Raw genomic sequence first — 56,001 nt, 5'->3', positions numbered from 1 at the left:
CTTTTCGACGGAGGAGTCGATTGTGGCCGTAGTCGACAATGACTCTTCAGGATTTGTTGCGATGTTGGTGAATTTTGCACACCAATACGGGGCACAAGCCCGCAGAGACCATCAAACTTTTGTCGACCTCTTCAGGAACGGCCGCATCCCCGGACTATGATCCGCTTCTCGCTCCCCGATCCTGCCCACAGGCTGGCCGGCGTCCGCCTGTGGCAGGAGCTCGGGCTGCCCTCGGTCGACTTCATGTACGGCGCCGCCGGCTGGACCCTGGCCATCCCCCGCCCGCCCGTGCACCGGATGGAGTACCTCCTGGAACTGCGCCACCGCGCCGGCGGCGTGGAGACCATCCTCGACCCGAGCAACCCCTTACGCGTGCGCGGCGTCTTCGGGCAGAAGAGCGTGCTGGAGTTCCCCGAGTACTCCCCGCCCGCCTGGCTCGCCTTCCCCGCCTCCTCCGGCGGCGCCAGCGTCTGGGCCCCGGAGGGCGTCGGCGGCGACCTGCCCCTGCTCGTCGTCCACGACGGGCCCGAGTACGACGACCTGGCCGGTCTCACCCGCTACCTGGCCGCCGGGGTCGCCGGCCGCTGGCTGCCGCCCCTGCGCGCGATCCTGCTGCATCCCGGCGATCGCAACGCCGACTACTCGGCCAATCCCGACTACGCCGACTTCCTGGCGGCGCAGCCGTACCGGAGCGCGACCGTGCGCATCGGGATGGGCACCAGCCTCGGCGCGCTCGCCATGCTGCACGCCCAGTGGCGGCATCCCGACCTCTTCGACGCGCTGTTCCTGCAGTCGGGCAGCTTCTTCCAGCCGCGCTTCGACGCCCACGAGCGCCGCTTCCCCTACTTCGAGCGGATCACCCGCTTCGTGGAAGAGGTCCACAAAGGTACGGCGGTGCGGGCCGTACCGACGACGATGACCTGCGGCGGCGTCGAGGAGAACATCCACAACAACCGCGCGATGGCCGCCTCCCTGCGCACCCAGGGCTACGGGGTGACCTTCCGCGAGGTGCCCGACGCGCACAACTACACCGCCTGGCGCGACGCCTTCCACCCCCACCTGACCCGGCTGCTGCAGGACGTGTGCTCATGAGGCGGGAACTCGCCGACGGCGTGCTGGTCTACGGCCACTGGGGCCGGCCGATGCTGGTCTTCCCCTCCGAGCGGGGACAGACCTGGGACTTCGAGAACAACGGCCTGCTGGGCGCGGTCGCTGACCTGGTCGAGGCCGGACGGGTCAAGGTGTACTGCGTGCCGAGCAACGACCGCGAGTCCTGGTCGAACCGGTCGATCCCGCTGGAGGAGCGCGCCCGGCGGCACGCAGGCTACGAGCAGTGGATCGTGGAGAAGGTCGTCAACGCCATCGACGACGACTGCGCGGGCGCCGGCGACATCATCACGTTCGGCTGCAGCCTCGGCGCCTTCCACGCGGTCAACTTCGCGCTGAAGCGGGCCGACCTGTTCCCGCTGGCGATCGGGCTGTCGGGCAACTACGACCCGGCCGCATGGCACGGCTGGGGTGAGCGCGGCGAGGCGGCGTACTTCAACAACCCGCTCGACTACGTGCCGCACCTGCACGGCGACCACCTCGACTGGCTGCGCGGGCGGCTCAGCGTGCTGCTGGTGTGCGGGCAGGGGCAGTGGGAGGACACCACGGGCTCGCTGGAGAGCACCAAGCGGCTGGCCGCCGCCCTGACCGGCGTCGGCATCCGGCACGAACTCGACCTCTGGGGCCGCGACGTGCCGCACGACTGGCCGTCCTGGCGGGCTCAGCTCGCCCACCATCTGGGGAGGTTCGTGTGAAGCACCTGGTCGGACTGTTGCTGGGCACCGAGGAGGACTGGCCGGCCGCCTTCGAGGAGATCATGCGCAGGGCCATGCCGGCGTACGAGGTGGAGCGGGTCACCATCGAGCCGTTCGACCTGCGGGACAAGCCGCGCTACGACGTCGTCATCGACCGGCTCGCCTACTGGTACTACCACCCGCGCGAGTGGCTGAAGAAGATCGCGATGATGGACGACGTCTACCTGCTCAACAGCCCGTTCACGTTCCAGTCGATGGAGAAGCACACCGCCTACTGCGCGATGATGCGCCTCGGGCTGAAGGTGCCCGACACGGTGCTGGTGCCGTACAAGAACCCGCTCGACAACGCGCGCTACGCCTACACCTCGGCCCGCTACAACAAGCCCTTCGACCTCGACGCGATCGCCGAGCGGATCGGCTACCCGCTGGTCATGAAGCCCTACGACGGCGGGGCCTGGCGCGGGGTCTCGCTCGTCAACGACGCCGACGAGCTGCACCGGGCCTACGACGCGAGCGGCGAGATGCTCATGCACCTGCAGAAGGCCGTCGACGGGTACGACGCCTTCGCCCGCTCGCTGTCCATCGGCGCCGAGACCATGGTCATGCGCTTCCATCCCGAGCTGCCGATGCACTCGCGCTACTCGGTGGACCACTCCTTCCTCTCGCCCGAGGTGGGCGAGGAGGTGGTGACGATCGGGCGGCTGGTGAACGCGTTCTTCCGGTGGGAGTTCAACTCCTGCGAGACCCTGGTCAAGGGCACGGACGTGCACCCGATCGACTACGCCAACGCCTGCCCTGACGTGGCGCTGACCAGCCTGCACTACTACTTCCCGTGGGCGATGAAGGCGCTGGTGAAGTGGACGGTGTTCTGCGCGGAGACCGGCCGCAGGCCGCGCATCGACCTCGACACCCGCGAGTACTTCGCGGTCGAGGGCACCTACGCGGAACGCCTGGCCGCCTACCGCAGGCTGGCCGACTCCTACTTCGAGACCGAGCGTTACCACGAGTTCTGCGCCGAGCGCCTGGCCCACCTGGACGAGGCGGTGCTGGACTGGGTGGCCGGGCCGTCGTTCGACCGCCTGCTGACGAACGCGGTGACCGCCACCTACCCGGCGCACGAGCACGAGCGGTTCGTCGCGCACTTCCGCGGGCTGCTGGCGTTGTGGGTGAAGGACAACTCCTGATCTGGTGACCGACCGGTCGGTATGGCATGCTTCCGGAACATGACTCTGTTCTCGGTGGAAGGCAAGAAGGTCGTCGTCACGGGCGGCTCGCGCGGCATCGGCCGGATGATCGCGGCCGGGTTCGTGGCGGCGGGCGCGGAGGTCTACATCTCCGCCCGCAAGGCGAACGAGGTGGCCAAGACCGCCGCCGAGCTGGGATGCACCGGCGTGCCCGCCGACCTGTCCACGCCCGAGGGGGTCGCGGACCTGGTCGCCGCCGTGGACGGACCGCTCGACGTGCTGGTCAACAACGCGGGCGCCACGTGGGGTGCGCCGCTGGAGGAGTTCCCGCCCGAGGCGTTCGACAAGCTCTGGAACATCAACGTCAAGGGCGTCTTCTACGTGACGCAGCGCTTCCTGCCCCAGTTGCGCGCCGCCGCGAGCGCCGACGAGCCCGCCCGGGTGATCACGATCGGCTCCATCGACGGCATCCGCGTGCCCGGCCTGGAGAACTACGCGTACTCGGCGGCCAAGGCCGGGGTCCACATGCTCACCCGGCACCTGGCCAGGCAGCTCGCGCCCGAGCACATCACGGTGAACGCGATCGCGCCCGGCCCGTTCGAGTCCAAGATGATGGCCTTCGCCCTCGACGACCCGGCCACCAGGACGCTGATCGCCTCCCAGGTCCCGATGGGCCGCATCGGCCGCCCCGACGACATGGCCGGCGCCGCCATCTTCCTCGCCTCCCGCGCCGGCGCCTACCTGACCGGCACGATCATCCCCGTCGACGGCGGCCTCTCCTCCTGACCCGGGTACCCTCGGCCCGCGTGAACGTCTATGTGGGCAACGCCGGCCAGGACGCGGCGCTGGACGCCGGCTGGCTGCTCGGGCACTTCAAGGAGCCCGGGCTCCGGCACAGCGAGGACGTGGAGATCAAGTGGGGCGTCCACGCGGCCGGGACCAAGCGCGCCGCCTGGGTGCGCGGGGAGGTGCGCACCGCGCTCCTGGTGCTGATCAGCGGACGTTTCCGCGTCGAGCTGCCCGGCCGCGACGTCCTGCTGGAGCGGCAGGGCGACTACGTGGTGTGGGGGCGTGGGGTGGACCACTCGTGGGTGGCGGAGGAGGACTCGGTGGTGATGACCGTCCGGTGGCCCTCGGTGCCGGGGTACGCGGGGTGAAGCCCCCGGAGGCTAGAGGAGGTCGCCCAGGGCGGTGGCGAGGTTCTTGGCGGCCTGCGGGGCGTGGCTCAGGTAGAGGTAGGGCTCGGTGAGCTCCAGCTCGATGATCGCCGGTTGGCCGTCCGGGAGCCGGACCAGGTCGACACGGGCGTACAGAAGGGCCTGGGGGATGGCGGCAAGCACCTTCTCGGCGAGTTCGACCTGGTCCGGGGCAGGATCGCGCAGCTCGGCACGGGCGTTGTCGGCGTCGGTCATGCCCAGGGCGAGCATGGGCGTGCGCCGGACGGCGTGGCTGAGGCGGCGGTTGAAGTACAGCAGCGAGGTCTCGCCCTCGCTCTCGACCATGTCGAGGTAGGGCTGGACCATCGGCGTACGGCCCGCGGCCTCCAGGGCTGCGGCGTGGGTCCGGGCGACGGCGGCTTCGGTGGTCCTGATGGTGTCGCGGGCGCCCGCGGAGACGGCGGGCTTGACGACGTACTCCTCCCAGTCGGGCAGGTCCCTCGATGACCAGTGGGTGGGCACGACGGGAACGCCGAGATCGCGGAGATAGGTCTTGTCGGTGTTGCGCTCCAGGACGTCGGCCGGGTTGAGCAGCCTGGTCACGGCTTCGACCCGGCGCGCCCAGGCCAGGAAGTCGGCCCTGCGGTCGGTGTAGTCCCACACCGAGCGCACGACCACCGCGTCGAAGGCGCTCCAGTCGGCCTCCGGGTCGTCCCACCGGACGGCGCGTCCCTCGATGCCGTGCTCCCGCCAGGCGGCGAGGGCCGGGTCACGCTCGTCGTCGACACCCTCTGGATCAGCAAACGTCACATAAGCACACGTATTCATCCAGGAATGCTAATACGGCGCGAGCCGGGCCATTTTCGGACCCGGCTCGCACGCTCACGTCCGGGGTCAGTCGTCGATGGCGACGCCGGTGCGGCTGCCGTTGGCGCTGGTGACGGCGTTGCCCAGGATGTTGTTGACGTTCGTGGCGCCGTGCCCGCCGATGTTGCTGGCGACGACGTTGTTCACGTTGTTGCCCGACTGCCGGGATTCGGAGTTCCAGCTCGAGTTGTTGTTCGAGGAGTCCGCGTGAGCCGGGACTGCGAGAAGCGTGGTGCCCGCGGCAGCGGCGACGACGAGGCCCGTCATGCAGATCTTCTTGAACATGCCTTGGTCCTTCCGAGGAGGATTTACTGGGACTGTGGCTCCGCCGGCTCGCCTGTGGCCGGACGGATGGGGAAGGTGCTTCTAGTCGAAGACGTAGATGACCGTGATGCTGCCGTTGGTCGTCGTCACGGCGTTGCCGCCGAGGTTGTTGACGTTGGTCGAGCGGCCACCGCCCGCGTTGACGGCAGCGATCTCGTTGAAGTTGTTACCGGACTGCGAGGATTCGCTGTTGCTGCTGCCGTTGCCGTTCCAGCTGTCCGCGTGCGCAGGGGTCGCCAGCAGACTGGCGCCCGCCACTGCCGCCACGACGGCGCCGGTGGCGCACAACTTCTTGATCACTTCTGCTCCTTCGTCGTCTTGGAACGTGCCGCACGCAGGGCCCAGGCATGCGACAGCCCCTTTGACTCTCCTTGACCCGGTGGGGTCAAAGTCAATGTGATCGTATAACCGAGAGTGGTGTTTGGGTAGCTCTTAGTAATCAGAAGATTATTCTGGGGCTCCCGCTGACAGAGGATGTCAGCGGGCCGCTCCTAGCGTGCGCCGCATGATCTACGAGCTGCGCCGCTACACGCTGCGGCCCGGAACCCGCGACACGCTCATCGAGCTGTTCGAGCGCGAGTTCCTCGACACGCAGGAGGCGACGGGGATGCGGGTGGTCGCCCAGTTCCGCGACCCCGGTGCGCCCGACACGTTCACCTGGATCCGGGCCTTCCCCGACATGGAGTCGCGGGAGAGGTCACTCACGGAGTTCTACACCGGGCCCGCGTGGAAGGCCCACCGCGAGGCCGCGCGGGCCACGATGGTCGACACCGACGACGTGCTGCTGCTGCGGGCCGTGCTGGTGCCGCCGTTCGCCCAGGCGGACGGGGAGGCTTCGCCGTACCGGATGACGGTCTTTCCCGTCGCGGACGGGTTCGCCGCGCGCCTCGCCGAGCTCGCGCCCGGGGGCGCGGCCTGTTTCGTGACCGAGCACGCCGTGAACACCTATCCCCAGCTTCCGGTCAGGGAGGGCGAGAACGTCTTCGTCTGGTTCACCAGGGGCGAGGAGGAGCGGGCGTTGCCCGGGCTGGACGGCTTTCTCACCGGACCGGCGCAGCACTTCCTGCTGCACCCCACGGAGCGCAGCCGGGTGCGCTGACGGCGCGGAAACCCGGAGGCGGCCCGGCGGGGCGGGTCGATAGGTTGGGCCGATGGACGGGATCGTGGTGGTGCTCAGCGGGCCGCCGGGGGCGGGCAAGAGCACGGTGGCGCGGCTGCTGGCCGACGAGCGGGAGCTCAGCGTGCACCTGCACACCGACGACTTCTGGGCCTACATCAGGAAGGGCGGCGTCGCGCCGCACCTGCCGGCGGCTCGGCGGCAGAACGAGACGGTCATGAGCGTGCTGGCCGGGTGCGCGTTCGGCTATGCGGCGGGCGGCTACTACGTCCTCGTGGACGGCGTGGTGGGGCCCTGGTTCCTGCCGGAGTTCCGGCGGCTGGCCGGCGAGCGGCCGCTGCACTACGTGGTGCTGCGGCCCTCGCGGGAGACGACGCTCACGCGCGCCACGGGGCGCGGCGCGGACGCGCTGACCGATCCGGAGCCCGTGCTCAGCATGTACGCGCAGTTCACCGACCTGGGCGAGCTGGAGCCGCATGCCTTCGACTCCTCGGCGCTCACTCCGGAGGAGACCGCCGGCGCGCTCGGCAGGGCCCTGGCCGGCGACGGCTACCTGCTCACGTGATCGCGGCGCCGTACACCGGCGCGGCGGGCGGGGCCTGCGACAGGAGGGTGGCCACGGCGGGGCCGAGGTCGGCGGGGTTCCATCGGGCGGTCCCGGTGACGCTGGGGCCGTGCTGCCAGCCGGTCGCCAGCGCGACCTTGGCGCCCTCGACCTCGAAGACCCTGCCGGTCACGTGCGCGGACTCCGGTGAGCCCAGCCAGACGACCAGCGGGGCGACGTTGGCGGGGTCCATGGGGTCGAAGCCGGCCTCCGGGCGCGCCATGGTCGTGGCGAAGACCTCCTCGGTCATGCGGGTCCTGGCGGCGGGGGCGATGGCGTTGACGGTGACGCCGTAGCGGGCCAGCTCGGCCGCGGCCACCTGGGTGAGGGCGGCGATGCCGGCCTTCGCGGCGGCGTAGTTGGACTGGCCGACGCTGCCCATGAGGCCGGCGCCGGAGGAGGTGTTGATGACGCGGGCGTCCACCCGGTCGCCGGACTTGTGCCGTTCGCGCCAGTGGGCGGCGGCGTGGCGCAGGGGCAGGAAGTGGCCTTTCAGGTGGACGCGCAGCACGTCGTCCCAGTCGTCCTCGGTCATGGAGACGAGCATGCGGTCGCGCAGGATCCCGGCGTTGTTCACCAGCACGTCCAGGCGTCCGTAGGCGCTGACGGCGGTCTTGACCAGGCGCGCGGCGCCGTCCCACGTCGCGATGTCGTCGGCGTTGGGTACGGCCTGGCCGCCCTCGTCCCGGATCCGGGCGACGACCTCGTGCGCGGGCCCGGAGGAACGGCCGGCGCCGTCGCGCTCCGCGCCCAGGTCGTTGACGACGACGCGGGCGCCCTCGCGGGCGTACTCCAGCGCGTGTTCCCGGCCGATGCCGCGTCCGGCGCCGGTGACCACCACGACGCGACCCTCACAAATGCCCACACGCCCTCCAATGATCCTTTTATCGCGCTATTTCAGCAGAAGTTAGCCAGGTCCAGGCAGGGGTCTCGCCGCCTCCGTGCACCTGGATCTGCGCGCCGGTGACGTAACCAGGTGACGCCAGCCAGAGGCACGCCTGCGCCACGTCCTGCGGGCTCGCCATCCTGCCCGCCGGGATGGTGGCGCTGACCTGGTCGTACGCGCCGCCGTAGTGCCCGGCCGCGGTCTCCGTGGCGGCCAGGCCGACGACGACGGTGTTGACCCGCACCTCGGGCGCCCACTCGGCGGCCAGGCAGGCGGCCAGGTGGTGCAGCCCGGCCTTGGCCGCGCCGTAGGCCGAGGTCCCCGGGGAGGGGCGGACGCCGCTGGAGCTGCCGATCATGATCACGGCGCCGCCGGCGGCCTTGAGCAGGGGGTAGGCCCGCTGGGTCACCAGCAGCGGTGCGATCAGGTTGAGCTCGATCACCTTGGCGTGGAGCCTGGGCGAGGTGCCGTCCACCAGCGCGTGGGGAGCGCCGCCGGCGTTGTTGACCAGCACGTCCAGCCGGGAGAACCCGCCCAGCAGCCGTTCGACGTCCTCCGGGTCGCGCACGTCGGCCGGCACGAACCGCACCTCTGCGGGCGGCGGCTCGGGGGGCGTCCTGGCGCAGACGGTCACCGTCGCCCCGGCGGCGGCGAAGGCGCGGGCGATGCCGGCGCCGATGCCCTTGGTCCCGCCAGTGATCAGCACGTGGCGGCCGGCGAGGTCGTATGTGGCGGTCACGGATGCTACCGTACCAAGCAAGCGTTAGGTGCGACTATGGGAGCGCTATGGGGATCACGGTGCGCGGCGGGCCGGTCGCCGAGGTGGTGGTGGCGGTGCCGCCGGTCAACGCGCTGGCCGTGCGTGACTGGCACGACCTGGCCGACGCGCTGACCGAGACGGGCGCCGACCCGGCGACCCGCGCGGTCGTGCTCAGGGCCGAGGGCCGGGGCTTCAACGCCGGCGTCGACATCAAGGAGATGCAACGGACCGACGGACACGCGGCGCTCGTCGGGGCCAACCGGGGATGCTTCGCCGCCTTCGCCGCCGTCTACGACTGCCAGGTGCCCGTGGTCGCCGCGGTGCACGGGTTCTGCCTGGGCGGCGGCGTCGGCCTGGCGGGCAACGCCGACATCGTGGTGGCCAGCGACGACGCGTACTTCGGGCTGCCCGAGGTCGACCGCGGCGCGCTCGGCGCGGCCACCCACCTGGCCCGGCTGGTGCCGCAGCACCTCATGCGGGCCATGGTCTACACCTGCAGAAACGTCACCGCCCGCGAACTGCACGCCTTCGGCTCCGTCCTGGAGGTCACCACGCCGGACAAGCTCCGCGAGACCGCCTTGGAGGTCGCCGGCCGGATCGCCGGGAAGGACCCCCACGTCATCCGCCGCGCCAAGGAGTCGCTCAACGGCATCGACCCGGTCGACGTCAAGCGCAGCTACCGCTTCGAGCAGGGCTTCACCTTCGAGCTGAACCTGCTCGGCGCCGGCGACGAGCACAGGGAGAGGTTCCTGCGGTGACCAAGGTCATGACGATCGAGCGGGTCGTCGCCGAACTGGAGAGCGGCATGACGATCGGCGTCGGCGGCTGGGGCTCGCGCCGCAAGCCCATGGCGCTCGTCGGCGGCATCCTGCGCTCGCCGCTGAAAGACCTCACGATCATCTCCTACGGCGGCGCCGACGTCGGCCTCCTGTGCGCGGCGGGCAAGGTGCGCAGGGTCGTCGCCCCGTTCGTCACCCTCGACTCGATCCCGCTGGAGCCCCACTTCCGCCGGGCCAGGCAGGAGGGGACGGTCGCGTTCACCGAGTACGACGAGGGCATGTTCATGTTCGGGCTGCTGGCGGCGGCGCACCGGCTGCCGTTCCTGCCGACGCGGGCGGGCCTGGGCTCGGACGTGATGCGGGTCAATCCGGAGCTGCGGACGGTCCGCTCGCCGTACACGGAGGAGGAGCTCGTCGCGGTGCCGGCGCTGGAGATGGACGCGGCGCTGATCCACCTCAACCGGGCCGACGCGCGGGGCAACGCGCAGTATCTGGGGCCCGATCCCTACTTCGACGACCTCTACGCGAAGGCGGCGAAGCGGACCTACGTCTCGTGCGAGCGCGTCGTGGACACCGCGGACCTGCTCAAGGCGGGACCGGTGCAGTCGCTGCTGGTCAGCCGGTCGATGGTGGCGGGCGTGGTGGAGGCGCCGGGCGGCGCCTGGTTCACGAGCTGCGAACCCGACTACGACAGGGACGAGGCCCTCCAGCGGCGTTACACCCAGAGCGACTGGCGGGAGTTCCTCGATGAAAACCTCTGATGTGTGCGTGGTGGCGTGTGCGGAGGCGTTCAGGGGAGACGGGGAGATCCTGGCGGCGGGCATCGGCGGCGCGGTCACCGTGCTGGCGGCGCGGCTGGCCAGGTCGGTGTTCGAGCCCGACCTGATCACCCACGACGGCGTCTGCCTGCTGACCGGCGACATCCCGCCCCTGGGACAGCCGCCGCGGGTGGTGGAGGGGTGGCTGCCGTTCCGCGACCACCTGTGGCTGGTCCTGAACGGCAGGCGGCACGTCATGCTCGGCGCCTCCCAGATCGACCGGCACGGCAACACCAACATCTCGGCCATCGGCGACTGGGCGCGGCCGAAGGCGCAACTGCTGGGCGTGCGCGGCGCCCCGGGCAACACGCGCTGCGACCCGACCAGCTACTGGATCCCCCGGCACACCCCGCGCGTCTTCGTGGAGAAGGTGGACGTGGTCAGCGGGCTGGGCACCGACCGGGGCGCCCACGACCTGCGCCGCGTGGTCACGAACCTGGCCGTCCTCGACTTCGGCGGGCCGGACGCGACGATGCGGCTGGTCTCCACGCATCCCGGGGTGAGCGTGGCGGAGGTGGTGGCGGCCACGGGGTTCGCGCTGGACGTCCCCGCCGACATGCCGACGACCCGGCTGCCCACCGAGGAGGAGTACGCGGTGCTGGCCGCCCTCGACCCGGACGGCCTGCGGGACGGGGAACTGGCGTGAGGACGGCGCTGACCGAGCTGGTCGGGTGCCGCCATCCGATCGTGCAGACCGGCATGGGGTACGTGGCCGGCGCCCGGCTGGCCGCGGCCACCTCGGCGGCCGGCGGGCTCGGGATCATCGCCGCCGCCACGATGCCGGTCGAGCGGATGACCGAGGCGATCAGGAGCGTGAAGGAGCGTACCGGCGCGCCGTTCGGGGTGAACATCCGCGCCGACGCCGACGACGCGGCGGATCGGGTCGAGGTGATGATCAGGGAGGGCGTCCGGGTCGCATCGTTCGCGCTGGCGCCGAAGCGGGAGCTGATCGCCAGGCTCAAGGACGCGGGCGTGGTCACGATCCCGTCGGTGGGCGCCCGCCGCCACGCGGAGAAGGTCGCGGCGTGGGGCGCGGACGCGGTGATCGTCCAGGGCGGCGAGGGCGGCGGCCACACCGGGCCGCTGGCGACCACGCTGCTGCTGCCCCAGGTGGTCGACGCGGTGGACATCCCGGTGATCGCCGCGGGCGGCTTCTTCGACGGCCGCGGGCTGGTCGCGGCCATGGCGTACGGCGCGTGCGGCGTCGCGATGGGGACCAGGTTCCTGCTGACCGAGGACTCCCCCGTGCCCGACGCGGTCAAGCAGGTCTACCTGGCCACCGCCGAGACCCTCGTCACCACGAAGGTGGACGGGGTGCCGCACCGGGTGCTGCGCACGCCGTTCGTGGACTTGTTGCAGCGCACCCGGCTGCTCAGGGCCGTCCTCAACGGCGCCCGCTTCAAGAGGGTCTCCGGCCTGTCGTGGGCCGCGCTGCTGCGCGAGGGCCGCCGGATGCGGCACGGGCGCGAGCTCACCTGGGCGCAGGTGCTCCAGGCCGCCAACACCCCGATGCTGCTCAAGGCCGCGATGGTGGACGGCCGCGCCGACCTCGGCGTGATGGCCTCGGGACAGGTGGTCGGCGTCATCGACGACCTGCCCACGTGCGCGGAGCTGATCGAGCGGGTCATGGCCGAGGCCGAGGCGACCCTGCGGGCGCTCACACCACGCTGAGCCCGCGGGCCAGCAGGAGCGCGTTCGCCTGCGTCTGGTTGATCGTGGCGCCGGCGAACGCGCGCAGCTTGGCGTCGTCGGGCTCGCCGAGGTCGGCGCCGCGCAGGTCCGCGCCGGTGAACACCGCCTTGAGCACCTTCGCGCCGATCAGCCGGCAGTCGCTGAAGACGGCCTCGGTGAAGTCGCAGCCCGACAGGTCCGCCTCGTCGAAGCGCACGCCCTCCAGGAACTGGCCGCGCAGCGAGCAGCCGCCCAGGTTGGCCATCATCAGGTTGCACCTGGTCACCTTGAAGCCGGTGCCGCGTGAGGCGGTCAGCGAGGTGCCGATCATGCGGCAGCCGCTGAACGACGCGTCGGTCATCAGCGCGCCGCCGAACCTGGCCGACGACAGGTCGACGTCGGTGAAGACCACGTCGAGCAGGTCGGCGTCGGTGAACACCGTGCCCAGCCCGCCTCCGCCGGTGAACACGGCGCCGTCGAGGTCGGCCTTGCGGAAGTCGGCGCGGTCCAGGACGCAGGACTCGAAGCGGGCGCCGCCCAGCGAGGCGCCCCAGAAGTCGGCGCCGGTCAGGTCGCACTCGCGGAAGACGTGCGTCTCCTCGGCGGCGAGGCGTTCGGTCAGGGATTGCTGGGAAAGGTCCTCGCCGTCGAAGTTCACGACGTCATAGGGTACCGGTGATCGCTTCGGCGGCGGCCTGGCCGCAGACGCGGGCGGAGCCGTACGTGGCGATGTGGACGGAGCCCAGGTCGGTGCGGGCGGGCAGGCCCATCTCGACCACCACCGCGTCGGGACGCGCGCTGAGCAGGTGGCGCAGCGCCTCGCCCTGCCAGTCGTAGCGGTGCGCGTCGCGCACCACGATCACCAGCGGGCGGTCCTCCGCGTCCTGCAGCAGGTTCTCCAGGGCGGGGCCGGTGGCCTCGCCCGCGGCCAGGCGGGTCACCGCGGTGCCGGGCAGCATCCTGGACAGCGGCTCGCCGACGCCCCACGGGGTGCCCTTGTCGATGGCCAGGTTCATCTCCGGCGACAGCTCGACGACCTGGGCGGGCCGGCTGATCGGCAGCGTGGGCGCGGCCGACCTGCGGGTGATGCGCAGGGCGCGGCGCGCGGCGTCCAGTCCGATGCCGGGGCCGCCGGAGCCCGAGCCGGCGACAGGCGCGCCGGACAGGCTCCTGGCGCGGGCGGCGACGGTCCACTCGGCCAGCTCGGTCACCCGGCGGGCGGCGTCGGCCAGGCGCTCCTCGGGCAGCAGCCCGTCGGCCACGGCCGTGGCGATGGCGTCGCGCACCGAGATGGCGGTGGCCTCGTCGGCGTGCTCGCCGCCGACGCAGATGGCGTCGGCGCCCGCGGCGATGGCGCGGGCGGAGGCGCCGCCGATGCCGTACGCGCCGGAGACGGCGGCCATCTCGATGCCGTCGGTGACGATCATGCCCTCGAAGCCCAGCTCGTTCCTGAGCAGCCCGGTCAGCACCTTCTGGCTGAGCGTGGCGGGCGCGTTGGGGTCGTGGGAGGGGACGAGCAGGTGGCCGGTCATGACCGCGCGCACCCCTTCGTCGATCGCCGCGGCGAACGGCGCCAGCGCCTCCTCGATCTCGCCGCCCACGACCGGGACGCCGTGGTGGGAGTCGACGGAGGTGTCGCCGTGGCCGGGGAAGTGCTTGGCGCAGGCGGCCACGCCGGCCGACTGCAGGCCGCGGACGAAGGCCCGGGTGTGGCGGGAGACGAGATCGGGGTCGGCGCCGAAGGCGCGCAGGCCGATGACGGGGTTGTCGGGGTTGGAGTTGACGTCGGAGGAGGGGGCGAAGTCGACGGTCACGCCGGCGGCGGCCAGGTCGCAGCCGAGGTCGCGGGCGAGCGCCTCGGTCAGCTCGGTGTCGTCCACGACGCCCACCGCGTAGTTGCCGGGCCGGCTGCTGCCGGTGGCGACCTCCAGCCGGGTCACCTCGCCCGACTCCTCGTCGGTGCCGACCAGGACGGCGGGGTTCTCGGCGCGCAGGGCGGCGGTCAGTTCGGCGACCTGGGGGACGCTCGCGATGTTCCGGGAGAAGAGCACGACGCCGGCGAGTCCGTCACCGAGCCTGCGCAGCAGCCAGTCGGGGGGCGTCGTGCCTTCGAAACCGGGCAGGAGGACGGCGTCAGCCAGGCGCAGGAGGTCACGGCTCAAGGGCATGACCCGAAATCTAATAGGAAAGTTTCCTATTTGCTAGAGGCATTTTCAGACGTCAACACGGATGATCCGATGGCCATCCGTGATGAATTCGGCGACGGTACGGACTCCTGAGGCTTCCAGGCCCTTGTGGGACACGCGAAATCCGGTCGCGCCGGCCGTACCGGAGAGGTATCCGCGGTGTCCGTCGAAGTGCCGGATGTGGGGATTTGCGGCCAGAACGGCTTCCGCGTCGGTCTCCGGCGGGCGGCTGGAGATCGCCGAGCAGACGAACTCGGCGCCGGCCGCGGGCGAAGAAGGATCAAGGAAATCGGCCTTCAGATCGCACGCCCAGTGGTTGTGGACGTCACCGCTCAGCACCACCAGACCGCCCGCCGCCGCCAGGATCCGGGCGCGTTCGGCGGGATGGCCGTCCCAACTGTCCAGGCGCAGGTTCGGCGCGGGCCCGGGGACGAAGCGGCGGGCGAAGAACAGCGGCTGCACCAGCACCTTCCAGCGGACCGGGGTCGTGGCCAGCCGGGACAGCAGCCACCGCTCCTGCTCCTCGCCGAGCATCGTGGCGGCGTCGCGGTGCTGGCGCACGTCCAGCAGCATGAAGTCGGCCACCCGGCCGTAGGTGCGCCGCCGGTACATCTGCAGCGCGCCGCCCGCCGGGCGTACGCGCAAGGGCAGGTGCTCGTAGTACGCCTGGTAGGCCGCGGCCCTGCGGCGCAGGAAGGCGGCCGAGCCGTCGCCCCTGCCGCGGTAGTTGTCGAGCACCTCGTGGTCGTCCCAGGCCGTGGCCCAGGGCGCGGCGGCGTGGGCGGCCTGGAGGTCGGGATCGGACTTGTAGCGGGCGTAGCGGGCCCGGTAGTCGGCGAGGGTGACCGCCTCGTCCGTACGGTCCAGGCGGCGTACCGGGTCGGCGGCCTGGCGGCTCTCGTAGATGTAGTCGCCCACGTGGAAGACCACGTCGGGACGCTCCTCGGCCAGGTGTCTCAGCGCGGTGTAGCGGCCGTGCTCGTAGCGCTGGCAACTGGCCACGGCGAAGCGGACGAGATCGGCCGAGTCGGGGGCCGCGGCCGTCCTCGTGCGCCCCGCCGCGCTCAGGGCGGCGCCCGCGCGGAAGCGGTAGAAGTACTCCGTTCCCGGCCGCAGGCCCGCGACCCGCACGTGCACGCTGTGCGCCCACTCGGGCAGCGCCCGCGCGAGTCCCTGCTGCACGATCTTGGTGAACCGTTCGTCCGCGGCGAGCTGCCATCGCACCTCGACCGCCCGGCCGGGCACTCCGATCAGCCGGGTCCACAGGATGACGCCGTCCGGCAGTGGCTCCCCCGATGCCACGCCCAAAGTGAAGGGGTTGGCCATGCGGTCAATCGTGACTCACAACCGCTCCACGATGGTGACGTTCGCCTGACCTCCCCCCTCGCACATCGTCTGCAGCCCCCAGCGCCCGCCGGTGCGCTCCAGCTCGTGCAGCAGCTTCGTCATCAGCACCGCGCCGGTCGCGCCGAGCGGATGGCCCAGGGCGATCGCGCCGCCGTTCGGGTTGACGAGCGCCGGGTCGGCGCCGCTGTCCTTGATCCACGCCAGCGCCACGGAGGCGAACGCCTCATTGATCTCGATCACGTCGAAGTCGCCGATGGACATGCCCGTCCTGCCGAGCGCGTGCGCGGTCGCGGGGATCGGCGCCGACAACATCTCGATCGGGTCGCCGCCGCGCGCCGACAGATGGTGCACGCGGGCGCGCGGGGTCAACCCATGCTCCTGTACGGCTCGCGCCGACGCCACCAGCAGGGCGGCGGCGCCGTCGGAGATCTGGGAGGCGAGCGCGGCGGTCAGCCGTCCGCCGTCGAGCAGCGGCTTCAGCCCGGCCATCCTGGCGGCGGTGGTGTCGCGGCGCGGGCCCTCGTCCTGGGCCACGCCCTCGTAGGGGGCGATCTCGCGGGCGAAGTGGCCGGTGTCGACGGCGTGGATCGCGCGGTGGTGGGAGGTGAGGGCGAAGGCTTCCATGGCTTCCCTGGATATCTCCCACTTTTTCGCGATTTGTTCGGCGCCGTGGAACTGGGAGACCTCTTGCGTGCCGTACCGCTGGGACCAGCCCTTGGAGCCGCTGAACGGCGTCTCGTGGCCGAGTTCGCGGCCGGCCAGCATCGCCTGGGAGATGGGGACCATGCTCATGTTCTGCACGCCTCCGGCCACCACGAGGTCGCTGGTGCCCGACAGGACGGCTTGGGCGGCGAAGTGGAGCGCCTGCTGGGAGGAGCCGCACTGGCGGTCGACGGTGACGCCCGGCACGTGCTCCGGGAGCCCGGCGGCCAGCCAGCAGGTGCGGGCGATGTCGCCTGCCTGCGGTCCCACGGTGTCGACGCAGCCGAACACCACGTCCTCGACGGCCGCCGGGTCGGCGCCGGTGCGGTGGAGCAGTTCATTGAGCACGTGCGCGCCCAGGTCGGCGGGGTGGGCGGCGGCCAGCCCGCCGTTCCTGCGCCCGACCGGGCTCCTGACCGCACCGACGATGAAGGCCTCGTTCATGCCCCAATCCTAACAAGCGCTTGGTCGTCGGGTGGGATCCCGAGGCGGTCAACCCGTGGACCGTCAACCTGGAGGCCGTCAGACCGGAGGTGGTCATCCCGGGGACCGTCAGACCGGAGGTGGTCAGACCGGAGACCGTCGGACCAGGGGTTGTCAGCCCTGCGGCGGTCATACCGGAGGTGGTCAGACCGGAGACCGTCGGACCAGGGGTTGTCAGCCCTGCGGTGGTCATACCGGAGGCCATCAGACCGGAGACCGGACCGGAGGCCGTCAGACCAGGGGTTGTGGGACCAGGGGTTGTGGGACCACGGGTTGCCGGACCGGAGGGTGGCCGGGCCCGAGAGCTGCGGGTGCGGGGTGGGAGGTGGGGTGGGCCGGGGGTGGGGTGGGCCGGGGGTGCGGGGTGGGTGGGGTAGGTGGGGACGGGGGGTTGGGTGGGGGGTGGGGGAATCGGGTTGGGTGGGGGGTGGTTGGGGTGGGGGCGGGGTGAGCTGGGCGTGTTCCGTGAACAAGCGATTGTGCGAGGGCTCATAATGGAGGACGTGACAACGCGAAAGAACTCCGGCGCGACCGCCACCACCCCGGCCAAGCGCCAGCGCGCGACCTCGTCAGGCACGGCCTCCGAGCGCCGTGACCACCTCGTGAAGCTCGCCGCGGAGCTCTTCGCGCGCAAGGGCTTCCAGGCCACCACCGTCCGCGAGATCGCCGACGAGGCCGGGATCCTCTCCGGGAGCCTGTACCACCACTTCGACTCCAAGGAGACGATCGTCGACGAGGTGCTCTCCACCTTCCTCGACGACCTCATCGCCCGCTACCGCGCCGCCCTGGAGTCCGGCGGCGAGCCGAGGGCCGTGCTCTCCGAGATGGTGCGCATCGGCTTCGGCACGCTGGAGCCCCACCGCGCCGCGATCACCGTCATGCAGAACGACTGGAACTACCTGCGCCAGTTCGAGCGCTTCAACTACCTCGTCAAGGCCGAGGACGAGGTCGAGCAGATGTGGGTCGCGCAGATCAAGGCGGGCCAGGCGGCCGGGCAGTTCCGGGCGGACGTCGACCCCAAGCTCACCTACCGCATGATCCGCGACACGATCTGGGTGGCGGTGCGCTGGTTCCGGCCGGGCGGCAGGCTCAACACCACGGGTCTGGCCGAGCACTACATCACCGTGCTGTTCGACGGCCTGGCCACGGGCGAGCGCACCACGCAGAAGGCATGAGCCTCCGCAAAGCCGTCCGCGTGGCGCTGCAGGAGGTGGCCGACACCGCCAAGGCGCCGCAGATGCAGCGATACATGAAGTCCGAGATGCCCTTTCTCGGGGTGTCGGCCGGGCCCCGCCGTACCGTGTTGAAGAGGGTTTTCGCCGCTCACCCGCTCGGCGGCGCGCCCGAGTGGCGGCGGGCGGTGCTGGAGTTGTGGCGGGAGGCGGAGTACCGCGAGGAGCGCTACGCCGCGATCGAGCTGTCCGGCTACCACCTCTACCGCGAGCACCAGACGCTGTACACGGTGCCGATGTACGAGGAGATGGTGGTCACCGGCGCCTGGTGGGACCTGGTGGACGAGCTCGCCACCCACCGCGTCGGCGGGCTGCTGACGGCCTTCCCCGACCCGATGCGCCCGCTCATGCTGCAGTGGGCAGGCGACTCCGACCTGTGGAAGCGCAGGACCGCGATCCTGTCGCAGAACCGGTTCAAGGAGCGCACCGACACCGCGCTGCTGTACGCGTGCATCGAGCCGAGCCTGTCGGACAACGACTTCTTCGCCCGCAAGGCCATCGGCTGGGCGCTACGCGAGTACGCGAAGGTCAACCCGCGCGAGGTGGTCCGCTACGTCCAGGCGAAGGGCATTTCTGGCCTGAGCCGGCGCGAGGCGCTCAAGAACGTCGCTACCGAGTCCACAGCGCCTCCTGCACCGCCTGCACCAGAGCCATCAGCCCAGGCGTGACGCCCTCGCCGCGCCAGGCCAGCCCGTAGGTCAGGCGCAGCTCGGCGCCTTCGAGCGGGACGAACCTGATGTCCTCCCTGCGCACGGTCCTGGCGACGAGCTGCGGGATCGGCAGCAGCCCGGCTCCCGCGGCGACCAGGTCGAGGGCGGCGGCGTAGTCGTCCTCGGCCACCTGGCGGTGCCGTCCCGGCAGCCCCGCCAGCCGCCCGCCGGGCACGAGCAGGTCCTGCCCGCCCAGTTGCTCGGCCAGCACCCGGTTGCGCCACGGATGATCGGCCGGTACGGCCAGCCGGTCCACCGTCACGTGGAACCGCGCCCCCGTGGCGAACCGGGCAGGCGCAGGAAACGCGACGAGCGCGGCCGACACCCGCCCCTCGTCGAGCGCCTGGGCGGCGGCGCTCCGCCCGGCCGGGCGCAGCTCGACGGCCAGGGAGGGGCCGCGCGCCGCCAGCCGCCGCACGATCCGCGCCGCCAGCGCCCCGGCGATCGGTGGATAAGCCAGATGGATAACTGTCTGCGCCATCCGGGCCGCCTCGTCGGTGAATCCGTCGACCGCGTCCAGCACCCGCTCGGCCTGCGCGAGCAGCGCGGCGCCCGCCGCGGTCAGCCGTACCTCGCGCGGGCTCCGCTCGAAAAGCCGGAGGTGGAGGGCGTTCTCCAGCCGGGTGATGGCCTGGCTCACGGCAGGCTGCGACATGCCCAAGTCGGCGGCGGCCAGGGAGAAGCTGAGCCGCCCAGCCACGCGGGCGAAGCACTGGATCTCCCTGAGCATAAGCAGCACGAATAGATGATGCATCATCGCGGAGATCGACGGCACGATCCGAAGGTCTACGTCACCGGCTTGGGAGCAGTGAGATGTCGTCGTCCACCGTCCTCGGATACCCCCGCATCGGCCCGGACAGGGAGCTGAAGCGCGCCCTGGAGTCCTACTGGGACGGGCGCACCACGCGCCAGGACCTTGACCGGGAGGGCGCCCGGCTGCGGGCGGCCACCTGGAACCGCCTGGCCGAGCTGGGGCTCGGAGAGCTGCCGTCCAGCACGTTCTCGTTCTATGACCAGGTGCTCGACACCGCCGTGATGCTCGGCGCGGTGCCGGAGCGCTACCTGGCCGCCGAGGACCCCTACTTCGCCATGGCACGCGGCACCGCCGGGCTGGCGCCGCTGCGGATGACCAAGTGGTTCGACACCAACTACCACTACATCGTGCCGGAGATCGGCCCGGAGACCGTCTTCAAGCTCGGCGACGCCCGGCCGCTGGCGGAGGTGCGCGAGGCGCGGGCGCTCGGTCACGAGACGCGGCCCGTGGTGGTGGGCCCGGTGACGTTCCTGCTGCTGTCCGGCGCGCTGGAGCGGCTGGAGGACGTGCTCGGCCCCTACGAGGAGCTGCTGACCGCCCTGGCGGCAGAAGGGGTGGAGTGGGTGCAGCTCGACGAGCCCGCGCTCGTCACCGATCTCACGTCCGCCCAGCTCGACGCGGTCCGCGCCGCCTACGACAGGCTCGGCGCCGCGCGCAACCGGCCGAAGATCCTCGTCGCCTCCTACTTCGGCGACCTCGGCCCCGCCCTGCCCGCGCTGGCCGCCACGCCGGTCGAGGGCATCGGGCTGGACCTGGTGCGCGGGCGGGTGCCCGAGATCGCCCTGGACGGCAAGACCGTCTTCGCGGGCGTCGTCTCCGGCCGCGACGTCTGGCGCACCGACCCCGGCCGCGCCCTCGCCAGGCTCAGGGCCGTGCGCGCGGACCGGGTCGTGGTGAGCACCTCCTGCTCGCTGCTGCACGTCCCCTACGACGTCGCCGCCGAGGACGGCCTGGAGCCCGGCCTCCTCGCCCGGCTGGCCTTCGCCGAGCAGAAGGTGGCCGAGGTGGTCGAGCTGGCCCGCCTGCTGGCCGACGGCGCCGCCGTACCGTATGACGAGGTTCCCGCCGCGCCGGCGAGCCCTTCCCACGAGGTACGGCAGGCCCGCAGCCCCTACCCCGTGCGGGCCGCGGCGCAGGCCGGGCACCTCAAGCTGCCGTTGCTGCCGACCACCACGATCGGGTCGTTCCCGCAGACCGGCGAGCTGCGCGCGGCCCGCGCCGGCGTGGTGGCGGGGGCGCTGGCGGCCGGCGACTACGACAAGCTCGTCGAGCGAGAGATCGAGCACGCCATCCAGGTGCAGGAGGACCTGGGCCTGGACGTGCTCGTCCACGGCGAGCCCGAGCGCAACGACATGGTGCAGTACTTCGCCGAGCACCTCGACGGCTTCGCCGTCACCAGGAACGGCTGGGTGCAGTCGTACGGCTCCCGCTGCACCCGCCCGCCGATCATCCACGGCGACGTGCGCCGCCCGGCGCCCATCACGGTGCGCTGGGCCACCTACGCGCAGTCGCTCACCGACCGCCCCGTCAAGGGCATGCTGACCGGCCCGGTGACGATCGTGGCCTGGTCGTTCGACCGCGACGACCTGCCGCAGCGCGACGTGGTGTTCCAGGTGGCCGACGCGATCGCCGAGGAGGTCCGCGACCTGGAGGCGGCCGGCCTGTCCGTCATCCAGGTGGACGAGCCCGCCCTGCGCGAGCTGCTGCCGTTGCGCGCGGCCGAGCAGCCGGCGTACCTGGAGTGGGCGGTGGCCGCCTACCGCAGGGCCACGTCGGTGGCGGCCGACCGCACGCAGATCCACACGCACCTGTGCTACTCCGACGCCGACCAGATCCTGGCCGCGATCGACGGCCTGGACGCCGACGTGACCACGATCGAGTCGGCCCGCTCGGGGCGGCGCATCCTGGACGCGGTGAGCGGGTACGCGCGCGGTCTCGGGCCGGGCGTCTACGACATCCACTCGCCGCGGGTGCCGTCGGCCGACGAGGTCGAGGAACGGCTCGCGGCCACCCTCAAGGTCCTGCCCCGCGAGCGGGTGTGGGTCAACCCGGACTGCGGCCTGAAGACCCGCACCTACGCGCAGGTCGAGGCGTCGCTGGGCAACGTGGTCGAGGCGGCCCGCCGGGTACGCGCCACTCTCTGAGGGGCGCTCAGCCCGTGTCGTGCACGCGGTGGAAGTCGTCGAGGTTCTGGCGGTAGTGGTCCAGGTCGGCTTCCAGCGCCTGCCTGGTGAAGCGCTCCGGGTTCTCCCGGTGGACGGCCCGGCCGGCCGGCGTCCAGAAGGCGTCGGCGGGCACGCGGTCGGCGCCGGCGGGGACGAAGCGGAGGGCCTCGGCCACGGCGTCGATCGCCAGCTCCCACCCGGCGACGACGCTCTCGTAGGCGTCGTCGCCGACCGGGTCGGCGGCGAACCGCAGGTCCTCGGCCAGGGCGCGGCGGGCGTAGACGCCGGCGACGAACACCCACTGGCCGGGGTCGATCAGCCGGGAGATTCCGGGGCCGAAGCGCAGTTCGTGCAGGCGCGCGGCCCGTTCCCCCTCGTAGGAGACCTCGACCTCGGCCGGGCCCAGGCGCAGCGTCCAGGCGTCCTCGCCCTCGACCGGCTCGGCGCTCTCGCCGCCTTCCGGGACCGCCAGGTCGAGGTAGACGTAGCCCTCGGCCAGCGATCTGGCCCGCTCAGGCATGCTCGGCCACCAGGTTCCTGTAGGTGTCCCTGACGATGAGCAGCCGGTCGAGGTCGAAGCGGCCGGGCTCGCGGGCGCGTACCTCCAGCCCGCGATCGGACCAGAAGGCGCTGTCCGGCACCGCGTCGTCGCCGGGCGCGATGAACTTGACGGCCTCCTCGACGGCCGCCGCCGCGATCGACAGGGCTCGCCTGGCCTCGGCGGGATCGTCCACGGGCACGTTGCCCGCGCTGAGGTCGGCCACCCACAGCCACTCGCCGGCGTCGAGCAGCTCCGAGGGCTCCGGCCCGCCGAACGTGGGGTACCCGGCGGGGATCACGGGCCGCGCCGGCAGGCCGAACAGGAACTCGCGCTCGTTCCCGCAGCCGCGGCAGCGACCGGCGTAGCGGTCGGCCCGCTCGCCCTCGGCGATCACCAGTCCCCTGTTCCAGGTCGTCTCGACGGAGCCGCACCGCTCGCACGGGTTCAGGTCGAGGTAGAGGTGTGCCTCGTCCCTCGTGCGCGCCACCGCGAATCCCATGTCCGTCCCTTCGTCCGCCCCCATCATGGCGCATCCACGACCGCGTACCTGATCGGGCGGTAGCCGCACACGCAGGGCTCGTCGTCAGGACAGAGGCACTCGTAGGGGAAGTACCCGGTGGTGTTGGCGAGCCGGCGGGCCTGCTGGGCGCGGTCGGTCGGCGGATGGCGGCCGTCCAGCAGCTCGCGGATCGACTGGCGGAAGGAGACGCGCTCGTCGACCCGCCCGCGCCCGTCCACGAGCCTGACGAGGGCGTCGGCGAGGGCGGGCGGCACCTGGTCGCGCAGGTGCGGGTTGTCGCCCACGCCCAGCGAGGTGGCCAGCTCCACGAGCACCCGCAACCTCGCCGGCCTCTGGTACGGCGTGGCCGCCTCGACCTGGCGCACCGCCTCCCGCAGCCGGGCGAGCGCCTGGTGGTCGGCCACGGTCAGGGCGGTGGGGGCGGCGTCCGGGTCGGGGAACGGGTCGCGCCTGAACACGGGAGCGCCGGTCGGCAGCCCCAGCATGGCGCCGATCATGGCGGCCGTCTCGCCCGCGGCGTCGCGTTCGATCGTGCCCAGCGAGCCGAGCGCGGCCACCTGGAAGAGCGCCATGGGTCCGTGGAGTCTCATGGTGAGCGGCTCGCCGCGGGTGGCCCGGTGGGCCGACAGCTCGACGGCCACCGGCGGCCGCCCCGGGACGAGCAGGTCCATGAGGGCCTCGCCGTACACCCTGACCTCGGCCCCCGCCTGCTCGGCGGCGCGCGTGAGGGCCGCGGCGGCGGCCCGCACGGGCGGGATGGCCGGCTGGCCGAAGACGGCGTGCAGCGCGTCGACGTGGGCGGGCGCGAGGTGGCCGCCGCGCGCGGCCAGGATGAGGCGGGTCCGCGCGGGCAGGCCGCCGATGGTCAGGCCCAGACCGGCCTGGGTCGCGGCCTGGCGCAGCTCGTTCTCGCGCTGGGCGCGCAGCGGCCTGGGCGCTTCGGCGAGCGCCAGGACGGCGGTCCTGAGCCGGACGAGCGCGGGGACGTCGTCGAGGCCGATCGCCGGGTCGGCGGGCAGGGTCTGCCCGTTGAGGACGGCGCCGGGCGGCAGTCCCGCGGTCCGCAGCGCGATGTGCGTGGCGGTGTTGAGCGCGACGTCGGCGGCGTTGAAGGCGGAGACCTCCAGCACGAGCCGGCCGGGCCCGTCGAGCTGCGGGAAGGTGTCCACCAGGCCGGGCGGCGCGGCGGACTTGGAGACCACCAGGTCCAGGCTGCCGCCTGGCCACTCGACGGTGAAGCGGCCGGGTCCCGCCGGGGTGATCGAGGTGACGCCCGCGACCTCGGCCAGGCGGCCGAGCGCCGCCGGCGAGGTGTCGAGGGCCCCGATCGCGGTGGCGGAGTCGATCACCGGACCGGCGCCGGTGTTGAGCAGGTCGGCGATCGAGCCCTGGCGCGGCGCGGAGGTCACGCGCGGGCCGTCGCCCCACGGCGGTGGCGGCGCCGGGTGTCCCCTGGACGCGACGTCGGCGGCGATCGCCTCGATCGCCTGGGCCAGGTTGAGCTGGGCCACCGCGTCGGTGGCCTGCTTCCACAGGCCGGACAGGTGGGCGTGCTCGTTGAGGCGCGGGGTCAGGCAGTGGTCCTGACCCTCCTGCAGCCGCCCGCCGGGCAGGAACGACCGGACCACGCCCTGGCTCTGGCCCTCCCGGTTGGCCATCTCGTCCTGGATGGCGTGGCTGATCTCGTGCACCAGCGTGGACTCGACGGCGTACGGGTGCAGCCTCGGCCGCAGGACGGCCACGAGCGGGTCGTCCTGGTTGTCCCCGGTGGAGATCCTGGCGTTGTCGGCGGCGCCGGGATCGCCGATCTTGAAGCGGACGTAGAGGATGCCGTGGTCCGGCGTGACGATCTCCATGGTGCTGCCGTCGGCCAGCCAGCGCAGCGAGGTGACGGCGCCGCCGAAGGAGCTGGGCGTGAGCTGGACGGCGGCCAGCTCGTCGTGATCCAGGTCGGGCATGGAGGCCGGGCGGGCGTCGAGGGCGAACGGCGAGTCCGGCAGGGCGGGCGACGGCGCGGACGCGCCCGGGGCCCCCGGCGCCGAGGCGGCGGCCGGACCTGCCGCCGCCTGGCTGGCGCTGCCCGCGGCGGGCGCGGCCGTGGACGCCGGCTTCGCGGCGGGCTTGGCGGCGGCGGGCGGGAACGCCGGGGCGGGCGCCTCGTGTGACACGTCGCGGCTGTCCAGCTCGGCCCGGATCTTGTCGGAGAGCGTGCCCTCGACGGGCGAGGTGTGGAAGAGGTGGCGCAGGTCCAGGTCGTGGTCGCGGGAAAGCTGGACGAGCTGCTCCGGCACGGTGCCGAACGCCTCGGCGAACCCGAGGTCCCGCTCGTCGCTGCGGACGGTGCCGTCGGGGGCGAACAGGTAGCCGCGCACGGTGCCGTCGTCCTCGGTCACCGTGAGGTGGACGTTGACCTGCTCGTCGAACGCCCTGCGCCGGGCCTCGACCAGCGGCGCGAGCGGGTCGGCCGCCGGGGCGGTCCCTTCCAGGAGCAGGGTGCCGTGGTCCATCGCGGGCGGGGTGAACGACCAGCCCGACCCGAGCGGCACGCCGGCCTCCGCCTCGGCCATCATCTGCCGGTACTCGCCCAGGAACATGGCGACGACCACGGTCGCGGTGCCGAGGTTGGGGAGGTGGTCGGGGGTGGAGCGGACGTCGCTCCCGCGCGGGTTGCGGGTGATCTGGGTGAGCGTCCCGTCGTAGGCGACGTGGAACTCGACCTTGACCATGGGGCCGCGCTGGTAGTCGGTGGCCTCGTCGCGGTTGCCGATCGACATGGTGGTGCGGCTGCTGGCCTGGTCGCCGCTGTTGTAGCCGCCCCTTATGGTCGTCTCCGCGTGCTCGCCGCCGACGCCTCTGGCAAGGGGGAGCAGCCAACTGCGGCCTGTGGACGCGCCGGCCATCCGCTGGATGCGGTAGACGCGGCCGGCCTCGCGCGCCTTGAGCGGGCCCACCACGACCGCGTTCACGTACGGCCGCGCCCGCAGCCCGATGTCGTAGGCGAAGCCAGAGGCCGTGGGGCCGTTCAGCCGCCCGTTGTTCAGCCCGCCGGCGCCCGCCATGCGGTCGAACAGGGTCGTCAGCGCCAGGTCGTTGACCAGGGCCTCAAGCTCGTTCATGCGCTCACGCAGGGCGCGCTTGCTGAAGCGGCCCCCCTTGACCAGCGCGTCGGCGAGGCCCTTGGTGACCGAGCCGTCGGTCACCAGCGTGTCGGTGGACGTCGTGACCGGCAGCCGGACGATCTGCCGCGGGTCGGTCGGCACCCGCACGCCGGGGGTGGCGGGCGCCTGCTCCGCGGGCAGGATCTCGTCGGACTCGATGAGGCGGACCATCTCGACGTCGAGCTCGACCCTCGTCTCGGCGGGCCGTCCCGGGTGGAGCACCTTGTCGGCCAGACGGCGCGAGCCCCTCCTGAAGCCGGCGAGCCGGGACCGCACGGGCCGCCGCTCCACCTCGATGATCACCCTGCCGGTCTGCCTGACCCGGTGCATGTCGGCGGGGCCGCCGTAGCGCTCCACGGTGGTCTCCTGGCTGGAGTAGGAGCCGGAGCGGGAGCGGTTCCTGTCCGTGGACAGCGAGGCGTCCTGGCCGCCCGAGGTCTCCGAGTCCGCGCCCTTGAGCTCGGTGCCGAGGCTGCGGCCGACCGACTCGGTGACGCCGTCCTCCTCGTAGGTGTAGTCCTGGTGGAGGGGCACCTTGGTGGTCGTGCGGCCCAGGTCCACGGCGGAGTCCGGGTCCAGCTCCATCCTGATCTTGACGGTGAACCGCTCGGTCCTGGCCGTCGAGCCGACCCGCATCGTGAACGTGTCCCTGTGGCCCCGGCCCAGCATGTTGTCGATCTTTCCGCGCCAGCGTTTGCCGGACAGCGAGCCGTCCAGCTTGTCCAGCGCGGCGGGGTCGCCGAGCAGCGAACCCGGCGCCACCTTCTCGATGGCGTCGCGGACCGCGTCGAAGATCTCGGTGCGCTCGCCGTCCTTCGTGAACGTGGTGCTGTCGAACTTGGTCATGCCCATCTTGGTGGCGATGTGGTCGGGCAGGACCACCTTGCGTACCTTCTCGGCGAGCTCGTGCGCCTTGGTCATGCGCGAGCCCTCGGGCTCGGCCTTCATGGGCGCCATGCCGGGCAGCGTGGCCAGCTTGTCGAGCAGGGTCTTCGGCGTGTGCCGGTCGGACAGCGGGACCTCCGGGTTGCCCTTGGCGTTGTGCGCCTGCAACTCCATGAGGTAGCGCTTGGCCAGCGGGACGGCGACCGTACGGTCGAGCTCCAGGTTCCCGTCGAGCCAGCGTTCCACGGCGTCGGCGAGCTGGTGCAGGGGGAGCTGGAGGTCGCCCTTGGCGTACATCCGCAGGACGACCTCCTCCGGCACCGAGAACAGCACCGTGCGGTCCCGCACGGTGATGGTTCTGATGCCCTCGCGGTCGCCGGGGTCGAAGGCCGACATGGGGAACTCGGCCGTGGCGCGGAAGAGGTACTGCTGGCCGATGTCGATGGTGAGCCGCTCACGGCCCCAGATCAGCAGCCTGGAGGCGTTGTGGCCCTGGTTCCACGAGCCGTTGGTGCCGGCGCTCGGGCCGAAACCGCCGTTGTCCTCCTCCTGGTACCCGTAGTCGCCGCCGCCGTTGACGCCGAGGTTGGAGGAGGTGCCGAGAGAGGTGCCCTGGCTGAACAGTTGCAGGAAGATGTCGCCGATCACCAGCGGGCTCGACGTCAGGAACTGCATCTGGCCGAGCTTCCACTCCATCTTGAACTGCCCGTGCGACGGCCCGAACCGCCCCTGCCCGCGTACGGCGAAGCGCGTCATGTACGGCGACTTCCTGAACGGGTGCGCCGAGACGTTGTGCACCCCGAGGAAGGCGGCGAGGTGGTGGAAGGCGGGCGAGGCCCGGCCCATCAGCCGGGGCAGGAGCCTCCTGGCCGCGTCCAGGAAGCCGCGCGTGTCGACGTGGAGCAGCGTGGCCTGGTCGATCATGTCCGCGGGGATGGCCTGCCACTCCCCCGCCGGGCGCTTGGGGTCGGGCAGCAGATCGGACGGCGTCAGCGTCTTGATGACCACGGGCCGGTCGGACAGCTCGACCGGAGGCTTGCCCTCCTGCCTGAGGGTGACGATGACCCGGCCATCGGTCTCGCGCACGGACATCGGGCCCGTGGTCTCGATGAGCGTCACGTCGTTGCCGGTGTCTCCCAGGCTGGAGCCGCTGTTCTTGCTGACCCCGAGGCCGCCTCCGGTCCTCGCGCCGTACTTGGCGCCCTCGGTGTCCTGTCCCGGGTTGTGGCCGGCGCTCAGGCCGCCGTTGACGCCGGTGGAGCGGCCGTGCCCCTCGGAGGCGACGCCGGTGTTGGAGCCGATGTTGAGCAGCGCCTTGGCCCGGTTGAAGGCGACGGCCAGGATCTTGGTGGTCTTGGAGTCGACGTTGACGTGGATGTCGATGGGGAAGTACTGGGTGGCGTGGAAGCGGCTGTTGAGCGTCAGGACGAAGTGGATGTTCTGCTGGATCGACTGGTTGAGGCCGGTCTTGAGGCGCAGCTCGGAGAGCTGGTTGGCCACTTCGACCAGGTTGTCCCACTGGGAGGCCGCCTTGAGCGGGTCGTCCAGCGGGAAGATCGGCCGGCCGTTGACGACGTCGGGCAGCACGCGGAGCGCGCGCAGCTTCTCGATCGTCTCCTTGGCCGTCTCCGACAGCTCCGACACCTCACTGACCAGCGAGAACACCGCGTCCGGTAGCTGATGGGGCCCGGTGCCCTCCCAGACCGTCCGGGCTTCGTCGCCCTTGACCGGCTTGGCCAGTTCCTTGGGGTCGTCGCGCAGCAGGATGCGGCCCTTGCTGTCGCGCAGCGGCGTGCCGTCGGGTCCGTACATCACGGCGGCCGGGTCGAACGGCAGGCCGGCGCGGGCCGCCGCGGACTCGGCCACGACCATGTGCAGCTCCCCCTCGGTCTTGACCGGGTCGGGCGACTTGCCGCTCTCCAGCGTGATCCGCAGCTCGGCCTTGTAGCCGATGATGATGTTCTGCTGGTGCTCCATGCTGCGGTCCACCACGGGCTTGAACGCGGTGCCGCCCGCGCTCACCCCCTCCGACCTCGACCTGCCGTGACCGGCTCCCGCGCTCCACTTGCCGTCGACGTCGGTGTCGAGGAGGTCCTCCACCTCATCGCCCAGCGCGTTGAAGGCCCGCTCGCCGCTGACCGAGGCGTCGGTGGAGAACCCGAACGACTGGCCGCCGTTCGCGACGGTCACCGCCACGCCCAGGTCCTCCTTCCAGCGCTCGTTGGTGGCGATGCCGACGCGGCGGGCCGTGCCGTACACGGGGGTCGTGACCACCTCGACGCGCGCGTACGGCCGGCCGTTCCTGGTGAGCCTCCCCCGCACGGCGGAGTTGATGGAGTCGGCCATCTGGCTGTGCCACTTCTCGTACAGGAAGGTGCGCAACTGGTGGCGCAGGTCGGTGCCGACGTCGGCGGCGCCGTCAAAGGCGGCCACGGCGGCCTCGAACATCTTCTCGGTGCCGCTCATCGCGAGGAGCAGGTGCGCGGGGAACTTGTCGTCCAGGTTGGACACCACGCCGGGGAACTTGGCCTCCAGCTCGGCCATCGTCTCGGACTTGCCGTCGGAGCGGTCGGTGTGCGCCATGCCGACCCACATCCGCACGTCCTTGGCGTCGCTCCTGGTCCCGGTGTTCACCGATTCGACGCTCTTCCACCCGCCCTTCTGCGAGGTGCGGATGTCGATCTGCCACTCGGCCTCGGCCGCGAACAGCGTGGACTCGCCGCGGTTGTCCTCGACCGCGCCGCCGACCACGTAGTCACTGGAAGCGCCGTTCACCGACCGGGTGCGCGCGTGGCCGGCGTCCGCACCGGGGCCGAAGGTCCTGACGGCCGCCTCGGTCCACATCCTGATCGGGGAGTCCTCGCTCAGCACCTTCAGGAACGGCAGCAGCCGCTTCGCCTTCGCGCCGGCCTTGAGCACGTGCACCCGCGCCATCGCCGCCGCGACCGCCAGCCCGCCCTGCGGCAGGCGGCCGAGCATCATCTCCGAGGCGTCCGCCGAATGTCCGAGAACCTCGACCAGCTCGCCCGCGGACAGCTTGATCCGTATCTCGCCCTGGTGGTGGACGCCGACCCGCAGGACCGCGCCCTCCGTCGTCACCAGGCGGCGGAAGTGCGCCTTCAGCACCCGCTGGAGCTGGTCGGGGGTGAAGGTCTGGTCGACGCCCTGGGCGCGCATGGCCGCGTTGAGCCGCTGGGTCAGCCGCGTGATGTGCGGCAGCCTGCCGGTCGCGACCGCGTTCGGCAGGATCTCCCGGTCGGGCACCGCCTTGCGCAGCGCCTCGTCGTAGGCGTCGAGCAGGCTCTTGGCCTCCGCCTCCGTGTCGGCCAGCGCGCTCGCGGCGGCGGCCACGACGGCGGGCGTGGCGCTCCGGTGCCACTCCAGGTCGGCGGCCAGCTTCGCATAGCCCTCCTGCGCCGCCTGTGCCGCCTCGCGCGCCTGGACGTAGGCCAGGATGATGCGATGGTGGCGGCGGTGGATCTCCTGCTGCTTCTTCGCCTCCTCCTCCGCCTTGCGCACCCGCTCGGGAGCGAACTTGTCGCGCTCCTTCCTGGCCTTCTGGGCGTCCGCGCGGGCCTGGACGTAGGCGTCCTTCGCCTTCTTGGCGGTCTTGCCGTGGGCGGCGATGCGCGCCTTCACCCCGTCGACCGCCTGGGCCAGGGCATCGGCCTGCTCCTGGGCCAGCCGGGTGGAGGCGGCCACGGGGGTCTCGGGCGCGGGCGGCGGCGGCGGGCGTACCCCCTGGTCGCCGGTGACCGTCGGGGACATCGGCGCGATCGCGCCGCGTCGCTCCAGGTCCTCGGCGATGACCTGGAGCAGGTCGAGCAGCTCGCGCTGCCGCGCCGGATCGTTGGTCTCCAGGTAGCGCCTAGCGAGGTGGCGGTGCTCGTTGTAGCGGGCCGTCACGCACGCGTCGGTCGTACGGCCGGCGAGCCTGTCCAGCGTGCTCCTGATCACGCCCTGCCTGGTGGGCGCGGCCAAATCCTGCAGCGCGTGGGTGATCTCGTGGACCAGCGTGGTGGAGACCAGGTCGGGGTGCAGGCGGGGCGAGAGCCGTACCACGTGGGGGTCGGCGGCGGTGCCGGCGCCGACCGTGACGGCGGCGTGCGTGTCGGCGCCCGGCCGCTCGTAGCGCACCTCGAAGTGCTGGGTGCCCTGGCCCTCGGTGGTGACCTGGAGCTGGGGTCCCGTGTCCGACCAGACGATCGAGCGGACCTCTCCGCCGAAGTCGCCCGGCTTGATGGCGTTGCCGTCGATCAGCGCCTTGACCTCGGAGTCGGCGAGGTCGGTCAACGGGGTCGGGCGGGTGTCTGCGGCGAACGGCGTCCCCGGGACCGCCCGCGACGTGCGCGGGCGGCGGCGGGCCCGCGGGGCGGGGGCCGGGGTGGTGCTCGGCGCCGGGGTCGTGGGGGTGCGCGGGTTGCCGAGCGCCCTGATCCGCCTGGCCAGTGCGGCGGCGGCGGACTGGTGGTAGCCGGGGCTCAGCGACAGGTCGCCCGCGGGGTCCTCGCCGACGAGGGTGTCCGCACGGGCTCCGGGGTTGGCGGCGAGGACCTGCCGGGTCAGCTCGGTCGCGGCCTGCCTGGTCTGCGGCGAGCGCTCGGCCAGACGGGTCAGGGCGTCCAGGGCGCCCTGTGCCTCCGGGCGTCCGCTCGCCCGCGCCATCTCCGCGCCCAGCCACGCCGCCGCCTGCGCGAGCAGCCGGTCCTCGCGGGCGCCGTCCTTCGCGTTCTGGACGAGCGAGCGCGTGGCTTCCGCGAGCACGTCCGCGGACAGTTGTACGGCCCTGCCGCCGTCGGACACCAGCACGCTGCCGTCCTGGAGCCAGAGGCCCTCGGGGGCGAGGTGGAGCAGAGCCTCGTCGACCGCCTTCTTGGCATCGAACCGCGCGTTCCGCTGCCGGGCGGCGGGGGTGGCCTGGTTGCCTGACTGGTTGGCCGCCTGCGTGCCTGACTGGTTCCCGGTCTGGTTGCCTGGCTGGTTGGCCGTCTGGGTGGTTGCGGGGGCGGGGACCGGGGTGGGCGTCTGGACCGGCTGCACGGACGCGCCGGGGTCCGGGGTGGCGCCGGGGGTCGGCTGGACGGCGGGGTCCGGACCCGAGGTGGCCGACTGCGTCGCACCGGAAGCGGCGGCCGGGGCGGCGTTGGGGTCGGGGGCCGATGCCGAGGCCGGGGCGGCACTGGGGTCGGGGGCGGCGCCCGGATCTGGGGTCGTGCCCGGGTCGGGAGCCGTGCCTGGGTCTGGGGTCGCGCCTGGGTCTGGGGCCGTGCCTGGGTCTGGGGTCGCGCCCGGGTCTGGGGCCGTGCTCGGGTCTGGGGCGGGTGACTGGTTCTGGGGTTGGCCGGATCCAGGGTTCTGGGCTGGGTTTTGCGGCGCGTTCTGGGCGGTGTTGGCGGCGGGGGGCGTGGTGGGGCCGGGCTGGGGCGTGGAACCGGGGGCGGCGTTCGGGTCCGCGTTCGGGTCCGGGGCGGCGTTGGGGTCGGCGTTCGGGTCCGGTGCCGCGTTCGGGTCCGTGTTGGGGTCGGGCTGGGGGGCGTTCGGGTCCGGCTGGGTCGTGGTGTTGCGGCCGGAGCGCGTGGCGGGGTCGGGGGTCGGCTGCTGGGGGGTCTGGGTGCCTGGTCCGGCCGGTCCTGCCGGGGTGGTCTGGTTGCGGCCGCCGGTCGGGGTGTTCTGGCCGGTGCCGGGCTGGGGGCCGGTGTTCATGCCGGTCGGCACCGGTCCGCCGGGCTGGGTGGGGCCCGTGCCAGGGGCCGTGGGGCCGGTGCCGGGCGGGGGTGAGGACGGAGGGTCGCCCGCGCGGGCCTGGTCGGCGGCGGCGGCCAGGTCGTTGGCCGAGGCCAGCGACGACAGCGGGTGGGTGACCGCGGTGAAGACGTCCGGGTTGAACGGGCTGATGGTCCCGGTACGGCCCACGCCCCCCATGAAGGCCCCCAGCATGGCCTCGGCGGTGAACGGGTTGCCCGGCGGCTGCTGGTAGACGATCGTGTTGGCCGCCAGGCTGCCCACCGGTGAGGCGATGGAGTTGGTGACGCCGGTGGTCAGCGCCCGTCCCCCGAAGCCGGGCACGTGCCGGGTGAGCCGGGAGATCGGCCGGGTCAGCCACATGCCGACCGTCGCGCCCACGCCCGCGCCGACGATGGCGGCGAACGTCTTCTGCCAGTCCCACTGGGTGCGCGTCTTCATCTTCATCTGCTGCCACTGGGCGACGATGTCGATGAAGCCCTCTTCGGCGATCTCCTCGATGAGCTCCTTGCCGAGCGGGGTGGCCATCAGCCGGAGCAGCAGGGCGCGGCCGGTGGCGCCGCTGAGCGTGGTGAGGCGGGCCAGGCCGGTGGTGCCGACCGAGCGTCCGGCCATGGCGGCCAGCCTGGACAGGATGCGGGTGATGGCGGCCCGCGCGGCGGTGGCGACAGGGCCGACGAGCGGCGCGGAGGAGCCGGCGGTGAAGAACGCCACGAACAGGGCGATGGCGATGGCGACGACCGTGACCCAGAAGGCGACGTTGACGGAGAGCTTGGAGTACTGGACCTGGACGGCGAAGTTGCCGGCCTCCAGCGAGCGGGCCTCGGCGTCACGGGCGACGCCGACCATCCCGGCCTGCGGACCGCACAGTTCCCGCGCCCGTCCGACGAATCCGGCCATGGAGGGGGTCGCGCAGCCGGAGACGATCTTCCGCGCCGCCCGTCCCGCGTCGTCGAGCGGGGCCGTGGCCCCGGCGCCGAGATCGGCGTACGCCTGGGCCAGCTTGGACAGGGCCAGTTCGCTGGCCTCGGGCCATTTCTGGCCGCCGGAGAGCATGGGGATCAGCCAGGTGTTGACCCATTCGGGGAGCGTGGAGTTCTCCCAGGCGGGCTGCACGTCCCTGTCGATGCGCGCCCAGCCCTGAGCCTGTCCGCCGCCCGCGCCCAGGACCTCGGAACCGGTCCCGGGCTGCCCGCCCGTGGTGGTCGTCACGCCGTTCCCGTCATCCGCTCCTCAGTGTCAGACTTCCTTGATCTGCGCGCCGGCCCGCATCTCCTGGCCCATCCCGGCGTCGGTGGTGCGGAGGTTGTCGACGACCTGACGGGCCCGATCGCCGGCGTCCCTCAACTGGTTGGGCAGGTCGGCGAAGCGCTTGACCAGCTCGTGCGGCCCGCCGTCCGCGCAGTGCTTCTGCCAGAACGCCTTGCCCTCCAGGCCGTCGCCCCAGGGCGCGGCGGCCAGGCAGGCGCGCACCTCGGCGGCCAGCGACTCCACCGTGCGCTCCATGTCGCCGGCCATCGTCGCCCACTGGCCGACGCCCTCGTAGGCGACGGACTTGAAGATCTCGATCCCGTACTCGTCCCTGCTCATCCACGCCCGCCCATCTGGTCGGCCAACTGGGCCATCACCGTCTCGAGGTCGCCGTCGAGGTGCGCCCGCATCTGCTCGGCGGGGATCAGCGGCGAGAAGACCTCGATGACCCGCTCGCGGGCCTTCTCGGCGGCCCGCTGGACGGTCTCGGTGATGGTGTCGGCGAGTTTCCTGGCGTCGGGGTGCCGGTAGATGCGCGGGTCGAGGTCGAGCCTGATCAGCTCGCCGCGCGCGCCCACGGTGGCGTTGACGAGGCCGTCACGGGACTTCTCCGTGACCTGCAGGGCCCTGGCCTTGGCATGGAGTTCGGCCCCCTCGCTCTGGAGCCGCATGAAGGTCGCGCGGAGCTCATCGGCGTAGGCCTGCAGTCCCGCGGTGTCCCGGTCGTGGGAAGACTCCATTTCACCCCCCTAGCCACACAGGTGTTAAGAGGTAGTTTCCGACACATGAACACCATTCGACAAGATCATACGATGAGATCCAGAAATCTCATATGTTGAGAGGAAGCGCTGATTCGTTGGGTTCGTCCGTTTCGGTGCGGGGGACCCAGCGGCGGTAGACACCGCGCTCGGCACGTTCCATCCCCAGCGCCACGGCCTCCGGCGCCGAGCCGCCCAGGTACTCCAGGAGCAGCGCGTCCTCGCGCTCGTCGCGGACCAGGAACTCCCGCCCGCCCCACTGGCACACGGTGAACACCGCCCACAGCGCCTCGCACTCGGCCGCGGGCACGATCCTGACGTGGCAGCCCGGCTCGACCTCGGTGAAGCCCTCGGCGGGCTCCTCGCGGCGCAGCCGTACCCAGACCTCCAGGGCGGAGGCGTCGGGGCTGGCCGGATAGTCGGCGCCGCGCCAGCGCGCCCGGTAGCCGCTCACGCGGCCGGTCCGATCGCGAACCAGCGGCGCACGTCGCCGTGGTAGACCGCGCGCCTGACCTCGGTTCCGGCGTCGGTCAGCTCCCAGATCTCCGCGGCGTGGGTGACGGCCACGCCGTACACCTTGTACTCGCGGATCGCCTGGTCGGGGTTGGGCACCAGGCCGAGCCCGACGAAGGGCGGTTCCTCGACGACCCACCCGGCCACCGCCTCGCGCCGCGCCTCGTCGGTCCCCCCGTACGGCGTGCGGTACATCTCCAGCCCGACCGGCCGCCAGCGCAGCAGGTTGAGCGAGCCGTCGGGGGTGAGGAAGTCCGGCTGCGCGAGCGCCTCGGCCAGCACCGCGGGCGTGGCGATGTGCGAGACGTCGAGGGCGTGGTGGACGTAGCCGGAGACCCGGGTCTCGCCGCCGAGCAGCAGGTCCTGGATCTCGGCGGGGTGCAGGAGCTTCTGCACCACGGGCACCCCGGACTCCGGCGCGAGCGCGAGGTCCTGGACCAGCGTGGGCACGGCGAGCCTGGCGACCGTCCCCGACTCCAGGTTGAAGCCGACCGGCAGGCCGGGGTTGATCGCCAGCCCCCAGTGCGGGTCGGGCCAGCCCGCGGCGAGCTCGACCATGGAGGTGATGCGGAAGTGCTCGGTGATGTGTCCGAACCCGCTCGCCATGGCCTCGGGCGAGGTGTACGCCAGCAGCCACGTACGCCCGTCCGCCTCCACGGTCGGCCACACGATCGGCTCGGCGCCCTCGAAGGCCGCCCGCGACATGGGCAGTGCCAGGTCGGCGTCCTTCAGCAGGGCCAGGCACAGGGCGGTGCGCCCCTCCTCGAACGCCGCCCGGAGGCGCTCGTCGAAGGAGTCGCTCATCCGAGCCCGTGCCGCTCGGCGAACTCCTCGACGGTGATGCCGAAGAGCACGATGTCGTCGTAGCGGCCCCGGTAGTAGCGGCCCCTGCGGCGGCGGCCCTCCTCGGTGAAGCCGAGCCGCCGGTGCAGCGCCAGCGAGCCCTCGTTGGCGGCGTAGACGGTCACGTCGCACTTCTGGAAGCGGCGCTCGCCGAACATGTACCTGAGCAGGATGACGATGGCCTCGGCCGCGTAGCCGCGCCGCTGGTGGGCGCGGCCGACGGCGACGCCGTACTCGAAGGTGCCGTTGTGCGGGTCCACGGCGTGGGTGTTGACGGTGCCGACCAGCCGCCCGCTCTCGCGTTCTGCGATCGCCAGGCGCAGCAGGTCGGCGCCCTGGTCCTTCTCGGCCTGTTCCTTGGCCCACTGCCTGGCCCGTTCCGCCGAGCGCGGCGGGGTGAGATGGTCGCCGTTGCTCTGGTCCTCGGAGTTCTCGTCGTACTCCTGGAACGCCGACCAGTCCGCGGGCTCGATGGCGCGCAGCCGTACGCGCTCACCCGTCCATGCAGAAGTCATGCACCCATGATCCCCGCTACTTGAGCGCGCCCGTCGTCAGCCCCGACTGGATCTGGCGCTGGAAGACGGTGTACACGAGGAGCATGGGCAGGATGGCCAGGGTCAGGGCGGCGAACAGGGCGGCCCAGTCCTGGTCGTATCCGGCGGCGGTGGAGATGTCGGCGATGCCCTGCGTGAGCACCCACTTGTCGCGCTCCTGCAGCAGCACCAGGGGCAACTGGTACTGGTTCCACTGGCCCAGCACGTTGAAGATCGTGATGCTGATGAGCCCGGGTCTGGCCATCGGCAGCATGATCTGGAAGAAGACCCTCGTGTGCGAGGCGCCGTCCACCAGCGCCGCCTCCGCCACGGCCGTGGGCAGCGTGCGGAAGAAGGCGGCCAGGAAGAAGATCGTGAAGGGCATCGAGTACGCGATGTAGACCAGCACCAGCCCCGCATGGGTGTTGAGGCCGATGAACGGGCCGACCAGCGGCACGTTGCCCATGTTCTGCACGACGAAGAACAGCGGCGTCAGCGCCAGGTAGACCGGGAAGGCCAGGCCGGACACGAACAGCAGGTAGATGGCCCGGTTGCCCCTGAAGGGGTAGCGCGCCAGCACGTACGCGGCCATCGAGCCGATCAGCATCGTGCCGAACGTGCTGAACGTGACCACCACGACGCTGTTGAGCATGTACTGACCGATGTTGGCCTGTTCCCAGGCGCGGGCGAAGTTGTCCCAGCGCAGGGAGGCCGGCAGCGACCAGGCGTCGCCGAAGATCTCGTCCTCGCTCTTCACCGAGGCGAGGAAGGTCCACAGGATCGGCACCACGACCAGGACGGTCCAGATGAGCAGCGCCAGGTGGGTCAGCACCGACAGCGGCCCGAGCTGCCGCTTGCGCTCCCTGCGGGCGATCTTGCGGGAGTTCGCGACCGTCCATGAGATCAGCGTTGTCATCTAGTACTCGATTCGTTCACGCCGGGACAGGCGCAGCGAAAGGATCGCGAAGCCGACGGTGAAGAAGAACATGATGACGCCGAGCGCGGAGGCGTAGCCGAACCTGAAGTACTGGAAGGCGTTGCGGTAGATCTCCGCCGCCATCACGGTCGTGGAGAAGTCGGGGCCGCCGTGCTGGTCGGTCATGACCCAGACGATGGCGAACACGTCGAGCGCCAGCACGCCCAGGTACACCCAGGCCACCTGGACGGTGTCCCACAGCAGCGGCAGCGTGATGCGGAAGAACAGGCTGATCCGCCCGGCCCCGTCGATCTGCGCGGCCTCGAACATGTCCCTCGGGATCGAGGCGAGCCCGGCGGAGAACAGCACGACGTAGAAGCCGACGGCCTGCCAGACCATGACGCCGAGCACCGACCAGAAGGCGATCCCGGGGTCGGACAGGAAGCCGATCGGCCTGACGCCGAGCGCCATGAGCGGGCCGTTCAGCATGCCGCTGCCGTCGGGCCTGAACACCTGCTGGAACAGCACGGCGACCACGGCCACGGCGAGCACCTGCGGGAAGAAGGACACCACCCGGTAGAAGCCGGAGCCGTGGATGCCGCTGGTCCCCTTGGCGCCGCCCACGTTGAGCAGGAAGGCGAAGAACAGCGCGATGACGATCGTCACGACCGGCAGCAGCACCAGCAGCGCCGCGTTGTGCGTGACCGCCTTCCAGAAGACGCTGTCGTCGAAGAGCCGCCGGTAGTTGTCCAGCCCGATGAAGTTCGGCGTGCCGGACACGCCGCGCCAGTCGGTCAGCGAGATCTGGAACGCCTGGATGTAAGGCGAGATCACGTAGATCAGGTAGAGCGCGATCGGCGCGACGAGAAACGAGAAGATGAACAGGGTACGGCGGTGCCGCTGAAACCACGACGGCACCGCTGCGGCCGGAACTCCCATGTCAGCGCTTGTACTTCTTGATCGAGGAGTCGCCCTTGATCTCGTCGGCCTTCTTCTGCATGCGCTCCAGGAACTTCTCCGGCGTCAGCCGCCCGCTCATGAGCTCGCCGGTGGCGGCGGCGCTCTCGTCCTTGAGCTGCAGGTACCAGGCGTTCCAGCGCCAGTAGAGCGTGTTCTCCCCCGCGGCGGCATATGCCTCGGAGGCGCTCTTGACGCCGGTCGAGAGCTGCAGGCCCTCGCCGGCGCCCTTGACCGTGGGCACGGTGGAGACGAGCTGGCTGAACTCGCCCGCCGCCTTCTTCGACAGCATGGCCCGCAGGTACTCCACGCCGCCCTGGGTGTTGGCGGCCTTCGCGGGGACGATGAAGTTCTCGCCCGGCTGGGTGTGCAGCGTGCCGTACGGGAGCTTGTCGGCGCCGGTGACGTCGGGGACGGGGAACATCGCGTAGTCGAAGCCGGGCGGGGTGGTGGTGCGCTGCTCGTTCTCCAGCCAGGAGGCGGAGGGGAGCATGGCGACCTGGTACTTGTTCTGCGCGGTCTGGGTCTGCACGTGGTCGAGGCCGGCGGTGCCCTCCATCAGGTACTTGGCGCCGATCTCGGCCCACCTGGTCGCCGACTCCTTGAGCGCCTCGGCCTGCCAGGCGCCGTCCTCGAGGTTGTCGAGGTTGAGCAGGATCTCCTTGCCGCCGATCTTCGCGGCCATGGTGAGGATGGGGTCGAGGGCGTATCCGGGGTGCTTGCCGGCGTAGGTGAAGGGCGCCATCTTGCCCGACTTCTTGATCGTCTCGCAGAGCTTGACGAAGTCGTCCCAGGTCTTCGGCGCCTCCCAGCCGTTCTCCTTGAACGCCTTCATCGAGTACCAGATGCCGTAGATGTAGTTCACGTAGCCGACGACGGAGAACTTGCCGTCGTAGGTGCCGATCTCGATGACGGCCGGGTCGAGCGTGTCGCGTACCTTGACCGCGGGGTCGTCCCAGCTCTCCTTGTCCAGCAGCGGCGTCAGGTCCTGCAACTGGCCGTCCTGGGCCAGGGCGCCGAAGTCCATGGCGTTGGCGCCGGAGTTGTCGATCACGTCGGGCGGGTTGCCGCCGGCGAACCTCGGCTGCAGGACCTTCGTGATCTCCTTGGTGAAGTTGTGCTTGATCGTCACATCGGGGTATTTGGCCTTGAACAACGGCTGGTGGATGTCCGTGGCGTACTTGTGCCCGAATCCGCCGTCGAAGATCCAGACCTCCAGCGCCTTCGCCGCGCCGGGCGCGGTGCTGGCGGGCGTCTGGGGGGCCGGGGTCGCGCACGCGGCCAGGGCCCCGGCGACGGGAACGAGGGCGGCGCCGCGCAAGAGCTGGCGCCGGGAAATCTGGGGGGTGTCAGACATGGCTATGACTCCTTATGCTCCGCGTCTGATGCGACCTGCGTAGCGGCTCTCCAGTGCCTTGTTGTGTTCGTCCCCGCCGGTCACGTTGACCGACAGGTAGACAGGGGGCGTCTCGCCCAGCGCGACCAGCTCCTCGACCGCGGTGGTGACGACCATCTGCGCGAGCAGCGCGGAGGTGATCGTCGAGACCGCGCCGTAGGTGCCGCCGCCGGGCAGTTCGAGGATGGCGTCGCCGTACGGCGAGCCGTTGTCGAGCACGACGTCGGCCAGGTCGAGCAGCTTGCGCCCCGACGGGTGCCGGGAGGGCATGGCGCCGCTGTGCTCGACCGAGGTGAGGGCGATCAGCGCGTGCCCGCGTTCCTTGACGATCCTGGCCAGCTCGACGACGGTGCCGTTGACGCCGGAGCTGGAGATCAGGACGAACACGTCCTGCGGCTCGACGGGCGCCAGGTCGTAGATTTGCTGGGCGATCTCCGGGTCGCGCTCCAGTTCCGCGGTGAGGACGGTGGCGGGCTGCCCGCCGTACAGGACGAGGTCGCGGGGGCTGAGGCGGTTGCTGGGCACGAGGCCGCCCGCCCGTCCGGCGATCTCCATCGCGATGGCCTCGGAGTGGCCGGAGCCGAAGGCGTTGACCACGCCGCCGCCGCGCAGCGAGGTCACGATGAGCCTGGCCGCCTGGCGTACCTGGTGCTCCTGGCGGGAGACCACGGCTCTGGCCAGGTCCAGGACTTGTGTCGCGTATGACATTCAGCCTCTTTCGACTCGGTGGCTCTCGACTGCGCTGATCGTCCGCTCGAAGGCCTCGTTGGTGCGTTCGTAGGTCCGCTGGGCGACCGCGACGTACACGGCGTCCAGGACGAAGAGCTGCGAGTGGACGGCGGCCAGCCCGCCGAGCCTGAAGGTGGTCTCCCTGCTGGCGGTGGTCAGCACCTCGTCGGCGAGCTCCGCCAGCGGCGAGCGGGCGAAGGAGGTGACGGCGACGGTCAGCGCGCCGTGTCCCGACGCCTCGACCAGGGCCTCCATGACCTCGCGGGTGCGGCCCCTGTGGCTGATGCCGAACGCCACGTCGCCGGGGGCGAGCAGGGCCGCGTCCGACAGCGCCACGTGCGCGTCGCCCGCGCTCCAGCCGGGTATTCCGATGCGGCGCAGCCTGCCCTCGAACATCGTCGCCACGTTACCGCTGGTGGAGACGCCGACCAGGAGGACACGGCGGGCGGCGACGATCGCGTCGGCCACGCGGGCGACGGTGCCGAGGTCGAGCTGGGCGGCGGTGTCCTGGATGAGCCGGGTGTCGGCGGCGGCCATGACCTCGACGGCGGTGTCGAGGGGGTCGTCGGGGCCGATCTCGTGGCCGACGCCCGCGCCCCAGCCGGCCTGGGCGGCGCGGCCGGTCTCGGTGGCGAGCGCGACGCGCAGCTCGGCGTAGCCGGAGAAGCCGAAGGCGCGGCAGAACCTGGTCACGGTCGCGGGCGAGCTGCCCGCGCGCTCGGCCAGCGCGATGATCGTGGATCTCGCCGCCTCGGCGGGGTCGCCCAGGATCACCTCGCCTACCCGGCGCAGCGCTTCCGGCAATCCCGGCAGCTCCATCTCAACACGCCCAAGGGCCCCTGAAGTCACGAATATTCCTTCCGAATACCCGGTCTTCTGGCGAAAATTATTCTTGCTTCTCGGTCGAGTCAAGACCCAAAATCAGGACGTGACTCATTCGTTGGTCGTCGGCGTGGACGCCGGCGCGACCTCCACCCGCGTCGCCGTCCACACGCTCGACGGCGAGCGCGTCGGCTACGCGGAGACGGGGGCGGGCAACCCCTCCGCGCACGGCCTGGACAAGGCCGTCGCCAACCTCGCCGCCGCCCTGAGCGCGGCGCTGACCTCGGTGGACGCCGGCGCGGTGGTGGCCTCGCTGGCCGGCATCGCCGGCAACCAGGACGTCATGAGAGCCGAGCTCGCGCGCCTCTGGGCCGAGCACGGCATCCCGCAGCCGCCCGAGACGATCGGCGACGTGGCGATCGGCTACGCCGCCGGCTCGCCCGCCGCCGAGGGGTCTTTGCTGCTGTCCGGAACCGGGGCGATCGCCGCCCGGATCTCCGGCCACCGCCAGTCGGTGATCGCCGACGGGCTCGGCTGGCTGCTGGGCGACGCGGGCTCCGGCTTCTGGATCGGCCGCGCCGCCGCCAAGGCCGTGGTGCAGGCCCTCGACCGGGACGAGCCGGGCGGGGTGCTGTCGGAGCTGGTCCTCACGCATTTCCTCGGCGCCGAGCGCGCCCCGACCCCGCGCGGCATCGCCGACCGCGTCGTACGGCTCGCGCAGGCCGACCACATGCGCCTGGCCGCGCTGTCCGCCCTGGTCAGCCAGGCCGCCTCGGCCGGCGATCCGATGGCCGTGAAGATCGCCCGCGAGGCGGCCGGGCAGCTCGTGGCGACCGTGCGCCGCGTGCACACGACCGGGCCGGTGGTGCTGGCCGGCAGCGTGCTCACCAGCCCCGGCCCGGTACGGCAGGCCGTATGCGAACTGCTGGGCGACACGCCCGTGCGCACGGCGCGGGACGCGGCGGGCGCGGCGGCGTGGCTGGCGGCCCGCGACCTGCTGGGGCCGCGGGCCGAGGAACTGCACGCGAGGTTCGTGGCTACTTCCTGACCGCGCGCTTCTCGTGGACGAGCAGGCGGACCACGCCGAGCTGGGCGTCCTCGGCGTCCCAGACCCACCAGTCCTGGCCCACCGGGTCGGACTGACGGTCGGGGTGCATGGAGTGCCCGCCGTCTGGCTGGGGTTCGACGATCTGGTAGACGACCTTGAGCCCGCGCCTGCCGGCCTCGGCGGCGACCTCGCTCACCCGCTTGCCCTTGACCTTGTAGCCGGCCAGCGAGGCGCCCTCCGCCGTGGCCTGGTTGCCGTTGGCGTAGGGCTCGTCCGGCCTGGCCGGGCGGCCCGCCTTGATCCAGGCTCCCGAGGCGTTCGGCGAGAGCGTGAGCACCAGCGTGCACTCCGGGTCGGTGATCTTGCAGTGCTTGGGGTCGCTGTCGAAGCCGATCGTGGTCTTCTCCCCCACGCCGCCGCCGGAACCGATCTGGAAGATCTCCCCCACCATGCGCGGCGTGGCGGGCGCGAGCACGAGCTTCACGTCGAGGCCGACGGCGTGGAAGGCCTCCTCGTACTTGGCCGGGTCGGCGAACGGGTCCTTGATCCTGGCGACCCACATGCCGTTCTCCAGCTTGATGTCCATGGCCGCGTTGGCGTAGGAGGTGGCGGTGCCCGGCGTGTTGAGAATGGTGGGGCCGACCACCGCTGCCGCCGCCAGCGCCGCGGTCAGCGCGCCCGCCGCCACCAGGCGCTTCCACGGACGGCGGCGCCGCTCCTCCACCGGCTCCTCCACGGGCGTCTCGGCGAGGATGGAGGCCAGCAGCGCCCGCGCCCCCGCGCCGGACGCCCGTCCGGCCAGATCCTCGTCGCGCACCTTCGCGAGCTGCCGCAGATCGTTCATGCCGACTCCATAACCAGGTGGTGGGCGGTCACTCCGGCCCTGGACAGGGCGCGGGAGAACCTCTTGCGGGCGCGGTGCAGGCGGATGCGGACCGCGTTGCGGGACACCCCCAGGACCGTGGCGAGCTGGGCGTGGTCGAGCCCCTCCCAGGCGACCAGCGACAGCAGCTCGCGGTCGTCGTCGTCCAGTTCGCGGAAGGTGCGGGCGATGGCGCCCAGCTCCACCGTGCTCTCCGGGGTGCGGGAGTAGAGGTCGGCGAGGTCCACGTTCAGCTCGGCGCTGTGCCGCTGCCTGCGGAGCATGCCGCGGCGGTGGTTGGCGAGGGTGTTGCGGGCTACGCCGTACAGCCACAGGCGCGCCTCGTCGCCGTCGGGCAGGCGGTCGGCGCGGCGCCAGGCGGTCGCGTAGGTCTCGGCCACGATGTCCGCCGCGTCCTCGGGGTGGTCGCAGCGGCGCATGGCGTAGCCGAGGATCTGTTCATAGGTCGCCGCGTAGATCGCCGCGAACCTGTCGGCTTGGGTGCTCACATCCAGTCCATGTCGGGGATGACCCGAGCATTTCAGGATTTATCCGGCGGCGAGGAGGGCGGCGCTGCCGTACGAGCCGCCGAAGCCCGTCACCAGCGCCACTTCACGGTCCTCTCTCAGCTCCCGTACGGCTTGCGCCACGTTGTTGAGCCCGTGCACGTAGCCCTCCGACAGCAGGCCGCCGTGCCGGTTCACCCAGGCGTGGCGGCGCTCCAGCAGGTAGCCGTCCAGCTCGGCGGCCAGGCCGAAGTCGGCCAGTTGCCGCGGGACCAGCCACGAATAGGCGTCGTAAAGCAGCGCCGTGTCCACGTCGGACGGATTCATCCCCGACGCCTGCCACAACATCGGGGCGACGTGCCCGGAGAAGATCGCGCTGACGTCGGGGGCGCGGTCCATGGCCGAGCAGCCGGGGCCGCCGCCGCGCACCACCGTGTGGACGCGCGGACCGCCGAGCACGCCGCTGACCACCAGGGCGCAGGCACCGTCGCTCTCCTGGCAGCAGTCGGCCGTGCGCAGGGGCGTGCACACGTACGGCTTGGCCTGGTAGTCGGCCCAGCTCAGGGGTTCGCGGCGGAGGGCACGCGGGTTGGCCGCGGCGTTGTCACGCGACTGGGCGACGACGGCGTGCAGGTGTTCCTCGGTCAGGCCGGTGTCGTGGAGGTAGCGGGTGGCGGCCAGGGCGAACAGGGGGATGGGACCGGCCATGCCGTACCGGCGGGTGAGCTCTTCCTGGGGGCCGGTGGAGGCGAGGTTGAGACGCCGGCCCGAGCGGCCGTTGAGCGCGCGGTAGATGACGACGTTGCGGGCCAGCCCGCAGTGGATCAGCATCGCGGCGTCGCCCAGGATGGAGGCGGCCTGGGTGCCGCCGCCGGCGAGGTCGTTGTGCCAGCCGAGGCGCTCGATCCCCAGGGCCCTGGCGACCTGGACGACCGGTACGGAGTCGTTCAGGTGGTAGCTGAGCAGGGCGTCGACCTCGACCGGCTCGATCCCGGCGTCCCGGCAGGCGGCCTGGACCGCCTCGACGGCCAGGTCCAGCTCGCTGCGGCCCGAGGCCCTGGTGAGCGCGGTCATGCCCACGCCCGCGACGGCGGCCCGGCCGGAGAAGGGCTGCAAGGTCCCGGCTCCCTTCTCGACGGCCGCCCACCGGGCCGGGGCGCGATCCGTCCCGGCGGGCGACGACAGTCGTCACGCTAGCCCGGCGCCCGTTGTTAGGCAAGCGCTTGCTCGGTTACCGGACGCTCGCGAAAAGTCACCGACACGAAACCCTGACTCGGTGCGATGAAAGGCCGAAGATGAAACCGAAAAATGAGGTGATGGATGGACCTGCGCCAAGTGCGTTACGCCATAGCGATCGCGCGGGCGGGCAGCCTGCGCCGCGCGGCCGGCGTGCTGCACATCGCCCAGCCCACCCTCTCCGAGCAGCTCAAGGCGCTGGAGAAGGAGATCGGCGCGGAGTTGTTCACCCGCTCCTCCAGCGGCGTGCGGCTCACGGAGGCGGGTGAGGTCTTCCTGGCCCAGGCCACCGTCGCCGTCGACGCCTTCGAGCGCGCCGTGGCCGCCGCCCGCGGCAAGGGGCAGGCGCTGCGCATCGGCGTGGCCGACGGGCTCGGCGACGTGCAGGCGCGGCTGCTGTCGCACCTGCCCGGCGGTCCCCGGCTGCGCGTGGCGCCCATGAACACCGCCGAGCAGATCGTCTCCATCACCGACGGCAGCCTCCAGGCCGGGCTCGGATACGCCCCGGGCACCCTGCCCCGCGGCGTCGCCCGCACCCTCATCCAGCGCGCCGCCGTCCACGCCCTGCTCCCCCGCGAACACCCGCTGGCCACCCAGGACGCGCTGCCCCTGGCCGCCCTCGCCGCCGAGCCCCTGGTCATGCCCGAGTCCGACGGCGGCCGCTTCCTGTCCGGCTTCGTCCGCCACCGCCTGCACCCGCGCCTCGGCCCCGCCGCCGCCACCCACGACCTCGCGGTGAACCTGGTCGGGTCCGGCGCCGGCTACACGTTGTGCGTACGCAAGGGGACGCCGGTGCCGGAGGTGCTCACGTTCGTCCCGATCGCCGAGGCGGTGCCGCCGATCGAGGTGGTCTTCCTGTGGAACCGGCAGGCGGAGGTGCACGACCTCGTCACCGCCGCCCGTCAGCTCGCCCGCTCCGGCTAGACGTTATGGTCTACCGATGCGCATCTCAGAGCTGAGCGCCGAGTCCGGTGTCGCCCTCGCGACCATCAAGTACTACCTGCGCGAGGGCCTGCTCCACCCCGGTGCGCAGCGGTCGGCCACCCGCGCCGACTACGACGACACCCACCTGCGCCGGCTGCGCCTGATCCGCGCCCTGCTGGAGGTCGGCAAGCTCCCCGTCGCCTCCATCAAGAAGATCATCGAGGCCGTGGACGACGAGAGCCTGCCCGTCCACACCATGCTCGGCACCGCCCACTACGCCCTCGCGCCCGAGGTCGCCCCCGCCGAGCCCGGCGAGGAACTGGAGGCCGCCCGCGCCGAGGTGGACCGGGTGGTCGCCGGGCACGGCTGGCAGGTGCTGCCCGACGCGCCGCCCAGGGCGGAGCTGGCCGAGATCCTGCTCAGGATGCGCCACCTGGGCATGACGCCGGACCTCGATCCGTACGCCGAGGCCGCCGACCGGCTCGTGCGCGAGGTCGAGATGGCCACCATCCCGTTCGACGGGCCGCGCGACGCCGCCGTGGAGGCGCTGGTGCTCGGCACCGTCCTGTACGGCAAGGCGTTCGACGCCCTGAGGCGCCTGGCCCAGGAGTCGGAGTCGGCCCGCCGCCTGAACCGCTGACTCAGCCGATCGGCTCAGGCGATGACATGGGTCTCGCCGCCGTCGACCAGCAGCGAGGCGCCGGTGACGAAGGAGGCGGGCTCACTCGCCAGGAACGCCACCACGTCGCCGATCTCCTCGGGACGGCCGACCCGCCCCATCGGCGCCTCGGCGGCACGGGCGGCGAGGTTCTCCGCGCCCCCGACCAGCTCGCGCAGCCGGTCGGTGTCCACCGAACCGGGCAGAACGTTGTTGATCAGCACACCCTCCGCGGCCACCTCCCTGGCCAGGGTGCGCACGACGCCCGCGACCGCCGATCTGGTCGCGTTCGACAGGGCCAGGCCGTCGAGGGCCTCGCGCACCGAGCGGCTGGTGATGGTGACGATCCGGCCCCAGCCGCGTGAGCGCATGTCGGGCAGCACGGCATGGATCAGGCGGACGGTGCCGAGCAGGTTGCGCTGGATGGCCACGTCCCACTCGGCCGGGCTCATGTCGACGAACCGGCCCGCGGGCGGGCCGCCGGCGTTGGCCACCAGGATGTCCACGGGTCCCAGCACGTCACGGGTCTCGGCCACCACCCGGGCCGCGGCCGCGGGGTCCTCCACGTCGGCCAGGACGGCGTGCACGACGCCGCCGAACTCCTGCAGCTCGACGACCGCGTCCGCGAGGCGCTCGGGGTTGCGCGCGCTCACGCACACGTTGGCGCCCTCCCTGGCCAGAGATTTGGCCGACGCCAGGCCGATGCCCGCGCTGCCGCCGGTGACCAGTGCTACCTTGCCCGCGATGCCGAGATCCATAGGGGCGACTATAAGCCGATCATCCTCGTACCCGGGTGAGCTTGTCGGGGTTGAGGACGCCGAAGACGGTGGCGATCTTACCGTCGCGGATCTCCAGCATGACGAGCTGGTCGGCGCCGCCGACCGTGGTCAGCAACGCCGGGTGGCCGTTGGACTCGGCCAGCCGCATCTCGCCGAAGAGGTAACGCGAGGTGATGCCGTGCAGGAAGCCGATCGCCTTGTCCCTGCCGTAGATCGGCTTGAGCGCCGCGCGCACCTTGCCGCCGCCGTCGTTCCACAGGACCACGTCGTCGTGCAGGAGCGAGGTGAGCGCGTCCATGTCGCCGCCGGCCGCGGCGTCCATGAAGCGTTTGAGCAGCTCGGTGTGCTGCTCGGCGGTGGGCGTGAAGCGGTCGCGGCCCTCGGCCAGCCGTACCGAGGCACGGTGGTGCATCTGCCGGGCGTTGGCCTGCGTCACGCCGACGATCTCCGCGATCTCCGGGTACGGCAGCGCGAACGCCTCCCGCAGCACGAACACGGCCCGTTCCGGCGGCGTCAGCCGTTCCATGAGGTGGAGGGTCGCGAAGGCGACGGTGTCGCGCAGTTCGACGGTGTCGAGCGGCCCCACCTGCGAGGCGGGCACCGGCTCCGGCAACCACGGCCCCGTGTACGCCTCCCGCTTGACCCGCGCCGACCGCAACTGATCGAGCGCCAGCCGCGACACGACCGTCACCAGGAACGCCCGCGGCTCCCTGACCTCCTCCTGGTCGGTCGCCTGCCAGCGGATCCAGGCTTCCTGGACCACGTCCTCCGCGTCCCACATGCTGCCGAGCAGCCGGTAGGCCAGCCCGAGCAGCATGGTGCGATGTTCCTCGAATACCTCCACCCGCAGCATCATGCCCCCTCACCCAGGCGGCGGCGTCGGCAGCCCACGCGACAGCCCCGCGGAACGTCAGCCGCTCGGCGCGATCTTCGTACGCTTCGCGACAGCCCGGGACGGTGAACGCGGAGCGTCAGGCGTCCAGCTCGGCGGGTGGAACGCCCTCTTGGGTTGTGGCGACTTCCGTGATGTGGTTTGGAGGTGGCGAGAAATCTGATCCTTTCCGGGGGACTCTTCCACGACTTCGACGCCACGTCGGCCGCCCTGGCCGAGGTGCTGGCCGAGGTGGGTGTCGAGTCCGAGATCACCGAGGACGTCGCGGGCGCGCTGAGCGAGCCGACGGAGGTCCCGCTCATCACCGTCAACACGCTGCGCTGGCGGATGGAGCTCGACCGCTTCGCCGACCAGCGCGCGCGCTGGCGCTTCGTACTGCCCGCGCAGGCGCGCACGACGCTGCTCGACCATCTCGACCGCGGCGGCGGCCTGCTGTGCATGCACACGGCCTCGATCTGCTTCGACGACTGGCAGGGCTGGCCGAGGGTGCTGGGCGGCTGCTGGAGCTGGCCGAAGTCCCATCACCCGCCGCTGGGCTGGACGAGCGTGCGGGTGCACGGCGGCCACCCGATCGTGGCGGGGCTGCGTGACTTCGACCTCGTGGACGAGGTCTACAGCGACCTCGACGTGCTGCCGGACGTGCGCCCGCTGGCCTCGGCCAACGGCCAGCCCCTCGTCTGGGCCCGTCCGGTACGGCGCGGCCGCGTCGTCTACGACGCCCTGGGCCACGACACCCGCTCCTACGACAACGAGGTCCACCGCACCCTGCTGCGAAGGGCGGCGCTGTGGCTGCTGAAGCGCCCGGTGGAGGTCAGCGAGTAGCAGCCCCGAGCAGGGCGGCGACGACCGAGCGCGCGTAGTCCTGGGCGCTCACCCCCTGGTCCACGAAGTACGACAGGTGGGCCCGGTGGTAGCAGGCGCCCATGAGCAGGGCGGCGAGCGCGTCGCAGTCGGCGCCGGCGGCGATCCGCCCGTTCTGCTGTTCGGCGCGCAGGATCGAGGCCAGGACCCCGATCGGCACGTGCGGCCCGGCGTCCAGGTCGGACAGCATCCCGCGGAACGTGCCGAGCAGGGGCGGGTCGCCGATCATGCCGGAGGCGATGGGCGCGGTGCTGGTGTAGAAGGCGATGGCGGCGACGGCGAACTCGGTCAGGTTCGCGGCGAGCTCGCCCTGCCCGGCGGCGGCGCGCAGCCGTCTCAAGGGGGGCGCGAGCGCGGGCATGCGCTCCAGGATCACCGCTAGGAACATCTCCTCCTTGCCGCTGAAGTGCTTGTAGAGCAGCGCCTCGGAGCATCCGGCCTGCCGGGCGATGCGCTTGGTGGTGGCGCCGGCGATGCCGTGTTCGAGAATCGCCTGGTAGGCGGCCTCGACGATGCGCTCGCGAGTCTGCTCGGCTTGACGGTGAGTAGGCACTCACCCATCATAGGGGTGAGTGAGCATTTACTCACCACCGCTGCGAAGGGACTGCCCGCCATGAAACTCACCCTCTACGGCGCCACCGGCGGCACCGGCCGCCTCTTCCTCGACCAGGCGCTGCGCGAAGGCAACGGTGGTCACCGCGGTCGCCCGCCGCCCCGAGGCGGTCACCGAGGAGCATCCGGGGCTGAGCGTGGTGCCCGGCGACGTCATGGACGCGCGCACCCTGACGATCGAGCCCGACTGCGACTCCGTGGTCTTCCTGGCAGGACCGTCCTCGGGCGGCGGCCCCTCCCGGCTCTACTCCGAGGGCGTGCCCAACGTGATCGGCGCGATGGACGCGGCCGGGGTCAAGCGCCTCGTGGTCGTCACCAACGGCATGATGAACGGCCCGTCCGACACGCCTGCGCAGCGGCTGACCAAGATCCTCATCCGCTCGCTGTTCCTGAAGACGCCCTACCAGGACAACGTACGCCTGGTCGAATGGATCCGCGACAGCCCCCTCGACTGGACCGTCGTGCGCCCGCCCCGCCTGCTCGACTCCCCCGCCCGCGGCGGCTACCGCACCGCCCTCGACGACTGCGTACGCGGCGGCATGTCCATCGGCAGGGCCGACCTGGCCGACGCCGTGCTCCGCGTGCTGCCCGACCGGGACACCCACCGGCACACCGTGGACGTCGCGTACTAAAAGGCCAGCATCTCGTCAGGAGAAAAGCCATGACATCCTTCCCTTAGGAACCTTGGGGAAGGGACGGGCATGGACAAGCCGGTCATCGTGACAGTCGACGACGACCCGGGCGTGTCGCGGGCAGTCGCCCGTGACCTCAGACGCCGGTACGGCCAGCAGTACAGAATCGTCCGCGCGGAAGCGGCGCAGCAGGGCATGGACGCCGTCAAGGAGATGCGGCTGCGCGGCGACGACGTGGCGGCGATCCTCGCCGACTACCGGATGCCGCAGATGAACGGCGTGCAGTTCCTCGAGGCCGCGATGGACATGTACCCCTTCGCCCGGCGTGTCCTGCTCACCGCCTACGCCGACACCGACGCCGCCATCCAGGCGATCAACGTGGTCGACCTCGACCACTACCTGCTCAAGCCGTGGGACCCGCCGGAGGAGAAGTTCTACCCGGTCATCGACGACCAGCTCGACGCCTGGCAGCGTACCGACCGCAGGGAGCGGGCCGAGCTGCGGGTGATCGGCGACCGGTGGTCGTCGGGATCGTACAAGGTGCGCGACTTCCTGGCCCGCAACCAGGTGCCCTACCAGTGGATGCTGGCCGACGACCCGGAGGCGACCCAGCTCATCGCCGCGGCCGGGCAGGACTGCAGGCTGCCGCTGGTGGTCACCGCCGACGGCGCCACGCTGGAGGCGCCCGACCAGGCCACGCTGGCCTCGTCGGTGGGCCTGTCCACGACGCCGGCCACCGACTTCTACGACCTGATCGTCATCGGCGGCGGCCCCGCCGGGCTGGGCGCGGCCGTCTACGGTGCCTCCGAGGGGCTCAACACCGTGCTCGTGGAGTCGCTGGCCACCGGCGGACAGGCCGGTCAGAGCTCCAGGATCGAGAACTACCTGGGCTTCCCCGACGGCGTCTCCGGCGCCCAGCTCGCCGACCGGGCCCGCCGCCAGGCGCTGAAGTTCGGCGCCGAGATCCTCACCGCCCGCAAGGTCGCCAGCCTGGAGCCGCGCGGACAGGCCAGGGTGATCGGCTTCCACGACGGCGGCGAGATCGCCGCCCACTCCGTCATCCTGGCGACCGGCGTCAGCTACCGCAGGCTGACCGCCCCCGGCCTTGAGGACTTCGTCGGCCAGGGCGTCTACTACGGCGCCGCCCTCACCGAGGCGCCCTCGTGCAGGGACAGCGAGGTCTGCATCGTCGGCGCGGCCAACTCGGCCGGTCAGGCCGCCGTCTACCTGTCGGGATTCGCCAGCAAGGTCAACTTGTTGGTGAGGGGTGACGGACTGGAGGCCTCCATGTCGCACTACCTCATCGAGCAGATCGCGGCCATCCCCAACATCGAGGTCCACGTGCAGACGAACGTGACGGCCGGCCACGGTGACGGGCACCTGGAGCGGGTGACCGTCTCCACCAAGGGCGAGGAACGCGACATCGACACCCAGTGGATGTTCGTGTTCATCGGGGCCGAGCCGTTCACCGACTGGATGGGCGAGACGGTGGAGCGCGACGCGCGCGGGTTCGTGCTGACCGGGCCCGATCTGGTGCAGGGCGGCAAGCGGCCGCGCAACTGGTCGGCGCGGCGGGAGCCGTACTTCCTGGAGACCAACGTGCCCGGGGTGTTCGCGGCCGGCGACGTGCGGGCCGATTCGATCAAGCGGGTGGCCTCGGCCGTCGGCGAGGGGGCGATGGCCGTCTCGCTCGTGCACCGTTACCTGGAGAAGCAATGACCTCGATCGACATTGACGAGCTGCGGAAGACGTTCCTGTTCGAGAAGCTCAGCGACGGCCAGCTCACCAAGCTCGCCATGAGCGGGCAGATGCGCACCTTCGAGACCGGCCAGGACATCGTCACCCAGGGCGAGCCCGCCGAGTGCTTCGCCGTCCTCATCGAGGGCGAGGTGCAGATGATCCAGGAGACCGTGAGCGCGGGCACGGTGACCATGCACCGCGCCTCCACCCCCGGTGTGTACGGCGGCGCCACCTCCGCCTACCTGGCCGACCGGGCGCCGCAGACCTACCAGCACACGCTGCGCGCGACCATGCCGACGCGGATGTTCATACTGCCGGGCAAGAAGTTCGCGCACATCGTGACCGAGTGGTTCCCGATGGCGATGCACCTGCTGGACGGCGTGCTGTCCGGCGGCAGGCTGCAGCGCGAGGTCATCGACCGGCGCCAGCGGCTCACCGCGCTGGGCACGATCACCGCGGGCCTGACCCACGAGCTGAACAACCCGGCCGCCGCGGCGGTGCGCGCGGTGGGCGAGCTGCGCCAGCTCATCAAGGACTCCCGGATGCAGCTCGCGCAACTGGCCGAGGACGGCATACCGCCGAGCAAGCTCCGGCACATGATCGAGATGCAGGACGAGTGCGCCGGCGCCGTCGGCCAACTCCCGCCCCGCAGCCCGCTGGAGATCTCCGACGCCGAGGACGAGCTGGGCGAGGCGCTGGAGGCCATCGGCGTGGACGACGCCTGGGACCTGGCGCCCGCGCTGGTCAACGCGGGCTTCGACCAGATGAACCTGGACAAGATCACCAAGAAGGTCGGCAACGAGCACGTGCCCGGCGCGCTGCGGTGGCTGGCCGAGGCGGTCGAGATCTCCCAGATGCTCAACGAGGTCACCGAGGCCACCGAGCGCATCTCCAAGCTGCTGGCCTCGGCCAAGCAGTACTCGCAGATGGACCGCGCGCCGTTCCAGATGGTGGACGTGCACGACCTGCTGGACAGCACCGTCACGATCTTCCGCGGCAAGATCGGCCCGGGGATCACCGTGGTCACCGACTACGACCGCACGCTGCCGCCGATCCCCGCCTACGCCGGCGAGCTCAACCAGGTGTGGACCAACCTGATCCACAACGCCCTGGACGCCATGGGCGAGGAGGGCACGCTCACGATACGGACCGCGCACGACGAGGACGAGGCGATCATCGAGATCGGCGACACCGGGCCCGGCGTGCCCGAGGCCATAAGGGATCGCATCTTCGAGCCGTTCTTCACCACCAAGACCGTCGGCCAGGGCACCGGGCTCGGGCTGGACATCTCCTACCGGATCGTGGCAGGGCGGCACGGGGGCGAGATCAAGTGCCGGTCGGTGCCGGGTGACACCTGGTTCGAGGTACGGCTCCCGCTCAAGGAAACCATCCAAACCCAGGCATAACCCCAGCAGATAGCCCAAACCCAGGCATAACCAGCTTCAGCAGGTCGTCGTCCAGGTCACCCAGCCCTTGCCTCGGACGGCGACCTTCCAGCCCGCCGGAGGCGCGCCCGCCTCCGGCGCGGCCACGACCGTACACAGCCCCTCGGGCAGCGGTTCGGTGGCCGGCCGGACACGCTCGATCGGGGTCCAGTGGACCCGGTGGATCAGATGGACCCAGATGTTCCACTTCACCCGCGTGTCGAGGCCCACACGGCCCTGCGTGATCCTGGGCAGGCCGTCGTTCCCCGCCACCGGGGCCGACTTGGGCGCGAGGTCCGCCGCGAAGGCGGCGTTGGGGACGGCCAGCGCACCGGCCACCAGCACGGCGCCCAGCGCCCCGGCTCTCCCGCGGCCCGCCGCCCCGGCCCCCTTGAGGCTCCCCGCCCCGGCCTTCTTGACGGCCGCGGCCGTGATCGCGGTCAGCAGGAGGAGGGCCGCGGCCGAGGCGCCCACCAGGTCGAGCCGGTCGCGTACGCCGCTGAGGAAGGCGGTCTCGGGGAAGTCGAAGGCGATGTAGTGGTAGCGGGTCAGCCGGTCGCCCGCGTACCAGGCGGCGATCCCGCCCGACACCGCCAGCAGCCCCGCCGAGGCCGCCGCGCCCGCCAGCGCGGTCCGCCGCCGGGCCCGCACCAGCGCCGCCAGCCCCACGAGCGTCCAGGCCACCGCCGCGCAGGCCAGGTAACGTCCGTAGGCGTAGTTGCCGACCCGGTGCTCGTCGGGCAGGGCCGCCGACGACGCGTACGCGATCCCCAGCGTGAGCGCCAGCAACACCCCCGCCGTCACCCGGTACGGCGAGCCGCCCCGACGCACCAGCACCACCACGGCCGCCACGATGCCGACCCCGGCCAGGCCCCAGGTGGCGGTGACCAGGTACCAGAGCTGCCCGGCGGCCCCGGCCAGCGAGCGCGCCTGGCCCTCCAGCCCGGTCATCCGCTCCAGCGCCAGCCCCGACAGGTCCTTGACGCCCCCGGGGTACAGGGCGGCCTTGAGCCGGGCGTTGAGCAGCGCCCCGGCGCCCCCGGCGACCGCGGCGGCCCCCAGCGTCCACCACCCGGCCGGCAGCGGCACCCTCCGGAAGACGAGCACCCCGATCACGCACACCACGAAGACGCCGAACAGGATCGCCCCCCGCATGTGCATGGCCAGGGCGAGCCCCGACAGCGCGCCGGCCACCACACCGGGCAGCACGGTCCCGCGCGTCACCAGGTCGTGCAGGGCTAGCAGCCACCCGAGCACCAGCGTCGGCAGCACCGCGTCCACCAGCGCCAGCCCCGAGAACACCAGCACCGACGGTCCCAGCGCCCCCGCGAAGGCCAGCGCCGGCGCCGCCCGCCGCCCGAGCGTCAGCCGCCGCAGCACCAGGTACGCGAGCGGGAACGCCGAGGCCGACACCACCGCCCCCAGACAGGACACCAGCCGGTAGACGGTCGCCGGGTCGGTGCTCAGCCAGTACAGGGGCGCCAGCAGCAGCGGGTAGCCGCCCTGGTAGAAGGTGCTGCCGGAGTAGTCGCCGCCGGGCCCGCCGGCCAGCCAGCGGGCGGCCAGCAGGTAGCCGACCTCGTCGGGGTTGGCCACGGGCCCCGCGTGGTAGCGGAACAACCACAGCCGCAGCAACACGTGGGCGAGCCAGCCGCCGGCCAGCAGCCAGGGCAGGAGGGCGGGACGAGGAGCGGGTACGGGGGCCGGTCCGGCGACCGGGCGATCGATGACAGGCGTCTGCATAGTGCGGCGATTTCATCGATCACCGCCTAACCCGCCCGTCACGCCATCTGGTTATGCGGGCGTTACACCTGTCCCGCGATCATGTCCATGAGCCGGGCGGTGACCTTCTCGCCGTCGGCGCGGAAGCCGTTGTGCTCGTACTCGTTGGTCACCCAGGTCCTGACGTTGCCCACGTGGGCCGCCGTCCGCAGTGACAGCTCGGCGTCCACGTACATGTCGTCGTGGTAGACCACCGCGGCCACGGGCACCTTGTTGCCCGCCAGGCGGTCCGGATCGTAGAGCGGGCCCAGGGTGGTGTCGGCGGCGAGCGCGTGCGCGGCCTCCTTGTAGGGACGCAGGGCGCGGATCTCGTCGAACATCCACGGGTAGGTCATCTCGCCGGTGAACGTGCCGGGCTCGTCGAGCTCCTTGGGACGCAGCCGCTGGGCCGACCAGTCGGTGGCGGCGCCCTGGGCGTAGCAGGGCTCGTGCAGGAGCGCGTACAGGGGGGCGCCGATGAAGCCGGTCGCGTTCATGACGCCGTACAGGAACGTGTCGGACAGGCGATCGCCCGCCCACGCCTCGTCCAGCAGCCAGTGCACGTTCTCGAACCCGTCGCTCATGCCGAACTGCATGCCGAGCGTCTGGAAGCGGCGGTGGGTGAGCACGTCGCCGTCGGGCAGCAGGACCTCCCCGGCCAGCAAATGCTCGGCGATGCGCTCGACCACCGCGGCGTCCTCGGGGTAGCGCCGGTAGTAGGCGGCGGTCTTTGCGGCGACCCTCGGGTAGGTGCGGGCGTAGACGTCGTCGGCGGTGGCGTCGAGGCCGGGCAGGCCGCCGGTGATGTGGCACGCCTTCAGCCCCTCGGGGGCCAGCGACAGGTAGGTCATGGTGACGAAGCCGCCGTAGCTCTGGCCCCAGGTCTCCCACCGC

Annotated in this window: 53 protein-coding genes (2 of these 53 running past the window's edge); 22 read left to right on the top strand and 31 right to left on the bottom strand. The window is 71.8% G+C overall.

What is annotated here, in order from left to right; genetic code table 11:
• The 6 genes in view from ACIBEJ_RS21190 to ACIBEJ_RS21165 are tightly spaced (at most 39 nt apart) and all read left to right on the top strand, a layout consistent with a single transcriptional unit that may run on beyond the window.
• Positions 1-160, top strand: the final stretch of a protein-coding gene (locus ACIBEJ_RS21190) for a DUF2252 domain-containing protein (protein ID WP_397184477.1). 1,142 nt of this gene lie to the left of the window's left edge; 160 of the gene's 1,302 nt are visible here — the last part of the coding sequence; its start codon lies off the left edge, out of view; the stop codon is at positions 158-160.
• On the top strand, positions 157-1,092 hold the full coding sequence (locus ACIBEJ_RS21185; RefSeq protein ID WP_397184476.1) for an alpha/beta hydrolase: 936 nt from the start codon (positions 157-159) through the stop codon (positions 1,090-1,092). Before ACIBEJ_RS21190 ends, ACIBEJ_RS21185 begins: the two co-directional genes overlap by 4 nt.
• Positions 1,089-1,802: an esterase family protein gene (locus ACIBEJ_RS21180; protein ID WP_397184475.1), complete on the top strand. Its 714-nt coding sequence runs from the start codon at positions 1,089-1,091 to the stop codon at positions 1,800-1,802. The genes ACIBEJ_RS21185 and ACIBEJ_RS21180 overlap by 4 nt, the downstream gene beginning before the upstream one ends.
• On the top strand, positions 1,799-2,986 hold the full coding sequence (locus ACIBEJ_RS21175) for a hypothetical protein (RefSeq protein WP_397184474.1): 1,188 nt from the start codon (positions 1,799-1,801) through the stop codon (positions 2,984-2,986). Before ACIBEJ_RS21180 ends, ACIBEJ_RS21175 begins: the two co-directional genes overlap by 4 nt.
• 39 nt (positions 2,987-3,025) lie before the next feature.
• Positions 3,026-3,772: an SDR family oxidoreductase gene (locus ACIBEJ_RS21170; protein WP_397184473.1), complete on the top strand. Its 747-nt coding sequence runs from the start codon at positions 3,026-3,028 to the stop codon at positions 3,770-3,772.
• Between the two features lie 20 nt (positions 3,773-3,792).
• Complete coding sequence (locus ACIBEJ_RS21165) at positions 3,793-4,143, top strand: signal peptidase I (protein WP_397184472.1); 351 nt, start codon at positions 3,793-3,795, stop codon at positions 4,141-4,143.
• A 12-nt stretch (positions 4,144-4,155) separates the two neighbouring features.
• On the opposite strand, the gene ACIBEJ_RS21160 is transcribed toward ACIBEJ_RS21165, so the two are convergent.
• From ACIBEJ_RS21160 to ACIBEJ_RS21150, 3 genes are all read right to left on the bottom strand, one after another.
• Complete coding sequence (locus ACIBEJ_RS21160; protein WP_397184471.1) at positions 4,156-4,953, bottom strand: RimK family alpha-L-glutamate ligase; 798 nt, start codon at positions 4,951-4,953, stop codon at positions 4,156-4,158.
• An 84-nt stretch (positions 4,954-5,037) separates the two neighbouring features.
• Positions 5,038-5,295, bottom strand: a complete 258-nt coding sequence (locus ACIBEJ_RS21155; protein ID WP_397184470.1) for a hypothetical protein — start codon at positions 5,293-5,295, stop codon at positions 5,038-5,040.
• A gap of 81 nt (positions 5,296-5,376) precedes the next feature.
• Positions 5,377-5,634 carry a hypothetical protein gene (locus tag ACIBEJ_RS21150; protein ID WP_397184469.1) on the bottom strand — a complete coding sequence of 86 codons (258 nt, stop codon included), beginning with the start codon at positions 5,632-5,634 and terminating at the stop codon, positions 5,377-5,379.
• Between the two features lie 205 nt (positions 5,635-5,839).
• Here ACIBEJ_RS21150 and ACIBEJ_RS21145 point away from each other — a divergent pair, with 205 nt between their 5' ends.
• Positions 5,840-6,433 (top strand): NIPSNAP family protein, encoded by a 594-nt coding sequence (locus tag ACIBEJ_RS21145; protein WP_397184468.1) that lies wholly within the window; start codon positions 5,840-5,842, stop codon positions 6,431-6,433.
• 52 nt (positions 6,434-6,485) lie between these two features.
• Positions 6,486-7,016, top strand: coding sequence for an AAA family ATPase (locus ACIBEJ_RS21140; protein WP_397184467.1), 531 nt, complete (start codon positions 6,486-6,488; stop codon positions 7,014-7,016).
• Here ACIBEJ_RS21140 and ACIBEJ_RS21135 read toward each other — a convergent pair.
• Together ACIBEJ_RS21135 and ACIBEJ_RS21130 are read right to left on the bottom strand one after the other, a co-directional pair.
• Positions 7,009-7,920 carry an SDR family oxidoreductase gene (locus tag ACIBEJ_RS21135; protein WP_397184466.1) on the bottom strand — a complete coding sequence of 304 codons (912 nt, stop codon included), beginning with the start codon at positions 7,918-7,920 and terminating at the stop codon, positions 7,009-7,011. The genes ACIBEJ_RS21140 and ACIBEJ_RS21135 overlap by 8 nt on opposite strands.
• A 19-nt stretch (positions 7,921-7,939) precedes the next feature.
• The gene (locus ACIBEJ_RS21130) at positions 7,940-8,680 is read right to left on the bottom strand and encodes an SDR family oxidoreductase (protein WP_397184465.1); all 741 of its coding nucleotides are present in this window, start codon (positions 8,678-8,680) and stop codon (positions 7,940-7,942) included.
• 47 nt (positions 8,681-8,727) lie between these two features.
• On the opposite strand from ACIBEJ_RS21130, the gene ACIBEJ_RS21125 reads away from it, so the two are divergent.
• From ACIBEJ_RS21125 to ACIBEJ_RS21110, 4 genes are read left to right on the top strand one after another with little or no spacing between them, the layout of a single operon-like run.
• Positions 8,728-9,459 carry an enoyl-CoA hydratase family protein gene (locus tag ACIBEJ_RS21125; protein WP_397184464.1) on the top strand — a complete coding sequence of 244 codons (732 nt, stop codon included), beginning with the start codon at positions 8,728-8,730 and terminating at the stop codon, positions 9,457-9,459.
• Between the two features lie 8 nt (positions 9,460-9,467).
• Positions 9,468-10,241: a CoA transferase subunit A gene (locus ACIBEJ_RS21120; protein WP_397185272.1), complete on the top strand. Its 774-nt coding sequence runs from the start codon at positions 9,468-9,470 to the stop codon at positions 10,239-10,241.
• Positions 10,228-10,944, top strand: coding sequence for a CoA-transferase subunit beta (locus ACIBEJ_RS21115; RefSeq protein WP_397184463.1), 717 nt, complete (start codon positions 10,228-10,230; stop codon positions 10,942-10,944). Before ACIBEJ_RS21120 ends, ACIBEJ_RS21115 begins: the two co-directional genes overlap by 14 nt.
• Positions 10,941-11,969: an NAD(P)H-dependent flavin oxidoreductase gene (locus ACIBEJ_RS21110; protein WP_397184462.1), complete on the top strand. Its 1,029-nt coding sequence runs from the start codon at positions 10,941-10,943 to the stop codon at positions 11,967-11,969. Before ACIBEJ_RS21115 ends, ACIBEJ_RS21110 begins: the two co-directional genes overlap by 4 nt.
• Here the strand turns inward: ACIBEJ_RS21110 and ACIBEJ_RS21105 are convergent.
• From ACIBEJ_RS21105 to ACIBEJ_RS21090, 4 genes are read right to left on the bottom strand one after another with little or no spacing between them, the layout of a single operon-like run.
• Complete coding sequence (locus ACIBEJ_RS21105; protein WP_397184461.1) at positions 11,956-12,627, bottom strand: pentapeptide repeat-containing protein; 672 nt, start codon at positions 12,625-12,627, stop codon at positions 11,956-11,958. The two genes, ACIBEJ_RS21110 and ACIBEJ_RS21105, sit on opposite strands and share 14 nt — an antisense overlap.
• A 4-nt stretch (positions 12,628-12,631) precedes the next feature.
• Positions 12,632-14,137, bottom strand: coding sequence for a glycoside hydrolase family 3 protein (locus ACIBEJ_RS21100; protein ID WP_397184460.1), 1,506 nt, complete (start codon positions 14,135-14,137; stop codon positions 12,632-12,634).
• Between the two features lie 45 nt (positions 14,138-14,182).
• Positions 14,183-15,481, bottom strand: a complete 1,299-nt coding sequence (locus tag ACIBEJ_RS21095) for an alkaline phosphatase D family protein (protein WP_397184459.1) — start codon at positions 15,479-15,481, stop codon at positions 14,183-14,185.
• A 15-nt stretch (positions 15,482-15,496) separates the two neighbouring features.
• Positions 15,497-16,648: an acetyl-CoA C-acetyltransferase gene (locus ACIBEJ_RS21090; RefSeq protein ID WP_397184458.1), complete on the bottom strand. Its 1,152-nt coding sequence runs from the start codon at positions 16,646-16,648 to the stop codon at positions 15,497-15,499.
• A 533-nt stretch (positions 16,649-17,181) separates the two neighbouring features.
• Here ACIBEJ_RS21090 and ACIBEJ_RS21085 point away from each other — a divergent pair.
• On the top strand, positions 17,182-17,862 hold the full coding sequence (locus tag ACIBEJ_RS21085; RefSeq protein WP_397184457.1) for a TetR/AcrR family transcriptional regulator: 681 nt from the start codon (positions 17,182-17,184) through the stop codon (positions 17,860-17,862).
• The gene (locus tag ACIBEJ_RS21080) at positions 17,859-18,587 is read left to right on the top strand and encodes a DNA alkylation repair protein (protein WP_397184456.1); all 729 of its coding nucleotides are present in this window, start codon (positions 17,859-17,861) and stop codon (positions 18,585-18,587) included. The genes ACIBEJ_RS21085 and ACIBEJ_RS21080 overlap by 4 nt, the downstream gene beginning before the upstream one ends.
• Here the strand turns inward: ACIBEJ_RS21080 and ACIBEJ_RS21075 are convergent.
• Positions 18,529-19,359 (bottom strand): LysR family transcriptional regulator, encoded by an 831-nt coding sequence (locus ACIBEJ_RS21075; RefSeq protein WP_397185271.1) that lies wholly within the window; start codon positions 19,357-19,359, stop codon positions 18,529-18,531. The genes ACIBEJ_RS21080 and ACIBEJ_RS21075 overlap by 59 nt on opposite strands.
• A gap of 83 nt (positions 19,360-19,442) precedes the next feature.
• Between ACIBEJ_RS21075 and metE the strand changes: the two genes are divergently transcribed.
• Positions 19,443-21,587 (top strand): 5-methyltetrahydropteroyltriglutamate--homocysteine S-methyltransferase, encoded by a 2,145-nt coding sequence (gene metE / locus ACIBEJ_RS21070; protein ID WP_397184455.1) that lies wholly within the window; start codon positions 19,443-19,445, stop codon positions 21,585-21,587.
• 7 nt (positions 21,588-21,594) lie between these two features.
• Here metE and ACIBEJ_RS21065 read toward each other — a convergent pair whose 3' ends face one another.
• From ACIBEJ_RS21065 to ACIBEJ_RS21005, 13 genes are all read right to left on the bottom strand, one after another.
• Positions 21,595-22,128 carry a hypothetical protein gene (locus ACIBEJ_RS21065; protein ID WP_397184454.1) on the bottom strand — a complete coding sequence of 178 codons (534 nt, stop codon included), beginning with the start codon at positions 22,126-22,128 and terminating at the stop codon, positions 21,595-21,597.
• A complete protein-coding gene (locus tag ACIBEJ_RS21060; RefSeq protein WP_397184453.1) occupies positions 22,121-22,648 on the bottom strand; it encodes a hypothetical protein in 528 nt (175 codons plus the stop codon). The genes ACIBEJ_RS21065 and ACIBEJ_RS21060 overlap by 8 nt, the downstream gene beginning before the upstream one ends.
• A gap of 23 nt (positions 22,649-22,671) precedes the next feature.
• Complete coding sequence (locus ACIBEJ_RS21055; RefSeq protein ID WP_397184452.1) at positions 22,672-33,666, bottom strand: hypothetical protein; 10,995 nt, start codon at positions 33,664-33,666, stop codon at positions 22,672-22,674.
• A gap of 27 nt (positions 33,667-33,693) precedes the next feature.
• Positions 33,694-34,044, bottom strand: a complete 351-nt coding sequence (locus tag ACIBEJ_RS21050) for a hypothetical protein (protein ID WP_397184451.1) — start codon at positions 34,042-34,044, stop codon at positions 33,694-33,696.
• Positions 34,041-34,445: a YbaB/EbfC family nucleoid-associated protein gene (locus ACIBEJ_RS21045; protein ID WP_397184450.1), complete on the bottom strand. Its 405-nt coding sequence runs from the start codon at positions 34,443-34,445 to the stop codon at positions 34,041-34,043. The genes ACIBEJ_RS21050 and ACIBEJ_RS21045 overlap by 4 nt, the downstream gene beginning before the upstream one ends.
• Before the next feature lie 88 nt (positions 34,446-34,533).
• Positions 34,534-34,917 (bottom strand): hypothetical protein, encoded by a 384-nt coding sequence (locus tag ACIBEJ_RS21040; RefSeq protein ID WP_397184449.1) that lies wholly within the window; start codon positions 34,915-34,917, stop codon positions 34,534-34,536.
• The gene (locus ACIBEJ_RS21035) at positions 34,914-35,780 is read right to left on the bottom strand and encodes an SseB family protein (RefSeq protein WP_397184448.1); all 867 of its coding nucleotides are present in this window, start codon (positions 35,778-35,780) and stop codon (positions 34,914-34,916) included. Before ACIBEJ_RS21035 ends, ACIBEJ_RS21040 begins: the two co-directional genes overlap by 4 nt.
• Complete coding sequence (locus ACIBEJ_RS21030; protein ID WP_397184447.1) at positions 35,777-36,334, bottom strand: GNAT family N-acetyltransferase; 558 nt, start codon at positions 36,332-36,334, stop codon at positions 35,777-35,779. The genes ACIBEJ_RS21035 and ACIBEJ_RS21030 overlap by 4 nt, the downstream gene beginning before the upstream one ends.
• Before the next feature lie 16 nt (positions 36,335-36,350).
• Complete coding sequence (locus ACIBEJ_RS21025) at positions 36,351-37,268, bottom strand: carbohydrate ABC transporter permease (RefSeq protein ID WP_397184446.1); 918 nt, start codon at positions 37,266-37,268, stop codon at positions 36,351-36,353.
• A complete protein-coding gene (locus ACIBEJ_RS21020) occupies positions 37,269-38,207 on the bottom strand; it encodes a carbohydrate ABC transporter permease (RefSeq protein WP_397184445.1) in 939 nt (312 codons plus the stop codon).
• Position 38,208: 1 nt separating this feature from the next.
• Positions 38,209-39,582, bottom strand: coding sequence for an N-acetylglucosamine/diacetylchitobiose ABC transporter substrate-binding protein (gene ngcE / locus ACIBEJ_RS21015; protein ID WP_397184444.1), 1,374 nt, complete (start codon positions 39,580-39,582; stop codon positions 38,209-38,211).
• Positions 39,583-39,594: 12 nt separating this feature from the next.
• Positions 39,595-40,329 carry a sugar isomerase domain-containing protein gene (locus ACIBEJ_RS21010; protein ID WP_397184443.1) on the bottom strand — a complete coding sequence of 245 codons (735 nt, stop codon included), beginning with the start codon at positions 40,327-40,329 and terminating at the stop codon, positions 39,595-39,597.
• Complete coding sequence (locus ACIBEJ_RS21005; protein WP_397184442.1) at positions 40,330-41,199, bottom strand: MurR/RpiR family transcriptional regulator; 870 nt, start codon at positions 41,197-41,199, stop codon at positions 40,330-40,332.
• A 79-nt stretch (positions 41,200-41,278) separates the two neighbouring features.
• Between ACIBEJ_RS21005 and ACIBEJ_RS21000 the strand changes: the two genes are divergently transcribed.
• Entirely contained in the window at positions 41,279-42,220 is a 942-nt protein-coding gene (locus tag ACIBEJ_RS21000; protein ID WP_397184441.1) for an N-acetylglucosamine kinase, read from the top strand.
• Here ACIBEJ_RS21000 and ACIBEJ_RS20995 read toward each other — a convergent pair.
• Genes ACIBEJ_RS20995 through ACIBEJ_RS20985 form a run of 3 tightly spaced genes read right to left on the bottom strand, consistent with a single transcriptional unit; the run spans position 42,210 to position 44,662 of the window.
• Complete coding sequence (locus ACIBEJ_RS20995) at positions 42,210-43,064, bottom strand: hypothetical protein (protein ID WP_397184440.1); 855 nt, start codon at positions 43,062-43,064, stop codon at positions 42,210-42,212. The genes ACIBEJ_RS21000 and ACIBEJ_RS20995 overlap by 11 nt on opposite strands.
• Positions 43,061-43,591, bottom strand: coding sequence for an RNA polymerase sigma factor (locus ACIBEJ_RS20990; RefSeq protein WP_397184439.1), 531 nt, complete (start codon positions 43,589-43,591; stop codon positions 43,061-43,063). The genes ACIBEJ_RS20995 and ACIBEJ_RS20990 overlap by 4 nt, the downstream gene beginning before the upstream one ends.
• A 39-nt stretch (positions 43,592-43,630) precedes the next feature.
• A complete protein-coding gene (locus tag ACIBEJ_RS20985) occupies positions 43,631-44,662 on the bottom strand; it encodes an acetyl-CoA acetyltransferase (RefSeq protein WP_397185270.1) in 1,032 nt (343 codons plus the stop codon).
• 246 nt (positions 44,663-44,908) lie between these two features.
• On the opposite strand from ACIBEJ_RS20985, the gene ACIBEJ_RS20980 reads away from it, so the two are divergent.
• Positions 44,909-45,748: a LysR family transcriptional regulator gene (locus ACIBEJ_RS20980; RefSeq protein ID WP_397184438.1), complete on the top strand. Its 840-nt coding sequence runs from the start codon at positions 44,909-44,911 to the stop codon at positions 45,746-45,748.
• Positions 45,749-45,764: 16 nt separating this feature from the next.
• Positions 45,765-46,388 carry a MerR family transcriptional regulator gene (locus tag ACIBEJ_RS20975; RefSeq protein WP_397184437.1) on the top strand — a complete coding sequence of 208 codons (624 nt, stop codon included), beginning with the start codon at positions 45,765-45,767 and terminating at the stop codon, positions 46,386-46,388.
• A 14-nt stretch (positions 46,389-46,402) separates the two neighbouring features.
• Here the strand turns inward: ACIBEJ_RS20975 and ACIBEJ_RS20970 are convergent, their stop codons facing one another.
• A complete protein-coding gene (locus ACIBEJ_RS20970; protein WP_397184436.1) occupies positions 46,403-47,164 on the bottom strand; it encodes an SDR family NAD(P)-dependent oxidoreductase in 762 nt (253 codons plus the stop codon).
• A 19-nt stretch (positions 47,165-47,183) separates the two neighbouring features.
• Positions 47,184-48,041 carry an RNA polymerase sigma-70 factor gene (locus ACIBEJ_RS20965; protein WP_397184435.1) on the bottom strand — a complete coding sequence of 286 codons (858 nt, stop codon included), beginning with the start codon at positions 48,039-48,041 and terminating at the stop codon, positions 47,184-47,186.
• 183 nt (positions 48,042-48,224) lie between these two features.
• Here ACIBEJ_RS20965 and ACIBEJ_RS20960 point away from each other — a divergent pair, with 183 nt between their 5' ends.
• Entirely contained in the window at positions 48,225-48,899 is a 675-nt protein-coding gene (locus tag ACIBEJ_RS20960; protein ID WP_397184434.1) for a ThuA domain-containing protein, read from the top strand.
• Here ACIBEJ_RS20960 and ACIBEJ_RS20955 read toward each other — a convergent pair.
• Positions 48,889-49,491, bottom strand: coding sequence for a TetR/AcrR family transcriptional regulator (locus ACIBEJ_RS20955; protein WP_397184433.1), 603 nt, complete (start codon positions 49,489-49,491; stop codon positions 48,889-48,891). The two genes, ACIBEJ_RS20960 and ACIBEJ_RS20955, sit on opposite strands and share 11 nt — an antisense overlap.
• Positions 49,492-49,627: 136 nt before the next feature.
• On the opposite strand from ACIBEJ_RS20955, the gene ACIBEJ_RS20950 reads away from it, so the two are divergent.
• The 3 genes from ACIBEJ_RS20950 (at position 49,628) to ACIBEJ_RS20940 (ending at position 53,328) form a co-directional block, all read left to right on the top strand.
• A complete protein-coding gene (locus ACIBEJ_RS20950; protein ID WP_397184432.1) occupies positions 49,628-50,182 on the top strand; it encodes an NAD(P)-dependent oxidoreductase in 555 nt (184 codons plus the stop codon).
• Positions 50,183-50,251: 69 nt separating this feature from the next.
• Entirely contained in the window at positions 50,252-51,901 is a 1,650-nt protein-coding gene (locus tag ACIBEJ_RS20945) for an FAD-dependent oxidoreductase (RefSeq protein WP_397184431.1), read from the top strand.
• Entirely contained in the window at positions 51,898-53,328 is a 1,431-nt protein-coding gene (locus tag ACIBEJ_RS20940; RefSeq protein ID WP_397184430.1) for an ATP-binding protein, read from the top strand. Before ACIBEJ_RS20945 ends, ACIBEJ_RS20940 begins: the two co-directional genes overlap by 4 nt.
• Positions 53,329-53,364: 36 nt before the next feature.
• On the opposite strand, the gene ACIBEJ_RS20935 is transcribed toward ACIBEJ_RS20940, so the two are convergent.
• Together ACIBEJ_RS20935 and ACIBEJ_RS20930 are read right to left on the bottom strand one after the other, a co-directional pair.
• A complete protein-coding gene (locus ACIBEJ_RS20935; protein WP_397184429.1) occupies positions 53,365-55,089 on the bottom strand; it encodes a hypothetical protein in 1,725 nt (574 codons plus the stop codon).
• 62 nt (positions 55,090-55,151) lie between these two features.
• Positions 55,152-56,001: the 3' portion of an alpha/beta fold hydrolase gene (locus tag ACIBEJ_RS20930; protein ID WP_397184428.1), read on the bottom strand. Its footprint extends 365 nt past the window's final position; 850 of the gene's 1,215 nt are visible here — the last part of the coding sequence; its start codon lies off the right edge, out of view — the gene reads right to left on this strand; it ends in the stop codon at positions 55,152-55,154.

The organism is Nonomuraea sp. NPDC050790, from assembly GCF_044456745.1.
Taxonomy (GTDB): Bacteria; Actinomycetota; Actinomycetes; order Streptosporangiales; family Streptosporangiaceae; genus Nonomuraea.
This window is presented reverse-complemented; position numbering and strand designations above follow the sequence as displayed.

Coding starts and splice junctions, on each gene's coding strand:
- ACIBEJ_RS21050 (WP_397184451.1), bottom strand. CDS start 34,044: ATGAGCAGGGACGAGTACGGGATCGAGATCTTCAAGTCCGTCGCCTAC.
- ACIBEJ_RS21120 (WP_397185272.1), top strand. CDS start 9,468: ATGACGATCGAGCGGGTCGTCGCCGAACTGGAGAGCGGCATGACGATC.
- ACIBEJ_RS21090 (WP_397184458.1), bottom strand. CDS start 16,648: ATGAACGAGGCCTTCATCGTCGGTGCGGTCAGGAGCCCGGTCGGGCGC.
- ACIBEJ_RS21185 (WP_397184476.1), top strand. CDS start 157: ATGATCCGCTTCTCGCTCCCCGATCCTGCCCACAGGCTGGCCGGCGTC.
- ACIBEJ_RS21155 (WP_397184470.1), bottom strand. CDS start 5,295: ATGTTCAAGAAGATCTGCATGACGGGCCTCGTCGTCGCCGCTGCCGCG.
- ACIBEJ_RS20995 (WP_397184440.1), bottom strand. CDS start 43,064: ATGAACGATCTGCGGCAGCTCGCGAAGGTGCGCGACGAGGATCTGGCC.
- ACIBEJ_RS21010 (WP_397184443.1), bottom strand. CDS start 40,329: ATGTCATACGCGACACAAGTCCTGGACCTGGCCAGAGCCGTGGTCTCC.
- ACIBEJ_RS21095 (WP_397184459.1), bottom strand. CDS start 15,481: ATGGCCAACCCCTTCACTTTGGGCGTGGCATCGGGGGAGCCACTGCCG.
- ACIBEJ_RS20945 (WP_397184431.1), top strand. CDS start 50,252: ATGGACAAGCCGGTCATCGTGACAGTCGACGACGACCCGGGCGTGTCG.
- ACIBEJ_RS21125 (WP_397184464.1), top strand. CDS start 8,728: ATGGGGATCACGGTGCGCGGCGGGCCGGTCGCCGAGGTGGTGGTGGCG.
- ACIBEJ_RS21035 (WP_397184448.1), bottom strand. CDS start 35,780: ATGAGCGACTCCTTCGACGAGCGCCTCCGGGCGGCGTTCGAGGAGGGG.
- ngcE (WP_397184444.1), bottom strand. CDS start 39,582: ATGTCTGACACCCCCCAGATTTCCCGGCGCCAGCTCTTGCGCGGCGCC.
- ACIBEJ_RS21145 (WP_397184468.1), top strand. CDS start 5,840: ATGATCTACGAGCTGCGCCGCTACACGCTGCGGCCCGGAACCCGCGAC.
- ACIBEJ_RS21030 (WP_397184447.1), bottom strand. CDS start 36,334: ATGACTTCTGCATGGACGGGTGAGCGCGTACGGCTGCGCGCCATCGAG.
- ACIBEJ_RS21085 (WP_397184457.1), top strand. CDS start 17,182: ATGGAGGACGTGACAACGCGAAAGAACTCCGGCGCGACCGCCACCACC.
- ACIBEJ_RS20975 (WP_397184437.1), top strand. CDS start 45,765: ATGCGCATCTCAGAGCTGAGCGCCGAGTCCGGTGTCGCCCTCGCGACC.
- ACIBEJ_RS21115 (WP_397184463.1), top strand. CDS start 10,228: ATGAAAACCTCTGATGTGTGCGTGGTGGCGTGTGCGGAGGCGTTCAGG.
- ACIBEJ_RS20985 (WP_397185270.1), bottom strand. CDS start 44,662: ATGACCGCGCTCACCAGGGCCTCGGGCCGCAGCGAGCTGGACCTGGCC.
- ACIBEJ_RS21020 (WP_397184445.1), bottom strand. CDS start 38,207: ATGGGAGTTCCGGCCGCAGCGGTGCCGTCGTGGTTTCAGCGGCACCGC.
- ACIBEJ_RS21080 (WP_397184456.1), top strand. CDS start 17,859: ATGAGCCTCCGCAAAGCCGTCCGCGTGGCGCTGCAGGAGGTGGCCGAC.
- ACIBEJ_RS20970 (WP_397184436.1), bottom strand. CDS start 47,164: ATGGATCTCGGCATCGCGGGCAAGGTAGCACTGGTCACCGGCGGCAGC.
- ACIBEJ_RS21100 (WP_397184460.1), bottom strand. CDS start 14,137: ATGCCCTTGAGCCGTGACCTCCTGCGCCTGGCTGACGCCGTCCTCCTG.
- ACIBEJ_RS21075 (WP_397185271.1), bottom strand. CDS start 19,359: ATGCTCAGGGAGATCCAGTGCTTCGCCCGCGTGGCTGGGCGGCTCAGC.
- ACIBEJ_RS20965 (WP_397184435.1), bottom strand. CDS start 48,041: ATGATGCTGCGGGTGGAGGTATTCGAGGAACATCGCACCATGCTGCTC.
- ACIBEJ_RS20980 (WP_397184438.1), top strand. CDS start 44,909: ATGGACCTGCGCCAAGTGCGTTACGCCATAGCGATCGCGCGGGCGGGC.
- ACIBEJ_RS21025 (WP_397184446.1), bottom strand. CDS start 37,268: ATGACAACGCTGATCTCATGGACGGTCGCGAACTCCCGCAAGATCGCC.
- metE (WP_397184455.1), top strand. CDS start 19,443: ATGTCGTCGTCCACCGTCCTCGGATACCCCCGCATCGGCCCGGACAGG.
- ACIBEJ_RS20940 (WP_397184430.1), top strand. CDS start 51,898: ATGACCTCGATCGACATTGACGAGCTGCGGAAGACGTTCCTGTTCGAG.
- ACIBEJ_RS21140 (WP_397184467.1), top strand. CDS start 6,486: ATGGACGGGATCGTGGTGGTGCTCAGCGGGCCGCCGGGGGCGGGCAAG.
- ACIBEJ_RS20935 (WP_397184429.1), bottom strand. CDS start 55,089: ATGCAGACGCCTGTCATCGATCGCCCGGTCGCCGGACCGGCCCCCGTA.
- ACIBEJ_RS21045 (WP_397184450.1), bottom strand. CDS start 34,445: ATGGAGTCTTCCCACGACCGGGACACCGCGGGACTGCAGGCCTACGCC.
- ACIBEJ_RS21060 (WP_397184453.1), bottom strand. CDS start 22,648: ATGGGATTCGCGGTGGCGCGCACGAGGGACGAGGCACACCTCTACCTC.
- ACIBEJ_RS21065 (WP_397184454.1), bottom strand. CDS start 22,128: ATGCCTGAGCGGGCCAGATCGCTGGCCGAGGGCTACGTCTACCTCGAC.
- ACIBEJ_RS21170 (WP_397184473.1), top strand. CDS start 3,026: ATGACTCTGTTCTCGGTGGAAGGCAAGAAGGTCGTCGTCACGGGCGGC.
- ACIBEJ_RS21180 (WP_397184475.1), top strand. CDS start 1,089: ATGAGGCGGGAACTCGCCGACGGCGTGCTGGTCTACGGCCACTGGGGC.